General features: G+C 56.3%; 49 protein-coding genes and 2 tRNA genes (2 of these 51 only partly in view). 20 read left to right on the forward strand and 31 right to left on the reverse strand.

All coding sequences use genetic code 11. The features are described from left to right. The 3 genes in view from B150_RS22690 to B150_RS0116750 are tightly spaced (at most 1 nt apart) and all read right to left on the reverse strand, a layout consistent with a single transcriptional unit that may run on beyond the window. Positions 1 to 88 carry the 5' end (the start) of an SPOR domain-containing protein gene (locus tag B150_RS22690; RefSeq protein ID WP_020401102.1) on the reverse strand. The gene continues 728 nt to the left of window position 1, outside the view, so only the first 88 of its 816 coding nucleotides appear in the window; the start codon lies at positions 86 to 88; its stop codon lies beyond the left edge, outside the window. A 1-nt stretch (position 89) separates the two neighbouring features. Next, complete coding sequence (gene argS, locus B150_RS0116745) at positions 90 to 1,841, reverse strand: arginine--tRNA ligase (RefSeq protein ID WP_020401103.1); 1,752 nt, start codon at positions 1,839 to 1,841, stop codon at positions 90 to 92. Continuing rightward, positions 1,838 to 3,049 carry a deoxyguanosinetriphosphate triphosphohydrolase gene (locus B150_RS0116750; RefSeq protein WP_020401104.1) on the reverse strand — a complete coding sequence of 404 codons (1,212 nt, stop codon included), beginning with the start codon at positions 3,047 to 3,049 and terminating at the stop codon, positions 1,838 to 1,840. Before B150_RS0116750 ends, argS begins: the two co-directional genes overlap by 4 nt. Positions 3,050 to 3,217: 168 nt before the next feature. On the opposite strand from B150_RS0116750, the gene B150_RS0116755 reads away from it, so the two are divergent. The 3 genes from B150_RS0116755 (at position 3,218) to xth (ending at position 4,992) form a co-directional block, all read left to right on the forward strand. Further along, complete coding sequence (locus B150_RS0116755; RefSeq protein WP_020401105.1) at positions 3,218 to 3,730, forward strand: PAS domain-containing protein; 513 nt, start codon at positions 3,218 to 3,220, stop codon at positions 3,728 to 3,730. A gap of 119 nt (positions 3,731 to 3,849) precedes the next feature. Next, positions 3,850 to 4,191 carry an iron-sulfur cluster insertion protein ErpA gene (gene erpA, locus B150_RS0116760; RefSeq protein WP_020401106.1) on the forward strand — a complete coding sequence of 114 codons (342 nt, stop codon included), beginning with the start codon at positions 3,850 to 3,852 and terminating at the stop codon, positions 4,189 to 4,191. 15 nt (positions 4,192 to 4,206) lie between these two features. Further along, complete coding sequence (xth, locus tag B150_RS0116765) at positions 4,207 to 4,992, forward strand: exodeoxyribonuclease III (RefSeq protein ID WP_020401107.1); 786 nt, start codon at positions 4,207 to 4,209, stop codon at positions 4,990 to 4,992. Between the two features lie 6 nt (positions 4,993 to 4,998). Here the strand turns inward: xth and panD are convergent, their stop codons facing one another. The 4 genes from panD to ilvD all read right to left on the reverse strand — a co-directional run bounded on the left by panD (position 4,999) and on the right by ilvD (position 8,779). Next, complete coding sequence (panD, locus tag B150_RS0116770; protein ID WP_020401108.1) at positions 4,999 to 5,460, reverse strand: aspartate 1-decarboxylase; 462 nt, start codon at positions 5,458 to 5,460, stop codon at positions 4,999 to 5,001. Between the two features lie 147 nt (positions 5,461 to 5,607). Next, positions 5,608 to 6,369, reverse strand: a complete 762-nt coding sequence (locus tag B150_RS0116775) for a hypothetical protein (protein ID WP_155860113.1) — start codon at positions 6,367 to 6,369, stop codon at positions 5,608 to 5,610. A gap of 111 nt (positions 6,370 to 6,480) precedes the next feature. Further along, complete coding sequence (locus B150_RS0116780) at positions 6,481 to 6,918, reverse strand: acetyltransferase (RefSeq protein WP_020401110.1); 438 nt, start codon at positions 6,916 to 6,918, stop codon at positions 6,481 to 6,483. A 10-nt stretch (positions 6,919 to 6,928) separates the two neighbouring features. After that, positions 6,929 to 8,779, reverse strand: coding sequence for a dihydroxy-acid dehydratase (gene ilvD / locus B150_RS0116785; protein WP_020401111.1), 1,851 nt, complete (start codon positions 8,777 to 8,779; stop codon positions 6,929 to 6,931). 197 nt (positions 8,780 to 8,976) lie between these two features. Here ilvD and speB point away from each other — a divergent pair, with 197 nt between their 5' ends. Further along, complete coding sequence (speB, locus tag B150_RS0116790; protein ID WP_026168452.1) at positions 8,977 to 9,888, forward strand: agmatinase; 912 nt, start codon at positions 8,977 to 8,979, stop codon at positions 9,886 to 9,888. A 45-nt stretch (positions 9,889 to 9,933) separates the two neighbouring features. Here the strand turns inward: speB and B150_RS0116795 are convergent, their stop codons facing one another. Then, a complete protein-coding gene (locus B150_RS0116795; RefSeq protein WP_162139718.1) occupies positions 9,934 to 10,692 on the reverse strand; it encodes a substrate-binding periplasmic protein in 759 nt (252 codons plus the stop codon). Positions 10,693 to 10,907: 215 nt separating this feature from the next. Continuing rightward, entirely contained in the window at positions 10,908 to 13,547 is a 2,640-nt protein-coding gene (locus tag B150_RS0116800; RefSeq protein ID WP_020401114.1) for a valine--tRNA ligase, read from the reverse strand. A 241-nt stretch (positions 13,548 to 13,788) separates the two neighbouring features. On the opposite strand from B150_RS0116800, the gene B150_RS0116810 reads away from it, so the two are divergent. After that, entirely contained in the window at positions 13,789 to 14,835 is a 1,047-nt protein-coding gene (locus tag B150_RS0116810) for a retropepsin-like aspartic protease (RefSeq protein ID WP_020401116.1), read from the forward strand. 55 nt (positions 14,836 to 14,890) lie between these two features. Here the strand turns inward: B150_RS0116810 and B150_RS0116815 are convergent, their stop codons facing one another. The 5 genes from B150_RS0116815 to B150_RS21645 form a co-directional block, all read right to left on the reverse strand. Continuing rightward, positions 14,891 to 15,475 carry a DUF2497 domain-containing protein gene (locus B150_RS0116815; RefSeq protein ID WP_020401117.1) on the reverse strand — a complete coding sequence of 195 codons (585 nt, stop codon included), beginning with the start codon at positions 15,473 to 15,475 and terminating at the stop codon, positions 14,891 to 14,893. A 188-nt stretch (positions 15,476 to 15,663) separates the two neighbouring features. Continuing rightward, positions 15,664 to 17,052: a TolC family outer membrane protein gene (locus tag B150_RS21635; protein ID WP_020401118.1), complete on the reverse strand. Its 1,389-nt coding sequence runs from the start codon at positions 17,050 to 17,052 to the stop codon at positions 15,664 to 15,666. Positions 17,053 to 17,202: 150 nt separating this feature from the next. Beyond that, positions 17,203 to 17,856 carry a protein-L-isoaspartate O-methyltransferase family protein gene (locus B150_RS0116825; protein ID WP_020401119.1) on the reverse strand — a complete coding sequence of 218 codons (654 nt, stop codon included), beginning with the start codon at positions 17,854 to 17,856 and terminating at the stop codon, positions 17,203 to 17,205. A gap of 214 nt (positions 17,857 to 18,070) precedes the next feature. Then, positions 18,071 to 19,048, reverse strand: coding sequence for a diguanylate cyclase (locus B150_RS21640; protein WP_020401120.1), 978 nt, complete (start codon positions 19,046 to 19,048; stop codon positions 18,071 to 18,073). Positions 19,049 to 19,214: 166 nt separating this feature from the next. Then, entirely contained in the window at positions 19,215 to 20,132 is a 918-nt protein-coding gene (locus tag B150_RS21645) for a GGDEF domain-containing response regulator (RefSeq protein ID WP_020401121.1), read from the reverse strand. A gap of 204 nt (positions 20,133 to 20,336) precedes the next feature. Here B150_RS21645 and B150_RS0116850 point away from each other — a divergent pair. Together B150_RS0116850 and B150_RS0116855 are read left to right on the forward strand one after the other, a co-directional pair. Continuing rightward, positions 20,337 to 20,410: transfer RNA gene (locus B150_RS0116850), tRNA-Cys, on the forward strand. A gap of 297 nt (positions 20,411 to 20,707) precedes the next feature. Next, a tRNA-Asn gene (locus B150_RS0116855) sits at positions 20,708 to 20,782 on the forward strand. A gap of 50 nt (positions 20,783 to 20,832) precedes the next feature. Here B150_RS0116855 and B150_RS0116860 read toward each other — a convergent pair. Next, a complete protein-coding gene (locus B150_RS0116860) occupies positions 20,833 to 22,671 on the reverse strand; it encodes a patatin-like phospholipase family protein (protein ID WP_020401122.1) in 1,839 nt (612 codons plus the stop codon). A gap of 298 nt (positions 22,672 to 22,969) precedes the next feature. Here B150_RS0116860 and B150_RS21650 point away from each other — a divergent pair, with 298 nt between their 5' ends. Continuing rightward, entirely contained in the window at positions 22,970 to 24,067 is a 1,098-nt protein-coding gene (locus B150_RS21650) for an OmpA family protein (RefSeq protein ID WP_020401123.1), read from the forward strand. Positions 24,068 to 24,194: 127 nt separating this feature from the next. Here the strand turns inward: B150_RS21650 and B150_RS0116870 are convergent, their stop codons facing one another. Further along, positions 24,195 to 24,698: a hypothetical protein gene (locus tag B150_RS0116870; protein ID WP_155860114.1), complete on the reverse strand. Its 504-nt coding sequence runs from the start codon at positions 24,696 to 24,698 to the stop codon at positions 24,195 to 24,197. Between the two features lie 253 nt (positions 24,699 to 24,951). Continuing rightward, positions 24,952 to 26,460: a S10 family peptidase gene (locus B150_RS0116875; RefSeq protein WP_020401125.1), complete on the reverse strand. Its 1,509-nt coding sequence runs from the start codon at positions 26,458 to 26,460 to the stop codon at positions 24,952 to 24,954. A 243-nt stretch (positions 26,461 to 26,703) separates the two neighbouring features. On the opposite strand from B150_RS0116875, the gene B150_RS0116880 reads away from it, so the two are divergent. The 3 genes from B150_RS0116880 (at position 26,704) to queE (ending at position 29,370) form a co-directional block, all read left to right on the forward strand. Then, positions 26,704 to 27,948, forward strand: coding sequence for a dicarboxylate/amino acid:cation symporter (locus B150_RS0116880; RefSeq protein WP_025896020.1), 1,245 nt, complete (start codon positions 26,704 to 26,706; stop codon positions 27,946 to 27,948). A gap of 82 nt (positions 27,949 to 28,030) precedes the next feature. Then, positions 28,031 to 28,726: a 7-cyano-7-deazaguanine synthase QueC gene (queC, locus tag B150_RS0116885; protein WP_025896018.1), complete on the forward strand. Its 696-nt coding sequence runs from the start codon at positions 28,031 to 28,033 to the stop codon at positions 28,724 to 28,726. Between the two features lie 8 nt (positions 28,727 to 28,734). Then, complete coding sequence (gene queE / locus B150_RS0116890) at positions 28,735 to 29,370, forward strand: 7-carboxy-7-deazaguanine synthase (protein WP_020401128.1); 636 nt, start codon at positions 28,735 to 28,737, stop codon at positions 29,368 to 29,370. A 3-nt stretch (positions 29,371 to 29,373) separates the two neighbouring features. Here queE and B150_RS0116895 read toward each other — a convergent pair whose 3' ends face one another. The 3 genes from B150_RS0116895 to queF form a co-directional block, all read right to left on the reverse strand. Then, positions 29,374 to 29,664 (reverse strand): YciI family protein, encoded by a 291-nt coding sequence (locus tag B150_RS0116895; protein WP_020401129.1) that lies wholly within the window; start codon positions 29,662 to 29,664, stop codon positions 29,374 to 29,376. A 95-nt stretch (positions 29,665 to 29,759) separates the two neighbouring features. Continuing rightward, positions 29,760 to 30,629, reverse strand: a complete 870-nt coding sequence (locus B150_RS0116900) for an ATP-grasp domain-containing protein (RefSeq protein ID WP_020401130.1) — start codon at positions 30,627 to 30,629, stop codon at positions 29,760 to 29,762. Between the two features lie 15 nt (positions 30,630 to 30,644). Continuing rightward, positions 30,645 to 31,109 carry a preQ(1) synthase gene (queF, locus tag B150_RS0116905; RefSeq protein WP_020401131.1) on the reverse strand — a complete coding sequence of 155 codons (465 nt, stop codon included), beginning with the start codon at positions 31,107 to 31,109 and terminating at the stop codon, positions 30,645 to 30,647. Positions 31,110 to 31,396: 287 nt separating this feature from the next. Here queF and hspQ point away from each other — a divergent pair, with 287 nt between their 5' ends. The 5 genes from hspQ to B150_RS0116930 all read left to right on the forward strand — a co-directional run bounded on the left by hspQ (position 31,397) and on the right by B150_RS0116930 (position 35,822). Further along, positions 31,397 to 31,723 carry a heat shock protein HspQ gene (hspQ, locus tag B150_RS0116910; RefSeq protein ID WP_020401132.1) on the forward strand — a complete coding sequence of 109 codons (327 nt, stop codon included), beginning with the start codon at positions 31,397 to 31,399 and terminating at the stop codon, positions 31,721 to 31,723. A gap of 271 nt (positions 31,724 to 31,994) precedes the next feature. Beyond that, positions 31,995 to 32,852 (forward strand): 3-mercaptopyruvate sulfurtransferase, encoded by an 858-nt coding sequence (sseA, locus tag B150_RS0116915; RefSeq protein ID WP_020401133.1) that lies wholly within the window; start codon positions 31,995 to 31,997, stop codon positions 32,850 to 32,852. Then, the gene (gene metC / locus B150_RS0116920) at positions 32,849 to 34,036 is read left to right on the forward strand and encodes a cystathionine beta-lyase (protein WP_020401134.1); all 1,188 of its coding nucleotides are present in this window, start codon (positions 32,849 to 32,851) and stop codon (positions 34,034 to 34,036) included. Before sseA ends, metC begins: the two co-directional genes overlap by 4 nt. A gap of 8 nt (positions 34,037 to 34,044) precedes the next feature. Continuing rightward, positions 34,045 to 34,731: a molybdate ABC transporter permease subunit gene (modB, locus tag B150_RS0116925; protein ID WP_020401135.1), complete on the forward strand. Its 687-nt coding sequence runs from the start codon at positions 34,045 to 34,047 to the stop codon at positions 34,729 to 34,731. Next, complete coding sequence (locus B150_RS0116930; RefSeq protein WP_020401136.1) at positions 34,728 to 35,822, forward strand: ATP-binding cassette domain-containing protein; 1,095 nt, start codon at positions 34,728 to 34,730, stop codon at positions 35,820 to 35,822. Before modB ends, B150_RS0116930 begins: the two co-directional genes overlap by 4 nt. On the opposite strand, the gene B150_RS22695 is transcribed toward B150_RS0116930, so the two are convergent. Genes B150_RS22695 through B150_RS21665 form a run of 3 tightly spaced genes read right to left on the reverse strand, consistent with a single transcriptional unit; the run spans position 35,800 to position 40,026 of the window. Next, positions 35,800 to 37,065: a hypothetical protein gene (locus tag B150_RS22695; RefSeq protein ID WP_020401137.1), complete on the reverse strand. Its 1,266-nt coding sequence runs from the start codon at positions 37,063 to 37,065 to the stop codon at positions 35,800 to 35,802. The genes B150_RS0116930 and B150_RS22695 overlap by 23 nt on opposite strands. Beyond that, on the reverse strand, positions 37,052 to 39,382 hold the full coding sequence (locus tag B150_RS21660; RefSeq protein ID WP_020401138.1) for a putative bifunctional diguanylate cyclase/phosphodiesterase: 2,331 nt from the start codon (positions 39,380 to 39,382) through the stop codon (positions 37,052 to 37,054). Before B150_RS21660 ends, B150_RS22695 begins: the two co-directional genes overlap by 14 nt. A gap of 2 nt (positions 39,383 to 39,384) precedes the next feature. Continuing rightward, positions 39,385 to 40,026: a cupredoxin domain-containing protein gene (locus B150_RS21665; RefSeq protein WP_155860116.1), complete on the reverse strand. Its 642-nt coding sequence runs from the start codon at positions 40,024 to 40,026 to the stop codon at positions 39,385 to 39,387. A 183-nt stretch (positions 40,027 to 40,209) separates the two neighbouring features. Here B150_RS21665 and pepF point away from each other — a divergent pair, with 183 nt between their 5' ends. Then, the gene (pepF, locus tag B150_RS0116950) at positions 40,210 to 42,102 is read left to right on the forward strand and encodes an oligoendopeptidase F (RefSeq protein ID WP_020401140.1); all 1,893 of its coding nucleotides are present in this window, start codon (positions 40,210 to 40,212) and stop codon (positions 42,100 to 42,102) included. Between the two features lie 71 nt (positions 42,103 to 42,173). Here pepF and B150_RS0116955 read toward each other — a convergent pair whose 3' ends face one another. Both B150_RS0116955 and B150_RS0116960 read right to left on the reverse strand, forming a co-directional pair. Then, entirely contained in the window at positions 42,174 to 45,077 is a 2,904-nt protein-coding gene (locus B150_RS0116955; RefSeq protein ID WP_020401141.1) for a TonB-dependent receptor, read from the reverse strand. 173 nt (positions 45,078 to 45,250) lie between these two features. Continuing rightward, the gene (locus tag B150_RS0116960) at positions 45,251 to 45,928 is read right to left on the reverse strand and encodes a DUF599 domain-containing protein (RefSeq protein ID WP_211205950.1); all 678 of its coding nucleotides are present in this window, start codon (positions 45,926 to 45,928) and stop codon (positions 45,251 to 45,253) included. Between the two features lie 218 nt (positions 45,929 to 46,146). On the opposite strand from B150_RS0116960, the gene B150_RS22700 reads away from it, so the two are divergent. Then, the gene (locus B150_RS22700; RefSeq protein ID WP_020401143.1) at positions 46,147 to 46,842 is read left to right on the forward strand and encodes a c-type cytochrome; all 696 of its coding nucleotides are present in this window, start codon (positions 46,147 to 46,149) and stop codon (positions 46,840 to 46,842) included. Here the strand turns inward: B150_RS22700 and B150_RS0116970 are convergent. After that, entirely contained in the window at positions 46,827 to 47,114 is a 288-nt protein-coding gene (locus B150_RS0116970) for a DUF4031 domain-containing protein (RefSeq protein WP_020401144.1), read from the reverse strand. The genes B150_RS22700 and B150_RS0116970 overlap by 16 nt on opposite strands. 43 nt (positions 47,115 to 47,157) lie before the next feature. Further along, positions 47,158 to 48,348, reverse strand: coding sequence for an amino acid aminotransferase (locus B150_RS0116975; protein ID WP_020401145.1), 1,191 nt, complete (start codon positions 48,346 to 48,348; stop codon positions 47,158 to 47,160). Between the two features lie 223 nt (positions 48,349 to 48,571). Here B150_RS0116975 and B150_RS0116980 point away from each other — a divergent pair, with 223 nt between their 5' ends. After that, entirely contained in the window at positions 48,572 to 50,086 is a 1,515-nt protein-coding gene (locus tag B150_RS0116980; protein WP_155860118.1) for a bifunctional metallophosphatase/5'-nucleotidase, read from the forward strand. Beyond that, positions 50,079 to 52,742, forward strand: coding sequence for an ATP-binding protein (locus tag B150_RS22705; RefSeq protein ID WP_020401147.1), 2,664 nt, complete (start codon positions 50,079 to 50,081; stop codon positions 52,740 to 52,742). The genes B150_RS0116980 and B150_RS22705 overlap by 8 nt, the downstream gene beginning before the upstream one ends. A 30-nt stretch (positions 52,743 to 52,772) precedes the next feature. Here the strand turns inward: B150_RS22705 and B150_RS0116990 are convergent, their stop codons facing one another. The 4 genes from B150_RS0116990 to B150_RS0117005 all read right to left on the reverse strand — a co-directional run. After that, positions 52,773 to 53,693, reverse strand: a complete 921-nt coding sequence (locus B150_RS0116990) for a DNA-methyltransferase (RefSeq protein ID WP_020401148.1) — start codon at positions 53,691 to 53,693, stop codon at positions 52,773 to 52,775. A gap of 521 nt (positions 53,694 to 54,214) precedes the next feature. After that, complete coding sequence (locus tag B150_RS0116995; protein ID WP_025896012.1) at positions 54,215 to 54,622, reverse strand: putative quinol monooxygenase; 408 nt, start codon at positions 54,620 to 54,622, stop codon at positions 54,215 to 54,217. Positions 54,623 to 55,143: 521 nt separating this feature from the next. Next, a complete protein-coding gene (locus B150_RS0117000; protein ID WP_026168458.1) occupies positions 55,144 to 56,646 on the reverse strand; it encodes a sodium-dependent transporter in 1,503 nt (500 codons plus the stop codon). A 36-nt stretch (positions 56,647 to 56,682) separates the two neighbouring features. Further along, a protein-coding gene (locus B150_RS0117005; RefSeq protein WP_020401151.1) for an acyl-CoA dehydrogenase family protein crosses the window boundary here: on the reverse strand, positions 56,683 to 57,671 show its 3' portion. 163 nt of this gene lie beyond the right edge of the window; 989 of the gene's 1,152 nt are visible here — the last part of the coding sequence; its start codon lies beyond the right edge, outside the window; it ends in the stop codon at positions 56,683 to 56,685.

Consider the following 57,671-nt stretch of genomic DNA (forward strand, 5'->3'; position numbering starts at 1 on the left):
CTTCCGGCACAGGCTGGAGCCATGGCGGAATATCGCGCTCTGCGCTCAGGCGGTCCTGGTTGTTTGCTGAATTTCTGTCATCGCTCATGTTACCGCATTTCCTCCAGCGGCGTAACGCCAAGCACCGTAAGGCCGCTTGCAATCACGATTGCAACAGCGCGCACAAGCGCCATACGTGCTTTGGTCAACGCCTCTTCCCCTTCAATGATGAACCTCAGGCTTGGGTCATCATTGCCCTTGTTCCAGAAAGTATGGAACTCCGACGCCAGATCATAAAGGAAAAACGCAATCCGGTGCGGTTCATGTGCTTCGGCTGCCGCCTCAACCATACGCGGCCACGCAAGGCACTGCTTGATCATCGCGATCTCGCTATCGGACGCGAGGAGCGACAAGTCAGCACCCTCAAGGCTCTTGTCCGACGTATCGAGCGACGGGAACGCGTCCCGCGCCTTGGCCAGAACCGAATGCACACGGGCATGCGCATACTGCACGTAAAAGACCGGGTTATCCTTCGATTGTTCCATGACTTTCTTGAAGTCAAAATCGAGCGGCGCGTCGTTCTTGCGGGTCAGCATAATGAAGCGTGTCACGCCTGCGCCAACTTCATCCACCACTTCACGAAGTGTCACGAAGTTACCGGCCCGCTTGGACATTTTGAAAGGTTCACCGTCACGGTAAAGCTTCACAAGCTGGCAAAGGCGCACATCAAGCGCGCCATCTTCCGCAAGCGCCTTGACGGCTGCCTGCATGCGTTTCACATAGCCGCCATGGTCCGCGCCCAGCACGTCAATCATCTGATGATAGCCGCGCACATATTTGTCATGGTGGTAAGCGATATCCGCCGCGAAATAGGTATATTCGCCCGAGGACTTCTGGAGCGGACGGTCCACATCGTCACCAAAATCGGTGGCGCGGAACAGGGTCTGCTCCCGCGGTTCCCAATCGTCCGGCGTTTTGCCCTTCGGCGGCTCCAGCACACCTTCATAGATATGACCGCGGCTCCGAAGAACGTCCACTGCCTCAGGGATACGGCCGCTTTCATGCAGCGAACGCTCCGAGAAGAAGACATCATGTTCGACACCAAGCTGCCTCAGGTCCTCGCGGATCATCACCATCATCGCGTCGGAGGCTTCTTTCTTGAAGATATCAAGCCACTCAGCTTCCGGCGCATCGAGATACTGCTCGCCGTATTTAGCCTTGAGCGCCTCACCTACCGGCACAAGGTAATCGCCGGGGTACAGCCCCTCGGGGATCTCGCCGATGTCACGGCCATGCGCTTCCTGATAGCGCAGGTGCGCCGAGCGCGCGAGCGTATCAATCTGGCTGCCCGCGTCGTTGATGTAATATTCCTTGCACACGTCAAAGCCCGCCTTGATCAGCAGGTTGGCGAGTGCATCACCGAACACAGCACCACGCACGTGGCCCACATGCATCGGCCCCGTCGGGTTCGCGGAAACATATTCAACGTTGATCTTCTGACCGCCCCCCATCTGGCTATCACCAAACGACGTGCCTGCCTCGAGGATAGATTTCACCTGGCCCTGCCAGAAACCGGCAGCGATACGCAGGTTGATAAACCCGGGGCCTGCGATCTCAACAGTCTCAACTTCGGCCAGCGCTTCAAGGCCCGGCTTCAAGAGCTCCGCAATATCGCGCGGCTTTTTGCCCGCTTGTTTCGCCAACACAAGGCCTGCATTCGTGGCGATATCGCCGTGGCTCGCGTCACGCGGCGGTTCAACCGCAATATTGGAATAGTCCATGCCGGACGGCAGCTCGCCACTGGTGGCAAGCGCGTTCAACAGCGTCTCGATAGAACCCCGAAAGTGGGTAAAAACATTCATAGTGATACTCGGTTCAAATCAAACAGTTTTGCATGTTCGCGGAAGGCGAAACGGTCGGTCATGCCGGCGATGAAGTCAGCCACCACACGGGCAGTTTCAGCGGAGTTGCGCTCGCCCGCGCGGGCGCTCCATTCCGTCGGCAGGCATTCGGGCTCGGATATATACAGATTGAAAAGGTCGGTGACCACCCTTTTCGCCTTGCTGCCCATGCGGTTCACCAGATAGTGGCGGTACATGCGTTCAAAGAGGAACCCCTTAAGTTCCTTGACCGCCTGCTGCATCTCGAGACCGAAGGAAATCGTCGGCTGGCCCGCGTTGCGGATATCGTCCGGCGTCTTGGGCGCGAGAGCTGCGATGCGTTTGTTGCTCTCGACCATCAGGTCGGCAACCATACGGTTGATCATACGGCGTACAAGCTCGTGAATGACCACATCCTTCGGCGCGCCGGGATAGGTCCATTTCACCTCATCGATGAGCTGCATGACAACCGGAATGCGCTTCAGTTCTTCAAGCTCGAAGAGGCCCGCGCGCAGTCCGTCATCCAGATCATGGCTTGAGTAGGCAATATCATCGGCAAGGGCCGCGATCTGGGCTTCTGCAGATGCATAGGTGTGAATTTCCAGGTCGTTTTCCGGCAGATAGTCGCGGAAACCGAACGGAAGTTCCTCAGGCGGATTCTTGGGATCAATCGGCGCATCGGTGAGCGGGCCATTGTGTTTTGCCAGCCCCTCAAGGGTTTCCCATGTCAGGTTCAGCCCCTCGAACGATGCGTAACGGTGCTCAAGACGCGTCAGAAGGCGGAGAGCTTGAGCGTTATGATCGAAACCGTCATAGCCTTCCATGCATTCATTGAGCACGCTCTCGCCAATATGGCCAAAAGGCGGGTGACCGAGATCGTGCGCGAGCGCGAGCGCTTCAGCCAGGTCCTCATTAAGGTGCATGGAACGGGAGATGGAGCGCGCAATCTGCGCCACCTCGAGCGAATGCGTGAGGCGCGTACGGAAATGGTCCCCCTCGTGATAGACAAAAACCTGCGTCTTATGCTTGAGGCGACGGAAGGAGGATGAGTGGATCACCCGGTCGCGGTCGCGCTGGTAACAGCTGCGATTCGGCGTTTCCGGTTCCTTGAACACTCGGCCGCGGGTTTCTGACGGTTTGCAGGCGTAAGATGCAAGCGTGTCCTCATAGCGCGGCAAAGCATCGTTCATATGGTCTCTCCGTATATCCTGTTGCGCGTTTCCGGCACATTAAAGGCGCCCAATTTTTTGGGCAACTGTTTGCTGGATTTTTCTTACGCTCTCTGGCACAGTCGAAATTATTAACAAAGTGTTAATAAGTATACACATCGTTAATACACTATTAACTATGCGGCGCGAATGATCGAACTGTCCTTTAAGATTGAAGACCGGCAAACCCTGCAGAAAGCCAGCTTTCTTGCCGATATCTTTGGCCACTGGTATGAAATCCGGGAAGACAGGCATTTCCCTGACAAACGCAATTTCCGTCCGCAGAAATTCGCCAAATTCCTGCCCCAGATCGCCATGGTAACCCGCACCGCGGAAGGGACATATGAAGATCGCCTGACCGGCGACATGGTGGTTGAGGTCCTGCGCCTGAGACAAAGCCACAGCAGCCTCACGACAGCGACAGACAACTATGTACACGATATTGTGCACGGCATGCTGGATGCCACGGCCCATGCCGACGCGCCAATGTATTTCAAGGGCAAGTTCCGCCCGGAGCACATCAGCCCCATCGACTTCACTTCCCTCGTGCTGCCGTTTTCCCATAACGGCGCACCTGAAGTGCTGGATACCATCATGCTGGCATTCGATTTCAGCAAGCACGGCACTATCGAATTTGGCCGCGAGGCTCACGGCATCGCCTGACGCCACCACAAAAGTCTGACCGGCCACACCCTCGTGAATTGACGCAGGCACCGCTAGTCCCTACATATGGCACATGGATCACGCCCGGTAACCTGGGCAGAAACGGACAAGTGTTTAACATGAGTGACAAAGCCCCCCCAATTGGCCTGAGCGCCCGCGCCGCCGAGCGCGTTGGCGCGCTGATCGCACAGCAAGGCAACCCAAACCTGAAGCTTCGGCTGTCAGTGTCGGGCGGCGGCTGTAGTGGCTTCCAGTACGGCTTTGACTTCGATGAGGAACAGAAAGACGACGACATCGTGGTGACACGGGACGGCGTTACCCTGCTTGTGGACGGCACATCGCTACTTTATCTCATGGGTTCGGAAGTTGATTTTGTCGAAGACCTTGTCGGCGCTTCCTTCCAGGTCAAGAACCCCAATGCCTCGTCGTCCTGCGGCTGCGGCTCCTCTTTCGCTATCTAAAAGGCACAGACATCCATGAAAATCGCCACCTTCAACATCAACGGCGTGAAGGCGCGCCTGCCGCGTCTCCTTGAATGGCTGGACGAATTTTCACCGGATGTTGCCTGCCTGCAGGAAATCAAGAGCGTAGACGAGAACTTCCCCCGCCTTGAACTTGAAGACAAGGGCTGGAACGTTGAGACCTTCGGCCAAAAGTCCTTCAATGGTGTGGCGCTGCTGTCCAAGCACCCGATCGAAGATGTGAAACGCGCCCTGCCCGCCGTAGACGGTGGTGACGAGACGGAAGACGAACAGGCCCGCTATATCGAGGGCACCGTCAAGGGCGTGCGCATCGCTTCCATATATTTGCCGAACGGCAACCCGCAGCCGGGACCAAAGTTCGACTATAAGCTCGCATGGATGAAGCGCCTTGCCGCGCGTGCGCGCTACCTGCTGACACTTGAGATGCCGGTTGTGCTTGCAGGCGACTATAATGTCATCCCGCATGATGAGGATTGCCACAACCCGGCAGCATGGGTTGATGATGCCCTCACTCAACCCGAAAGCCGGGCCGGCCTGCGCACGCTAATCAACCTTGGCTACCTCGACGCCATTCGCCAGATCACCCCGGCAGGGCCGATGTATAGCTACTGGGACTACCAGCGCGGTGCATGGCCAAAAGACCACGGCATCCGCATTGACCACCTGCTGCTGTCACCGCAAGCCGCAGATCTACTGAAGGACGCGCAGGTAGACAGGCTGCCGCGCGCCAAGGAAAAGGCAAGCGACCACACACCTGTATGGGTGGAACTGGACGTCTAGAAGGCCCTAAGCGTCTACGGTTTTGTAGACTTCGCCCTCGCGGTTGTTCTTTGGCTGGCCAAGCTCTTCAAGGCTTGGTGTGATATATTCATCCACCGCGACGATATGGTTGTTGCTGTCCACATGGACCGCACGGGAAATACGGCCCGGCAGGTCGTAGGCCGGAACCTGCTCATACCCCATGATGATCGCGAGATCACCCTTCGAGAACTGGTGTGCCGCCGCACCGTTGAGGCAGATCACGCCCGAGCCCTCGGTACCCTCGATGATGTAGGTGGTGATACGCTCGCCATTGGTGATGTTCACCACGTCGACAGCCGTGTGCGGCAGCAGGCCCGACGCCCGCAACAGGATGGGGTCCACGGTGATGGAGCCAACGTAATTGAGCTCAGCGCCCGTCACTGTCACGCGGTGCAGCTTGCCATACATGAAAGTGCGCAGTGCGCCATCGAGGTGCGGTTTGCTCATCTAACCTGTCCTTTCACATCAGGCTGCCCAAACATCCGCAGCCGCTAGCCGCATATGGCCCACTCAGGCCGCGCCGTCAAGATAGCGGCAAAGAAAATGGGGCGAGCAAACGCCCACCCCACAATGCTTCCACCGTCTTTTCAGGCGTTATTCGCCCATTGGCTCCTGCGATTGACGCGCGGCATAAACCTGACGCTGCCAATCATACCGAAGCCCATGCGCAACCGGGATGAGCGCCAACAGGAATATGCCGACAACATATTCAAGCAACACACCGACCATCTTCGGCGCCACAGCCTGAACGATCATCAAGGGCACATAACAAGCGGCATAAATGAAGAATAACACCAGCGCGAATTCAAGCACATGAGGCTCGCCGATCTCCTCATCCTCCCGGCCAAGTGCGGTTTTAGTAAGGTTCGATGAAAAGACGGAATAAACGGCACAAGACACACCAAACACGATGAGATAGGCAAAGCCCATAGCCTGCACGACCTCAAGCGAGTCCATGGTGCCCAAACGCGGCAACTGGTCAAAGGTTACGCCAATGCCAAGGATACCAGTGATCATGATCACCACAATCGCCACAAGACACACCAGAATACCGATAAAAAGGAGCTTGAGCCCTGTGGCGAGGGCGGGTGTGAGAGTGGCGCCAAAGCCGTCCGGGAACAGGTTTTCGCGCCCGTCCGCACCAACCCGTGCCCAGTAGTTGAAAATCCAACCCATGCCATATAGCGCGATCACCACGCTCACCAGCCCACCGAATATCATGGCACCTGTCGCGCCACCGCCCGTGCCAGCCAATGCAACGCCAAGCAACAAGAACACGACAATGATGGCGACAGCGATGGCGATGATTGCAGCCAGCGTTACGAGCAGGCCTTTTCCGAACGAAAATGTCTGCACGAAAGACTGCTTGATAAATTCTAGAATTGGAAACTTGGCGTCCACGACCTCTTCCCCCCTAACAAGATAATCTCATGTCAGGCTAGCCAATCGCGTTTGACTTGAAAAGCGTTAACGCTGCCAAAGCATGTGGACAGTGGGAAATGGCCTGCCTGCATCATCCACGGGGTCACGGCGCATGTCCTTGAACCCGCAGCTCCGGTAAAAGGCGTGGGCCTGCGGCTGCTGCTCGTTCACCTGAACTGTAACCTCGTCATACTCCGCCTTCACGCGGTCAATGAACTGGCGGCCAATGCCCTGCCGATGGCATTTCGGGTCAACAAACAGCGCATCAACATTGTTGCCGGTGCAGCCCATGAAGCCAAGCGGCTTGCCCGAAGCATCGACATACACGTCGAACTCAGCGTTAGGCAGATAATCATTTTTGACGATGACTGCGATCTCCGCACGGTCTTCCGCGCTCAGGAAGTGGTGTGTCGCTTCGACAGCGTCGCGCCAGATGTCGAACAGGCGACCAAGGTCGCCTGACTGTGCTTTCCGAAAACTCACTGAAAAATCCTTATTTGAAACGGGAGACGTCACGCACCGCACCGCGGCTCGCGGAGGTGGTCATGGCGGCATAGGCCTGAAGTGCTTTAGTCACCTTGCGTTTACGTGGGGCCACCGGCTTCCAGGCGTCTGCGCCCTTGGCTTCCATCGCCTCCCGGCGCGCGGCAAGCGTTGCAGCATCCACCTTCACGTTGATGGTGCGGTTGGGAATCGAAATCTCGATGATATCCCCCTCTTCCACAAGGCCGATGGCGCCGCCGTCCGCGGCTTCAGGGCTGGCGTGGCCAATGGAAAGGCCGGACGTACCACCCGAGAAACGGCCATCGGTCAACAGCGCACATTCTTTCCCGAGCCCCATGGATTTGAGGTAGCTGGTGGGATAAAGCATTTCCTGCATGCCCGGCCCGCCCCGAGGGCCTTCGTAGCGGATGACAACCACATCACCGGCAACAATTTCACCGCCAAGGATCGCGGCAACGGATGCGTCCTGGCTCTCGAAAATCCGTGCGCGACCGATGAAGTTGAGGATGCTTTCGTCCACCCCCGCGGTTTTCACGATACAGCCTTCTTCGGCGATATTGCCAAACAGCACCGCAAGGCCGCCATCGCGGCTATAGGCGTGCTCGGCATCGCGGATACAGCCCTCGCGGCGATCAAGGTCCAGCTCCTCATAGCGCTTGGACTGGCTGAACGCCACTTGCGTCGGCACCCCGCCCGGTGCAGCGCGGAAGAAATGATGCAGGTCCGGGTCGTTGCTCAGCCGCACATCATAGCGGCTGATGGCCTCATTCATCGTGCGGGTGTGCACGGTGGTGCATTCGCCGTTGATAAGGCCAGCGCGGTTCAGTTCGCCAAGGATGGAGAAAATGCCGCCCGCGCGGTGAACGTCCTGAATGTGGTACTTCTGTGTAGCGGGTGCCACCTTGCACAGGTTCGGCACCCGGCGTGACAGGCGGTCAATGTCCGCCATGGTGAAGTCGATCTCGCCTTCCTGAGCCGCCGCCAGAATGTGCAGCACGGTATTCGTCGACCCGCCCATGGCAATATCAAGCGCCATGGCGTTCTCGAATGCGCCAAAGCTCGCCACATTGCGCGGCAGCACGCTCTGGTCGCCTTCATCATAATAGCGTTTGGTGATCTGTACGATCAGCCGCGCCGCGGTCAGGAACAGTTCCTTGCGGTCCGAATGCGTCGCAAGCGTCGTGCCGTTGCCCGGCAGGCTAAGGCCCAAGGCTTCCGTGAGGCAGTTCATGCTGTTGGCGGTGAACATACCGGAGCATGAACCGCAAGTCGGGCACGCGCTGCGTTCAATCCGCGCGACATCCTCATCCGAGATATTGGGATTCGCGGCGTCGACCATCGCGTCCACAAGGTCGAGCTTCCTGACTTCACCTTCATAATCATCCTCGCCCGCTTCCATCGGTCCACCGGAGACAAAGACGGCGGGGATATTGAGGCGGAGCGCCGCCATCAGCATGCCGGGGGTGATCTTGTCACAGTTCGAGATGCACACGAGCGCATCCGCACAGTGTGCATTGGCCATATATTCAACGCTGTCGGCGATAATCTCGCGGCTTGGCAGGCTATAGAGCATACCATCGTGGCCCATGGCGATACCGTCATCGACCGCGATGGTGTTGAATTCCTTGGCGATACCGCCCGCAGCCTCAATCTCGCGCGCGACAAGCTGGCCCATGTCCTTCAGGTGTACGTGGCCCGGCACAAACTGGGTAAAGCTGTTCGCGACTGCGATGATCGGCTTGCGGAAATCCTCATCCTTCATGCCGGTCGCGCGCCAAAGCGCACGGGCACCCGCCATATTGCGGCCATGGGTGGAGGTACGGGAACGATACTCAGGCATTATTGGCTCTCCGGACAGGATCAACTTCACGCGTCATATTTGGCGCGACCATAGCCGCAGTGCGCGCGCCTGTCGATAAGAAACGAAAAGAAATCACGCTCTATTTTGTATTTTAATTTCAAGCAAAGCCATTGCCTGCAAATGGCCGTCAGCCTATAGATGGGGCTTGATTTCTATGCTTTTAAGGAGCAAATGCCGTGTCCCAAGGCATGATGGAACCCTATGCGGGCCTGATCAGTTTTTTGCGTATGCCTTTTGCGCCCAGCGCCGAAGGCCTCGACATCGCCGTGATGGGCGTGCCCTTTGACCTTGCGACCACCGGCCGGTCCGGTGCTCGCTTCGGCCCGCGCGGTGTGCGCGAAATGTCGCTCACCATGGCAGAGTTCCCGTGGGGTGTCTGGCCGTGGGAATATCATTTCCGCGACGAATTCAAGGTTGCTGACCTTGGCGACGTAACAGGCTTTACTGCCTACACGGACCGCATGATGCCGTGTGTCGAAGAAGCGGCAGACAAGGTGCTTGCGACCGGCGCCCAGCTCCTGACCATCGGCGGTGACCATTCGATCAGCTATCCGCTGTTGCGCGCGCATGCACGCAAACACGGCCCCTTGGCCCTCATCCACTTTGATGCGCATTCGGACACGTGGACGGACGAAGACCTCAACCACGGCACCATGTTCTACCATGCCATCAAGGAAGGCATCATCGTGCCGGAGAATTCGATCCAGCTCGGCATGCGCACACCGAACCCGGACAAACACGGCATGCTGGTGCATGACGGGCTTGAGTGCTTGCGCACCCCGGCTGCAGAGATGGCTGAACGAATTCGCGCCCGTGTCGGTGACCGCCCGGCATACCTGACCTTCGATATCGACTTCCTTGACCCAGCTTATGCGCCCGCGACCGGCACACCGGTGGTGGGTGGCCCCAATGTGGCCTATGCGCGTGATGTGCTGCGGGCGCTTCGCGGCATGAATATTGTGGGCGGTGACCAGGTTGAGGTTGCGCCGCATTATGAAGGCCCGGGGCAGATCACCGCCCTCGCCGGCGCGACTATCGCCTGCGATATTCTTTACCTGATTGCGGAAGCGCGTAAACAGCGCGGCTAAGGAAACAAAAGATTACGGCATCGCCTCCGGTGCCGTAACTACCCTTCAGTCGGCCGAGAAGCCGTAGCGTGACTTGATCTCGCCACTGGCTTTGAGCTCGTTAATGCGCTTGGTGGCATAAGCGACAAATTCATCACCATGGTTGCCCGGCCAGCAGGTGAACTGCTCCCCAAGGCTCATCAGCACAAATTTCTTGTCTGCGTGATAGGCTTTTTCGCCCGCACGGTCGAAATACTGCTGCGCGTCGATTGAGTAGGAAATCACCACCTGCGCACGGCCGCTTGCGATCAGCGCAAACGCGTCGTCCATCGTGTTGGCATATAGGATCGACTTCGCGAATGACAGACGCCGCTGCGCGATGGAGCTGACATGGAGGCCTTCGTCACCAGCAAGGGTTTTGCCTTTGAGGTCATCCATGCTGTGCACCTTCTCCACACCCTTGGCGGTGTAGGCATGCATCGACAGCCGATTGAACACAGGCGTGAACCTTAGCTCCGACAATTCCTTGCCATTGTCGCGGTAAAACTTTTCATCCTCCGACGCCATGTACATGCAGTCATATTCATGTTGGAAGAAGGCGCGGGTGAACCGCTTGACCGGCAGCATATGCAGGTCAACGCCTACAGGGCTACCCGCTGCAATATCCTTGTAGAAATCCCAATAAGGGCTTGGCTTGTCCTTCTCGAACACACCTTTGATCGCGGGTCCGCCAATGCGGATGGCATGGTCTGCGCGTGCAGGAACAACCGCCAAGGCCATCAACCCTGCCAACGCCATCATGCCCGCAAGAACCCGCTTTATCATTCTAGCCAAACCCAAAAACACGTGATTAGCCACCCTAACCATTAGACTCGAAACGACTCGTAACTGTAGCCTTCAGCGAATCGGCTAAAGTGCTACTTTAAGTGAGCTTATCAGCAATAGGTTAATGCTCTCTATCCGCCCATAAAAAGAAAAGCACCCCCGGATGGGAGTGCTTTGCCTGTATCGTTTCGGAGGCGGAGTAAGCGCCACACTTGTTAGAGCCGCGCCAGCGCTGCTTTCACTTTGGCTGCTTGCGCTTCAAGGTCGATCAGCTGTTCACGCGCTTCCGCGACCACATGCTCAGGCGCCTTGGCGACGAACGCCTCGTTACCAAGACGGCCCTTAAGCGCACCGGCTTCCTTCGAAACCTTCTCAAGCGCTTTTTCAAGCCGCGCTTTTTCCGCGTCCAGATCCATCAGGTCGGCGAGCGGGAGGTAGACGGTTGCCTCGTCCACAACAAGCTGAGCTGCGCCTTTGCTCTCGGCGCTCGCCACCGCTTCGGCTTTCTCGAGCCGTGCGAGGCGGCAGATCATGTCCTGGAACTCACCAAGACGGGCTTTCGTCGCGTCGCTCGCGCCCACCACAAGGGCCGTTGCCTTCGCGCCCGCTGGCACATTCATCTCCGACCGGGTGGACCGGATTTCGGTGATGAAGCGGATGAGCCAGTTCACATCCTCGCCCGCAGCGTCTGCGGTCTCAGCCACGGTCGGCCATGCCGCGTGGATGAGGTCATACGGGCGGTCGTCGCGCGTGGCGTGCCACAGTTCTTCGGTGATGAACGGCATGAAGGGATGCAGCAGCACGAGGATCTGATCCAGCACCCAACCTGCAACCTTGCGGGTCTCGGCTTTTGCAGCTTCGTCTTCGCCCCAGAACACCGGCTTGATCAGTTCCACATACCAGTCACAGAAGGTGCCCCACGTGAAGTGATAGATGGCGTCCGCACTATCGTTGAAGCGGAAAGCGTCAAGCGCACGGGTGATGGCCGCCGTGGTTTTGGCCACCTCAGCAATGATCCATTTGTTGACCGCCAAGGTTGCTTCGGGCGCATCCACGCTGTCGGAGCCTGCGATCTCGTTCATCTCGCAGAAGCGCGCAGCGTTCCAGAGCTTGGTCGCGAAGTTGCGGTAACCCTCAACACGTTTCTCGCTGAGCTTGATGTCGCGACCCTGTGCTTCCATCGCCACAAGGGTGAAACGCAGCGCATCCGCGCCGTATTTCTCGATGAACTCAAGGGGGTCAATCACGTTGCCCTTGGATTTGGACATCTTGGCGCCGTGTTCATCCCGCACCAGCGCGTGGATATAGACATTCTTGAACGGCACCTCATCCATGAAATGAATGCCGGACATCATCATGCGCGCCACCCAGAAGAAGATGATGTCAAAACCCGTGATCAGCGTGCTGTTCGGATAGTATTTTTTGACAGTATCCGTGTCTTCCGGCCAGCCGAGCGTGCTGTAGGGCCACATGGCGCTTGAGAACCATGTGTCGAGCACATCCGGATCCTGCGTGAGCGTCACGTCAGCGCCCAGCTTGGCGCGTGCGGCCTCGTAAGCTGCTTCTTCGGTTTCCTCAACGAATACGCTGCCATCAGGTGCATACCACGCAGGAATACGGTGGCCCCACCAAAGCTGGCGGCTAACGCACCACGGCTGGATGTTGCGCATCCATTCAAAATAGGTCTTTTCCCAGTTTTTCGGGATGAAGTTGGTCTTGCCAGTCTCAACCGCCTCAATCGCGGGCTTGGCCAAGGTGGCTGCATCCACATACCACTGCTCGGTCAGCCAAGGCTCGATCACCACGCCGCCACGGTCACCGAACGGTACCATATGACGGTGTGGTACGACCTTGACGAGGAAACCGGCGGCTTCCATGTCAGCAACAATAGCCTTGCGCGCCTCAAAGCGGTCCATGCCGCGGTATTTCTCCGGCGCGTTCTCGTTGATCGCGGCGTCACGGTCGAAGATGTTGATCATCTCAAGGTCGTGGCGCTTGCCGATTTCAAAGTCATTGAAGTCGTGCGCAGGCGTAACCTTGAGGGCACCGGTGCCCTGCTCCGGGTCTGCGTGCTCATCACCCACGATGCGGATCAGGCGGCCAACAAGCGGCAGCTTGACGAACTTGCCGATCAGGTGCTTGTAGCGCTCATCCTCCGGGTGCACGGCAACGGCGGTGTCGCCCAGCATGGTCTCCGGCCGCGTGGTGGCGATTTCAATGAACACGCCCTCTTCACCGTCAACCGGATAGTTGAAGTGCCAGAAATTACCGTCGACTTCCTTCTGCTCCACCTCAAGGTCCGAAATCGCGGTCTTGAGCTTGGGGTCCCAGTTCACAAGGCGCTGGTCCTTGTAGAGAAGCCCTTCCTTATAGAGCTGGACAAATTTCTTGAGCACGGCTTTGGAGCGCGGCTCATCCATGGTGAAAGCCTCGCGGCTCCAGTCGCAGCTTGCGCCAAGGCGGCGAAGCTGGCGGGTAATCGCTCCACCTGATTCCGCTTTCCATTCCCACACGCGCTCAAGAAAAGCCTCGCGGCCCATGTCCTGGCGCGTTGGGCCGCCGGCAGCGTCCAACTGGCGTTCAACCACCATCTGAGTGGCGATGCCCGCGTGGTCCGTACCCGGCTGCCAAAGTACGTCCTTGCCGCGCAGGCGTTCAAAGCGCACAAGCGTGTCCTGCAGGCTGTTATCAAGCGCGTGACCCATGTGAAGATTGCCGGTGACGTTCGGCGGCGGCATGACGATGACATAAGGCTCAGCCCCTTCGCGCTTGCCACATTCAAACGCGCCTGAGTTTTCCCAATGTTCGTACCATTTGGCTTCGATATCCGCCGGGCTGTATGTCTTTTCGAGCATCTTCTATTCCGTTTTGTCACACTGTGGCCGCGCACACGCGCAGCCCTTCACATTTTTCCGGGCAATCCGGGGGCGCACAATGCACAATTCTGGCACAAAACAAAAGCCCGAACTCGCGCTTTTCCGCAACTTTCTGGCCGCTTTCGCGCGCATTCTGTGCCCACCCTGCACCAATGGCCAATTGGCGCATGCTTTTGCCCCGTGTTAGGCTGGGCACAAGCATTCGGGAAGGGAAGCCAGCATGCGACTTGTCGCCATCATGCTTTTGTTTGTCAGCGCGGGTATGGCCCGCGCGGTGGATGATGCTGCGCAAGCCCCTGCCCCCATCGCCAGCGCCCCCATTGACCTGACCGACAACCGGGTTGAAGTGCACATGACGGCCGCTGGCGTGCCGGTCAAACTGCTGCTGGATACTGGCGCATCCACCTCCCTGCTGTTCGAAAGCGACGCGCTGAATAAAGCAGAGCTCACCTTCACGGAGGAACGGCACATCAGCTTCCCGGCGTTCGCGAAGGGTGCCACAGGCGCGCGCATCAGCGCGCTGACCTTCAGCGCCGTGCCGGACTTCACCACCACAAGCGATACAGTGCTGTACCTCAAGGCGGATGAAGGCATCGTGGCTGATATTGGCACCAAATTCTCCGGCATTCTGGGTCGCGATTTCCTGAGGAACTATGTGGTGGAGATTGTGCCCTCCGACCGGGTGATGAACATCTATGCGGGCGGCACGGACCTTAGCGCCCATTACAGGCTGTCTCATGACCTGGTGATGGAGGAAGACACACCCTACCTGATGCACCGTTTCCGCCTGCCGTGGGAGGAATGGCCATCCACGAAAAAGCTGCTGCTCGACACCGGCTACCCCGGCGGTGTGGTGCTGTGGCATGACCGGCATTTTGACCGTGTCGCCACGCCGGATGAGCGGGAGAGCCTGCGCGCAGAAGGCAAAGGCATCGTCTTTTTCGGGCTGATCCGCTTCTCCAAGCTTCTTTACCGCAACCTCGCGGTTTTTGTCGGCCCCTCACGCGCCGGGCAGCTTGAGGACCGGGACGGGCTTATTGGCGCCAGCATGTTCCTGCCCTTCCGCTATGTGATTGATCTCTCTGGCGGCAAGCTGCTGATGGAAGCGCGCAATCGCTCCCGCGGGATTGGCTATAGCATCAGCAATGAAGTGATCTACACACCGGGCAATGAGGAGTTCATCATCAAGGACCTGCGGCCGCGCCCCTCCTCCACGCCCAAATCCACCTTCACCAAGGACGCAACAGAAATTGTGCCCGAACAATAGCTTGTTCAGGCACATGGAAACTGTTTGAAATGTGTGAGGCGTGAGCCCTCCGCCGCTATTTGCGGCGCGCAATCCGGGCCACTTCACGCTCAACCGCGTCCTGCACGATGGCAGGCAGGTGTTCATCAAGCCAGCCTTGCAGCATCGGCTTCAGCATGGCGCGCACAAGGCCCTCAAGCGTGTTATCCGCACCCGCGTAACCTGCCACCATCATTTGTGTGAGGTGGGCGAAGCTCTCCGCCGTGCGGTTTTCAACCGGTGGCGAAACGATGGCTTCTGCGTCACCAGCAAAGTCCGTCAGTTCAAAGACGTCTTCTTCCTCAGGCTCCGGCTCATACACTGGGGCTGGTGCCGGGGTCGGCATTGGTTCCGGCTCCGGAATGGGTTCGGGCTCGGGCCATGGTTCAGGCTCGGGCTCTGGTTCCGGGAACGGCTCTGGTTCGGGTTCTGGTTCCGGCTCAGGCTCAGGTTCTGGCTCGGGTTCCGGCTCAGGCTCTGGCTCAGGCGAAGGCGCTTCATCAAAGGTGTCATCCACCTCTGCTTCCGCGGCGTCTTCTTCCGACTCATCAGAAATGATCCGGCGTATAGACGCCAGGATCTCTTCCATTGTCGGTTCGTCTTCGGATGCGTTGTCGCTCATAGACCAGCCAGTATTAGAACTCCCTAGACCACAGGTACCGTTTAGAGAGTCACGTGTCAATAATTCTTAAACTAGCAAAGGAAGTTACGAACAACACGCACAAAAAGCGCAAGCACGCAAAAACAGCTATTTTTCATGAAAAAAGGGGCCAGAAGGCCCCTTTTTACCTGCGAAGTTTCGCAAATTAATTATTCAACGTCCCAACCGATGAACTTGTCGTCCACTTTGTCGGTATATTGGTCCGGGTCGTAGCGGGTAACGCCGAGGCCGAGATCCTGCGCGGTCAGGCGACCGGTTGCGGACACGAGGCTGTAGGCGGCCACGAACTCGTCACGCTGTGCACGCACAAGCGCCACGCGGGCGTTCAGAAGCTCCTGTTCGGCGTTCAGCACGTCAAGCGTGGTGCGGGAACCCACATAGGCTTCCTGGCGAACACCCTCGAGCGCGATCTCGCTTGCACGAACCTGTGCTTCCGAAGACGTGATCTGGCCAACGGCTGCGCGGTACTGGTCCCACGCGACGAACACGTTTTCCTGCGCCACACGCTCAGCCTGACGGATTTCCATCAGACGCTGGCTGCGGATTTGCTTGGCGCGGCGAATATCGGAGTGACGAGCGCCACCGGCATAAAGCGGCACGGTAACCTGCACACCGACAGCGCGACGTTGGTTGTCATTGGAGAAAGGCACCAATCCCTGCTGCGATTCAGTAAGCCCCGAGCTGGAACTGTCAGTCCAGCTAGCCTGCACACCGACTGTGGGCAGCAGCGCACCTTTGGCCTGCCTTACGGAATAATCAGCCGCACGTTCGGTATATTTCGCGGCAATCACCGATGGGCTCAGTTCCATTGCAATCTCGATAGCAGCATCAAGGTCAACGGGAAGCTGCGGCTTCGCCTTTGGTGTCTCAAGCGTGGCTGGCGGACGGCCAACAACACGCTGGTATTGTGCGCGGCTCGCAGCCAGAGTTGCCTCGGCGGTCAGAAGCTGAGACTTGGCACCTTCAAGGCGGGCTTCGCTTTGCGCTACGTCAGTACGGGTTACTTCACCCACACGGAAACGGTCCTGGCTGGCTTGAAGCTGGCGGTCAAGAACCTGCACGTTGTTGGCGTTCAGGGCCACAACGGCTTCGTCACGCACCACATTCATGTAAGCCGAAACGGCATCCAGCAGGATTTGCTGTTCAACCGACAGCAGTTGCGCGCGGCCCGCAAGCACGTTGTTGCGCGCGCCCTTGACCGCGTTGCGGTCCTGAAAGCCGCGGAACACGTTCATGCTGGCTGTCACACCGTATTGTTCGGATTCCCCCGGTGTCGAAGGGTCGTATTCCCCGCTCTCACCGATTGCTCTTGTACTGGTATCCGAGTAACTGTACTCGCCCTGAAGCGACGGCAAAAAGCCTGACTTCGCGCGGGAAATGCTTTCGTCAACGGCACGCAGTGCGGCGCGTTGAGCCATCAATTGCGGGTTACTTTCGTAAGCTGCCGCGAGCGCTTCTTCGAGCGTCTCACCGCTTGCTGCAAATGTCCCGGTAAGCACCGTTGCCATGGCAACGAGTGATACGATCCCCTTTTTCATATGCGTCTCCTTGTTTCCTCGCTGTTGTTTTTATTGGCGGCCAGCTTTTCATCAGCCTTTACGCCAAGGGGTTTGTGTTTTTATCACTATTCAAAAATTAACTCCACCCGGATTAAGATACAGCGATTGGCATCTCATTCCTGCGTAGCGTTAAAATACAAAACCTTTTTCCGCCTCGAAACCCGGAAGCGGTTGAATGTTTGCATCAAACAGGTCCCTGCCAGATGCAATACCATCCTCCATGGTCACGATATGGGCGCGGCCCTGCCCGTCTTCAAGTTTTACGCACAAAAGGCGGCCGCCCTCTTTTAATTGTTTAATGAGCGCGTCCGGGATCACCTCAACCGCGCCTTCGATCACGATCACATCGAAGGGGCCCTGTTTGGCAACACCCGCGTTCAGCGCACCGCTGACAACCGCGGTATTCATGATCTCAAGGTTCGCGAGTTTTTTCTCAGCCATCGCCACAAGCTCGGGGTCTGTCTCGAGGCCAACAACGGCGTCAGCAAGGCCCGCAAGCACAGCGGTTGAATAGCCGGTCGCGCAACCGATATCGAGCACAAGGTCCTTCGGGCCGATCTCAGCGGCATCAAGAAGACGCGCGAACACCATCGGCTCCATAAGGAAACGACCATCGCCAATCGGCAGGTCTTCATCCACATAAGCAACGGAACGTTTGGCTTTCGGTACGAACTGCTCCCGCGGGATCGCGCGGATAGCCTCGATCACACGTTCGTCATTCATTTCGTTCACACGAAGCTGACAATCGATCATATGGCTGCGGGCGACTGCTGATTCGGTCACGGCTGGAACCCCTATTTCACATAAAACTGTTTACGGCTTTTGCCGCTTTATAAATAGGCACGCGGCCATAGTCATGCAAAAAATCACTTGAACGACAGGCTTATTGCCACAGGCGGCCGCCAATCCCCATCCGGTTGCGGCGAACGGACGCATCTGCGCGACCGAATGATAGGCAGCGCAAGGCTCACGCAAGGCGCGCGAACCCCGCATGCGATCAGCCGAAATCAATCTCGCGCGGGTCATGCATCGGGAAGGTGCTCGGCGGTAGTTCCGCAGGCACGCTTGGCTCATAGACGATGCGGTTGCGGCCCAGCTTCTTCGCGGTATAGAGCGCCTTATCGGCGCGGCGAAGCGCCTGGTCGAAACTGTCATCATCCTCGGACACATCGGTCATGCCAATGCTGACGGTGAGCGAAACACTCTCCCCCTCCACAAGCGACACCTGATGGCTGATACGGCTTTTCAGCCGCTGGAGCACCTCGTTCGCGCCCTGCTGGTCGGTCGCGGGCAACAGAATGCCAAATTCCTCACCACCCAGGCGGCCAAGTGTATCTTCGCGCCGGAGGCTGTGTTCACAGATTTCAGCAACGGTCGCGAGCGCACGGTCGCCCGCCTCATGGCCGAAGCGGTCGTTGACCATCTTGAACCGGTCGATATCGATGATGGCGACGGTGAGTTCCGTGCTGTGGCGCTTCATGCGCGCAATCTCACCCTCCGCCGCATTCATGAAATAGCGGCGGTTGAAACATTTGGTCAGCGGATCGACGGCAGCGAGATACGCGAGCTCCTTGTTGGCGGCTTCAAGCTCACGCCGGCCGCGCACCAGCTCAAGCTGGGTTTTCACCCGCGCGCGCACAATGCTGCGCTCAAACGGCTTACGAATATAGTCCACCGCGCCGAGCGCGAAGGCCGATGTCTCGTCCTCGGTTTCTGTGTGCAGGCCGGTAATAATGATGATGGGGATATGCTTTGTGGCCTCATTCGCCTTCAGGCGGCGGCAGATCTCGAAACCGTCGATATCCGGCAACACAACATCCAGAAGGATTAGGCTCGGCTGTTTGTCCGCCGCGACCTTGAGCGCCTCGGCCCCGCTTTCAGCGGTGATCACCGCCCCCAGGTCTGAGATGGTGGATTCGAGAAGTTTCGCCATCACGCGAATGTCTTCTACAATCAATACCAGATCGTCTGTCATTCTTCACTCGCCCTCGATACCAATCGCACCCCGGCAAACTATGCCAGCCCAGCCTAGCCTATTGCAACCTTTTTGCCAAAAAATGACACCGATTTCATAAAAGGAAACCGCGCTTAGGGGTAGAAACAACACCTTCAGTGGTGTTGACGCTACGGAATGCGCCTTTTCAGGGCATTGAGACACAGATTCGGTTACGCCCACCGCGCTTGGCGTCATAGAGCGCGACATCGGCGCGCTTGAGCGCATCCTCGATCTTGGCATCACGGTGATAGACTTCCGAAATACCAATGCTGGCCGACAGGCTGAAATCCTTTGGCGCGCCTGAGAAACGCACCCCGGCAAAAGCTTCCTGCACCCGGCCGAGCACCGTGCGGGCGCCAGAGATGTCCGAGACCGGCAAGAGGATGCCAAATTCCTCACCGCCGAGGCGCCCCACGCTGTCCTCATGCCGCACGATCTCGCGCAGGACTTGCGCTGCCTGCTGCAGCACCTCATCCCCTGCCGCGTGGCCATAGGTGTCATTCACATTCTTGAAGTGGTCAAGGTCCAAGACCGCCGTTGTCACCGCATAGTCATGTCGGCGCATGCGGCTAAGCTCCTGATCGGCGGTCGCGAGGAAATGATTGCGGTTCATGCAGCCCGTAAGCGTATCGATACTGGCAAGGCGCTGCAGCTCGATATTGGCGGCATTCAGCGCGCGGGCGCGCAAATCCAGTTCCAGCTGCAGTTTCACCCGCGCCCGTACGACAGACGGGTGCATGGGCTTGCGGATAAAGTCCGCGGCACCCGCTTCAAAAGCCTTTGTCTCCGTATCGGCGTCGGTTTCCTCACCGGTGATCAGAAGCACGGGGATATGTTTGGTGCGGCTGTCGGCCTTGATGGCGCGGCAGACTTTCATGCCGTCAATATCCGGCAGCTTCACGTCAAGAAGCACAAGGGTTGGGCGTTCTTCCAGCAACTTGACGAGGCCAGATTTGCCGGTTTCTGCCATGATTACATCGGCCACATCGCCAATAGCCCGCGCCGCCAATTCCCGTGCAATCGGGCTATCGTCAATGATCAACACTTTTTCAAAAAAGCTCATAAATCCCCCGGCCCCTTTGCACGACCTGCAATGCCAAATTGGTATCGCCCCCAAGGCCTGACGGCCGCACGGCCATTTAAACCGCTTTGTGCACGCAATACAATATGAGAGCGTCAATCAGTGAGGTGCGAAATCGCAGAAGCGGTCAAAAAGAACCTTGACCACCCATGGGCGTGGTTCTATACGGTTCGGGCACCACAGAGAGGCGCGGTGGCGGAGTGGTGACGCAGCGGATTGCAAATCCGTGTACACCGGTTCGATTCCGGTCCGCGCCTCCACTTCCTCCCTGAAATTGCGACTTATTTAGCGTGCTGCAGCACTTGCGCAGCGGTGCGGTCCGTTTCTGTTTTCCGCGTAACTATGTGTCTGCCTTCTGGCACAAAAACATCAATGCAGTTCCTATCATTTCTGCGGCATCGTGATGCAACAGACACGCAGCAACGCGAGTGAAACCGTTGGGTTTTGCGTTTTTTCTTGGCCTGTGTCAGAAAAATGAAATTAGGGCTTGGCAGGCGAAATTTTTTCGCTATAAAGGCCCCCATCGCGGCGCTGAGGCGCCAACATGAGCATACTGTTCCCCAGTAGCTCAGCGGTAGAGCAAGCGACTGTTAATCGCTTGGCCGGTGGTTCGAATCCGCCCTGGGGAGCCAATTTTGAGAACCCGGAAGCATTTGCTTCCGGGTTTTCTGCTTTTATAGCCTCAGTATCTTGGTGTGATGCGCAGTTTGCCGGCGGGCTTTGGCACCAGATGGTCGCGGTCACGGAGCGGCTCTGGCCACTCATTGGCGATATGGGTGAGCAGGCTATCGATGCGGCGGTAGAGCTCCGCCCTCGCTTCCTTGTTGCCGGGGTTTGCGTAAGATGGCGGGGCCTCCATCAACGCACGGAAACCTTCCTTCTGCTCCTGCCACTCGGTGGCGGCGTCCTCCAGCGCGTCTTCGAGCGCGGCATAGAACACAAGGAACCGCCGCCAGCGGTGGTCATCAAAATCGAACAGGCTTTTGTCGCGCTCGTCCGGTTTCGCGCCCGACATCAACAGCCCTGCCCGTTTGCCAAGCGACACCAGTTCCTCAATCGTCTCGGCTGGCATATTGAGGTTGATGCCGCCTTCGTCCGACTTCAGGTACACATGGGCGATGCGCTCCCTATAGCCGGGCATGACCGACTGCAAGTTATCCTGCCAGTCCTTGGCGGCATCAAAAAGCGAGAGGAGGAAGGTGGCAATGCCCTCCTTGCGGCCAATGCTGAGCCACTGACCGTCGGCAGCGTCCATCGGCAGGCGCACACGGCGGCCGGGCAGTTCCTCATCAAACGCATCAAGCGTAATGCCGAATGTGGGGCGTTTGGGCAGGAAACTGTCAAAGAAATGAATGGGGAAATTGCTTGAAAGCCCACCGTCAGAGAACAGCACCCGCCGCATGGGCTTGAGGCCATTGGCCCCCGCGGGCATCGGATAGTCCACCCGGTATAGCGGCACCGCGGAAATCAGGAACGGGAAACTGAGGCTCATACGCGCGGTCACAATCAGCGGCAGGCGCGACGGGCCCGGGAAACTATAAAGCCTGCGCCCATTATAGGTGGGCCAGAAGAAAGGCTCGCCCCGCGCTTCCCGCCGGGCGCGGGTTTCCTCGAGTTTTCTGGTGCCTTCCGCAACCATATAATCCACCACATACGCGGGCACGAGGCGGCGCCATTCGTCAGCGTCAAAATACCAGTTGCGGTCACCAAGGTAGGGCAGCGCATGCGGGCGGCGCATGTTGAGGTTTGTGGTCACGGTCTTGAGCGTGATGGGCTTCGCGCCCTCGCCCGGCGGCAGGCGCAGGTCCTTGAACACAAGCGGCTTACCACCCGGCATGCGCCCGGCAGCTTCGTCAATCAACCGGGTGAGCCAATCTGATAGCGGCAGCACATCGCCTGTGGGCTCGCCTGAGCCGGGGCATAGGCCATAGTCATTGGCCTCAAGCCGTTTCATGAAGCGCATGACACCAGCCACCGCGCTCACCAGCACCAGAACGACAAGCGCCGCCAAAATGCTCAGCCCGCCCAGCGCATAATCCGCCCCGCCCCAAGCGGGGAGCGGTGCCGCACACAGCTTCATCACGAGCGGGATAAGCGCGAGTAGTGCCACAATGGGCCCTGCCACCCCGCCACACGGCACAACAAGCGCAACCAGCTTGATAGTATGGAAGACACGCCTGAGCCATGAGGCACCCTCCCCCGGCTTGTCGAGCACGGCCATAAGCAGGCGGAAAAAACTGCGGAGCGCAGGCGCAGGCTGGAAAAGTTTGGCAAGGTCGGTCTTGAGCATGCCGGGCAAGCGGCGCAGGACGGCGAAGCCTTTATCAGCACCATTCGCCTCCGCCCCCTCGCCATATTGCGCGGCGGCGGTAATCACGGCAGCAATCGCCCCAGCCGACGTGCCGCCAATACAGCGAAAGCGATAGTTGCGGCTCAACTCCAGTATGGCTTCTGGGTAGACCACACCAGACGTGATACCGCCTTTCATGATGATATCGCATTCGTGCTGCGGCTTTTGCATGGCTCCCCTCTTCACCGATTCGCGGTTTGGTTGCAGTATACAGCCATTTCATGGGACATTACAGTAGGCATTGCCAACACATCTAAGGCAAATCGCGCTGCTTTTGATCAAATCTGCTGATTTCTCACGCGATACATCTGCAACACCAGTGCGGCGAAAAAGCCACAAATGACCCTAAACTAAAGGCATTTTCCTTGTTTCCGCCTCAATTTAAGGCTAATCCAGCAAAGATTGTTTCAAGTGGCACCCCCCAGTGCCGACAAATTTATACGACCTCACGAATTGTAAGGTGAAAAATATGCGCAAGATTCTAATTCCCCTGCTGCTCGGTACGGTTTCGACAGCTGCTATCGCTGACGACCACCTCTATGGCGGTTTTGAAGGCGGCATCACCGGCGCCAACGACACCCATGTTGAGCGCACCACCACTGGTCTCAACTTTGAAGACGACAAAAACCTTGGTGGCATGCTCGGCCTTTATTTCGGTAAAGCCATGGGCCGCCTTCGCCTTGAAGGCGAGTTTGCCGTTCGCAAAAACAGCTTTGACAGCATCGACGTTGAAAGTGGCGGCGCTTACCCGCTCCCGCTCGGTGAGCGCGGCGCGTCCGGCAACATCAAATCCACCTCCCTGATGGCGAACGCCTGGTACCAGATTGGTGGCGACGACAAGTGGAAGCTCTTTGCCGGTGCAGGTTTTGGTCTTGCCAACATCGACGTGAACAACTTCCGCAACGGCCCGCGTACGATCATGAACGACAGTGAATGGTCCCCCGCTGGTCAGGTCATGATCCAGATGCTGCACGAAATCGGCGGCGGTATGGAACTGGGTATTGGTGCACGTCACTTCCGCACGTTTGATAACGCGCTCGATTCATACGACGGCACCGTTGGTTACGCTGTTCGCAACAATGAAGCTTTCATCCGCCTGGGCTGGAAATTCGGTGCGGACGAGCCGAAGCGCCCGGCGCCTGAGCCTGTGGTTCGCCCAGAGCCACAGCCGGAGCCTGTTGTGACAGCGCCTGTTCAGGAAGAGCCGAAGCCAGAGCCGAAGCCCGTGCCGCTGCCAGGTCCGTTCATGGTCTTCTTCGACTTTGACAAATCCACCATCACGCCAGATGCCGCGCGCATCATCCGTGAAGCAGCCAAAGCCTTCAAAGAGCACAAGGTTGTACGCCTTGTTGCAACCGGCCACGCTGACCGCGCTGGTTCGGACGCCTACAACATGCGCCTCTCGCAGCGCCGTGCTGACGCTGTGAAAGCAGCGCTCATCGCTGAAGGTGTTGATGCAGACGTGATCGACACAGGCGCGAAGGGTGAGAGCGATCCGCTCGTGGCAACTGGTGACGGCGTTCGTGAGCCGCAAAACCGCCGCGCGGAAATCGTGCTCAAGCGCTAAACTTGGCAGGCTCGGGCATGCCCGGGCCTCAATCAGCCAGATATAAAAAAGGCCAGCCTTATGTGGGCTGGCCTTTTTCTTTGGGGGGTTCGTCTTCTGTTATGTTCCGCGGCGCATCGGCCGCCGTCTAGCGCAGGGTCGCGGGGCCCAGCCGGCTTTCGCCCATGGCCATCGCCGTGTCGGCGCACATACCTCGCGGTGGGCTATAGCTGATCGGCATCAGGTCAAGGCCGTCCAGCGGGTCAGCAAGTTCCACCATGAAAATTGCCGACAGCGCCGCTTCATCGCAGAAGTCCTGCACCTTGATGCTCTCGAACGAGATATGGTTCGCGAGGTTGGTGGTGTAATTGTCGATATTGATGTTGGTGGCGCGGGCCAGATAGCGCTCAACGGGCGCGCGGCTCGCCTGGATGAAGGGCCGGTGCGTCAACACAAATGCGTTATAGAGCCCCGGGAAGCCAACCTCCCGATTGCGGCACTGGATCGCCGCGACCCTCAATTGCATATCAAGGAAACGAATCTGGTCGGCCTTCAGTTCGTCCACCGTCACACAGGCGGATGCTGTAGCCGACAACGCGGTAGCGGCAACTAGGCTCGCCCCGAGTAGTTTTTTAAAGCGCCTGACCATCATGTCCCCACATTCCGCTCTAGCTGCAATTTCAAAAAACCTTGCGCACTTTTTGCGCAAATCCGCACACTTTATGCTCACTTTCCGCACAAATCCCGCACAGATTTCGCACACATGCCGCACAAAAAACGGCGTAATTCTGGCCGTTTTCCGGATAATGTTAGGCACTATAACATATGGATATAAAGAAATCATGAACACTTTGACCGGAGCGAAAACAAGTGCTCCGGCCATGATCGCTAACTAGCGCAAGTGCTTATTTTGCCGTGATAAATTCACGGATGTCCTTGGCAACTTTTTCGAGTGACGGCTGGTGCAGGTACATCATGTGCCCGGCCTCATAGTAGGTCATGGTCACCCGGCTCATATCAATGCCGTGCCGCCAGAATGTATATTCCGCGTCAAAAAACGGCGTCGCAAAATCATAATAGCCGGACGCCACCATCACTCGTAAGCTTTTGTTTTCACGCATGGTTTCTGCAAGATCAGGGGCTGTATTCACATACTCAGGCTCATAGTAGCCCTGCGGGTCCCTGACCCAGACCCATTCACGCCCGACCTCGGGACCAGAGATAAAATAGGGTCTATCCAGATCAACTTTCAGCTCGTCCCTCAGGTAGCTATGAAGTGCCGCAGAATAAGCGCCAGAGATTGCCGCGCTGCCCGCATCCGCGCGTGGGCTATCGGCAGTATCATCAATTTCATCAAGGACATAGCGGCTATCAAGGCGGCCAACAGCAAGCCCTTCATCGCGCATCAGTTCTTTGACAAAACGGCCCCCCATCACCCTCAGGTTCGCGCGTTTCACGTAAGCCACATCAATCCCGAGATAGCCCGCAAGCTTCTCAGCCACCCGGTCAAACTCTGCCTTCTCAAGGCTTGAACCCTTGAAAAGCGCGGGCAGATACTCGTCCATCGCGAATGCCCGCACTTCCTTGAGATAGTCCTCAAGCGTGCCCTTGCGCTCCACCTTGCCGTGGTACCACGCGGTCGCGGCTTCGGTTGGCAGATAGGTCACGAAACCAATCAGGTTATTGGGGAACGGTGAGCTACCGGTATAGTCAAGTGCTTGGGAAATAAGGATAAGCCCGTTCACCCGCAGCGGCTCCGGCCCGTCTTCAAGGTACGGTAGCACCGCCGCCGCGCGCGTGGTGCCGAAGCTCTCACCCATGATGTAGATCGGCGTGTTCCAACGTCCGTTCGCCCGCACCCATTCGCGGATGATCTGCGCCACGGTGCGTGCATCTTCCGCGAGGCCGTATACATCCTCCGGCTTACCTTTGCCTGCAAGGCGGCTATAGCCTGTCCCGATCGGATCAATCATCACGATGTCACTGATATCAATAAGGGAATGTGGGTTGTCTTCAAGCTTGTAGGGTGCGTGTCCAGCATCCTGGGCATCACTTGGCACCACCACACGTTTGGGGCCAACGAGCCCCATATGCAACCACACCGACGATGAGCCCGGCCCACCATTGAACACAAAGGTCACGGGGCGTTTCTTGCCTTCGCCCGCCACATAGGCGGTCGTGACAGCGTCCGCGTATACGTCGCCGTTTTCCTTTTTGAGCGCGAGGTTCGAGACCACAGCCTTATAGTCGGTCTTGGTGCCTGAGAATGAACCCTTGTGGCTTGTCTCAAAGCGAATGGCTTCCGGGACCGGCAGATCCTTGCTCTCGCCCTCATCGCCCGCGAACGCATAGCCCGCCGTCACGACCAGCATGGCACACAGTGCGGCCGGTTTGATCAATGCTTTAATAGTCACCCTAATTCCCCTGTTTTGAACTGCATGCCGCATAGCCTAGCGAAGACGCGCCTGTACGCAAGTGTTTCACGACAAGATGAAGTTCCGGGCGGCAAGGCAAAAAAGCCAAAGAATACAAAGGCTAAAACCGCCGAGTTCAAGAAAACTCGCGCGACTGAGAAGAATTCTCCCTTGCCATAACAGCAGAAAAGCTTAAGCCTTACGCAAAATAAATGAGGGGTGTCCCCGGGGAGAGAACACACCATGTTATCCACTTGGTTCAAAATCACTTTATGGAAACGCATCATGGGCATGCTCGTGCTGGGCATCATTTTTGGTGCGCTGGCTGGCGAAAATGCCCTTGTGATCAGCTGGATGGGCGACATCTTCTTACGCCTTATCCGTATGATCGTGGTGCCGCTGGTCTTTATCACGCTTGTATCCGGTGTCGTTGCCATGGGCGACCCGAAACGGCTGGGATCACTCGGCATCAAGACGCTGTCGCTTTATATCGGCACGACGCTTGTCGCGATCACCATCGGCCTTGTGCTGGCGGCGATCATCCAGCCGGGTGTTGGCGTTGACCTTGCGGGCGCTGAGGCCAAAGGCCTTGCGGAAGCGCAGTCGCTCAAGGATCGCCTGCTCACGATCATCCCGATCAACCCGATTGCAGCGCTTGTGGAAGGCAACATGCTTGCCATCATCTTCTTTGCCCTGTTGCTTGGCACCGGTGTGCTGCTAACGGGCGAAAAAGGCAAACCGCTTGCCGCGCTTTTCGATTCCGGTTCGGAAGTGATGCTCAAGATTACGCATCTTGTGATGGAAGTGGCACCATTTGGCGTGTTTGCGCTGATTTCCGGCACCGTTGGTCAGGGCGGTATCGGCCTGCTGCTTGACGTACTGCCGCTTGTTATCACCTTCATGTCCGCCTGCGTCATCCACGTGATCGTCACCCATGGCGGTATCATCAAGTTCCTGCTCAAGCTGCCTGCGGCCCGCTTCTTCCGGGATGTGACCAGCGCACAGCTTGTGGCCTTCTCTACCTCGTCCTCTTCCGGCACCTTGCCGGTCACGATGACGGTGGCTGAAGAAAATCTGGGGATCAAAAAGTCTGTCGCAAGTTCTGTGCTGCCGCTTGGTGCAACCATCAATATGGACGGCTCTGCCATCTATGTGGGCATCCTCGCGGTATTTGCGGCACAAGCGCTTGGCGTGGATATGGGTATTGCAGAATATCTACTGGTGGCCCTTTCGGCCACGCTCGTGTCCATCGGCACGGCGGCCGTGCCGTCAGCGTCCCTGTTCCTCTTGGCAACAGTCATGAGCGTGCTTGGCATCGATGACGCGCAAACCTTCATCATTGTTGGTTTTGTGTTCCCGTTTGACCGCCCGCTTGACATGATCCGGACAGTTGTGAACGTCACGGGTGACCTTGCGGTCGGTACCGCTGTTGCCAAATGGGAAGGTGAGCTGGACGAGGAAACTTTCTGCGCCAAACCGGTCGACTAGGCCAAACGCAGGTTTTTTCTTATCATTCCGACTGCCGGGTGCTATAGGGCGCCCGGCAGTTTTGTTTTATAAGAGTGACATGATGGAAACGCAGAAAAAGGCAGTAGTGCTCCTCTCTGGTGGTCTCGATAGCGCGACCGTGATCGCAATCGCGCGCGACCAGGGCTTTGATGTGCACGCAATCTCCTTCCGCTATGGCCAGCGCCACAGCGTTGAGTTGACGGCTGCGGACCGCGTTGCCAAATACCTTGGCGTGCGGGAGCACAAGACCGCGGAGATCGACCTGCGCCTGTTTGGGGGCAGTGCGCTGACGGCGGATATTGATGTGCCCAAGGACCGCTCGGACGATGACATGAGCCATGACATTCCGGTCACCTATGTGCCTGCACGCAATACGATTTTCCTCTCCTTCGCCCTCGCCTACGCTGAAGTGATTGGCGCGAAAGATATTTTCATCGGCGTGAATGCGCTTGATTATTCCGGCTACCCGGATTGTCGCCCGGATTATATCGCCGCGTACGAGAAGATGGCGAACCTTGCCACCAAAGCCGGCGTGACCGACGACGAGAAAATCCGCATAGGCACCCCGCTCATCGATATGACAAAGGCCGAAATCGTATCCGTCGGCACCAAGCTGGGCGTGGATTATTCCATGACCATCAGTTGCTATGACCCGGACACAGAGGGCCGCGCCTGTGGCCACTGTGACAGCTGCCAACTACGCGCCAAGGGCTTCAAGGAAGCGGGCCTCAAAGACCCGACACTCTATCAGGACTAAGACGCATCATGGTCTACACGGTCAAAGAGATGTTCTACACGCTTCAGGGCGAAGGCGCGAACGCGGGCCGCCCTGCGGTGTTCTGCCGTTTTGCCGGCTGCAATCTCTGGACCGGGCTTGAGCGCGACCGCGCCAAGGCGATCTGCCAGTTCTGCGACACAGATTTTGTCGGCACCGACGGCGAAGGCGGCGGCAAGTTCAAAACCGCCGATGACCTCGCTGCGGCAGTCAAAGCCCTATGGCCCTTCGGGGCCGGCGGTGTGCCACTTGTGGTCTGCACGGGCGGTGAGCCCCTGCTGCAGCTAGATGATGCAGCAGTGAAAGCCTTCCATGATGCAGGCTTTGAAATCGCGGTTGAAAGCAATGGCACGGTACTGCCGCCTGAAGGCATCGACTGGCTGTGCATCAGCCCCAAAATCGGCTCGGAGATGATCATCACCAAGGGCGAGGAACTGAAGCTTGTATACCCGCAAGCCGGCGGGGACCCAGTGCAGTTCGAGCATCTTGAGTTCGACCACTTTTTCCTGCAGCCGATGGACAGCCCCACACAGGCGGAGAATACAGCGGCAGCGGTAGACTACTGCAAGGCGCACCCCAAATGGCGCCTGAGTGTACAAACGCACAAATTTGTCGGCATCCCCTGAGCCCTACCCCTCAAGCAGGAAAGACAGCTGGTCATCAGTCTTTTTCGGCGTGAACTGGATCACCTCAGGCGTGACAACGCCCTCCGCAACGAACGGGTCTGCGTTGACGCGTTTTTCCAGCGCTTTCAGGTCGCTTTCCTGCACCAGCAACACGCCACCGGGGCCGGGCTCCAAGTTGCCGACGGCAAGGAAAGCACCATCAGCGAAGCCTTGTTTGATCCAGGCATTATGCCCGTCCTTCAAAGCGGGCGCTTTTGCCCGGTCACCGCTCATCCGCAGGGTTACGATAAACATGGTTGATATCTCCTTCGCTGTCGCCATTTCGGGCCGTGGCTTTGGGAGATATCTGAGCACATGACTGCTGACAGCACATGTCAGCAGTCTTCATTTCAAGACAGGCGCGCCTTGAGGGCAGCGTGAAGGCGTGGGCCAAGTTCTGGCCCCTGCAGCGGGTAGAGGAAAGGCTCAACCAGTTCCATTTCCATCAGCACGAGGCCACCATCATCAGCGCGTACCATATCAATGCGGGCATAGAGCGGTGTCTCGTCGCACGCGGCCAGCACTGATTTGGCGGCTGCAATGTCATCTTCGCTTGGCTCAATCGGCGTTTCCATGCCGCCGTAGCAGGACTGGATGCGGTAGTCACCGTCCGCGGCGGTCTTGAGGAGTGCGTGGGAAAACTCGCCTCCAATGAAAATAAAGCTGAGCTCACCTTCCGCAAGGATCGACGGCATGAAAGGCTGCACCATCATGGCGTGCGGCATCGGGGGTACTGGCTCGCCGCGCGTGAGCTTATGCTGGCCTTCAGCCCCCGCACCTACCTGCCGCTTGGCGATCAGGGTATCCGCGTCAAACGTGTCAAAGGCCGCTGTAATGGCTTCCGGCGTTACCTGATCCATCCAGATGGTCGGGATAAGGCGTGCGCCCTTGTCACCAAGATCTCGCAGGTAGCGTTTATCGGTGTTCCAGCCGATGAGCGCACGGGAATTGAAGACCGGAATATGGGCTTCAATTGCCTCAAGCGCTTTCAGGAAGGCTGGCAGGTTGTTCTGATAGTCCCACGTGGTGCCAATAAGGGCCGCATCAAACTGCGACCAGTCTACATCGGCATCATCCCATGAGACATCAGTCACCTTGTCGCCATGCGCCTCAAAGGCCGGGCGCAGGCAGTCCATCATCTGGTCATGCTCAAAGGCGTCAACGCGCCGGTTGGGGGAGCCGGGCAGCGTGACCTGGCAGGCAAGGTAAGCGAGATGCATGATGGATGGCGCTCCCTAACCGCGGCCGCGATAGGTGGGTACGGCCTGATCCGGTATCCAGACACCTTCAGGCGCGACGCCGGTCTGGAAAAACACATCGATCGGGATACCGCCGCGCGGGTACCAGTAACCGCCGAAGCGAAGCCACTTGGGTTTCATCTCGTCCACCAGCCGCTCAGCGATGCCCACAGTACAATCTTCATGGAAAGCGGCGTGGTTGCGGAAACTTTGCAAGAAGAGCTTCAGGCTCTTGCTCTCGACCAGCGTTTCGCCGGGTACATAATCCAGCACCAGATGGGCAAAATCCGGTTGTCCCGTTACGGGACACAAAGATGTGAACTCAGGGCATGTGAAACGCACCAGATAATCCACGTTCGGCCGCGGATTTGGTACATATTCAAGCACTGCTTCTTCCGGTGTTTGCGGTGCATCCACCTTGGAGCCAAGTTGGCCAAGGCCTTGATAAATCTCTTTGCCCATCACACATATCCTATATGAAAACGGTTAGCCCTGCCTATGCGACGGAGGGGCGGTTTTGTCAAAGATTTTCCGCGAAAAAGCGCGGAACACCTGCAAGTCCCCTTCCCCGCATGCGCATTAACCTTTGTAAGAAAATTACCAAAACCTTAATGGTTTTGAATTTTTAGTTCAGCATTTGTTAATGCGGCTCGTGTAGATTGGGTATCAATGAGGTCAAGAAGTGACCTCGTCGACTGAAGTAGCACTGAGGAAGTTGAGAACAATTAGTCGGCAGTAGGAGAAGAACAATGGCACAGGCACATATTCACAAAGCACGCTTTGCCCCCGGAACCGTGGTTCGCCACCGCCGTTTCGGTTATCGCGGCCTCATCTTTGATGTGGATGCGATGTATAGCCAGTCTCCTGAATGGTATGACATCATGGCTAGCTCGCACCCGCCAAAGGATCGGCCTTGGTATCACGTCCTCGTGGACGGTGAGACCCACACCACCTATGTGGCGGAAGACAACCTCGAGGTATGCACCCAAACGGAAGAGTTTGAGCATCCCCTCTTGAGGCAGCTGTTCACCGCACAAGCAGGTGGTGATTTTGCGAGCCGCCACGTAGTGAACTAGGAGTGTTCACCGCACCGAATTTGAAGAATCCGAGCCCCCAGGCCCAAGCATAACCCCAGAGTTCCGGGGATGAGTAGGTAAAGGCGTCTGCCCCCAGGCAGGCGCCTTTATCGTTCTTTAGTAATAAAACCATGCCCTTAAGTTCTAAGACCATGCGCGCGGAGCGCTCCAGCCATGACAAAAACGCAGGCCTGCCATGCCATATGCCCCGTTGCATGACCTATCCGCACACAATAGGGTTACTCCTTTCTGACAGGAACAGGAAAGAAGTATGACAAATTTCCCGCTGGTTTCGACGGAGTGGCTTGCCTCCCGTCTTGGCGACCCGAGCATTATCCCCGTAGACGCGTCATGGCACATGCCGGACAGCGACCGGGATGCCGAAAGTGAATATCGGCAGGCGCATATCCCCGGTGCGGTTTTCTTCGATATCGACGCAAACTCGCACAAGGCGTCCACCCTACCCCACACCATTCCGCGTGTTGACCAGTTTGAAAACTCGGTCCGCGCCCTTGGAATTGCAAACGACAGCGTCCTCGTCATCTATGACGATAGCGACCTTCGCTCCGGCGCCCGCGCCTGGTGGCAATTCCGTGTCTTCAGCCATGCTGAGGTTTATGTACTAGACGGTGGCATGCGCAAATGGCGCGCTGAAGGCCGCCCTCTCACCAGCGAAATTACCGAGCGCGAACCCACCGAGTTTCGCGGCAAGTTCATGCCTGCGCTCATGCGCACTACCGATGATGTGCTGATGACGATCAAGTCCCGCAAGGAACAAATTGTCGACGCCCGCGCCTGTGCGCGTTTTGAAGGCAGTGTAACTGAGCCTCGTCCGGGTCTCAGGTCCGGCCATATCCCGCATTCGCGTAACCTGCCGTTTGCCGAGATGTTTGCACCCGACAATACGTTCCTCCCAGCAGACGCGCTGAAAGCCAAGATTGCCGCAGCGGGGATCGATATTACAAAGCCGGTTGTCACCTCTTGCGGCTCCGGCATCACGGCCTGCGTGCTCAAACTTGCGTTTGCAAGCCTTGGCAAACACGACGTGGCGATCTATGACGGGTCATGGAGCGAATGGGGCAGCGATATCGGCCTGCCTGTCGAGACAGGACCTGCGGAGAGTTTATGAGCAATAGCAAAAAGACAGACACACAGCTGGTACACGGTGGTCGCCGCGACGACTGGACCCACGGCATTGTAAACCCGCCCGTCTACCGCGCCTCGACCTGTCTTTTTGATAGCTACGCCGAACTGCGCGAACGCTGCGCGGACCCATCGGCCAAGAAACTCTTTTACGGGCGCAAAGGCACACCTACACAGTGGGCGCTTGAGGAAGCGATCACCGAACTTGAGTGCGGCGAAGGCACCATGCTGTACCCAAGCGGCGTTGCAGCCATTACGGGTGCGATCCTGTCGCTAGTAAGAGCCGGCGATCATATCCTGATCACCGATAGCGCCTACGAGCCGACCCGTACCTTCTCAAGTGGGCTTCTGAGCCAGATGGGCGTGGAAGTGGAATATTATGACCCGCTCATTGGCGGCGACATAGAAAAGCTGTTCCGCGACAATACCCGTCTTGTGATGACGGAAAGCCCAGGTTCCCTGACCTTCGAGGTGCAGGACCTGCCAGCTATTATCGCTGCGGCCAAGAAGCACGATATTTACGTGGTGGTGGACAACACGTGGGCCACACCACTTTACCTGAAGCCGCTTGAAATGGGCGCGGATATCTCGATCCACGCAGTGACCAAATATATTGGTGGGCATTCGGATATCATGCTCGGCAGCGCCACTGCAAACAAGCGCACCTTCAAGGCGCTGCAGCGCACCGCCTACCAGCTTGGTCAGACCTGTTCACCTGATGACGCCTTCCTCGCATCGCGCGGTATCCGCACGCTTGCTGTGCGCCTCAAAGTTCATGAAGAAAACGCCCTCAAGGTCGCAGCGTGGCTCAAAGACCAGCCAGAGGTTGCACGTGTGCTGCATCCCGCGTTTGAAGACTGCCCTGGCCATGACATTTGGGACCGCGACTTCGCAGGCTCCACCGGGTTGTTCTCGATTGTCCTCAAAGGCGGCGACTATCCGGACACGGCGGCGCTCGTGGACGACCTCGCGCTTTTCAAAATGGGTTTCAGTTGGGGTGGGTATGAAAGCCTGATCCTGCCGTCCGATCCGCGCGGCTGCAGAAGTGTCACCGAATGGAAGGGTGAAGGCCCCGTTGTTCGTATCCATATCGGCCTTGAAGACACCGACGACCTGATCGAAGACCTCGCGGCTGGCCTCAAACGCTATAGAAAACGGATTGGAGCATAGGCACCCAGATGATCAGCGACTTTGAGCTTGCAGCGCTGACGCTCAGTTTCAAGGTTGCCATTTGGGCGACGCTCCTGAGCCTGCCAGTAGCCATTCTTGTCGCACATGTCATGGCACGCCGCACATTTGCTGGGAAAACTGCGCTTGAAGTCCTGCTGCATGCCCCGCTTGTGGTACCTCCCGTCGTCATTGGCTATATTCTTCTAGTAACCCTAGCCCCGAACACCGCATTTGGCGCCTGGCTCGAGAGCATCGGCCTGAGCCCGGCTTTCAAATGGCAGGGTGCCGCGCTTGCAAGTGGATTGATGGCTTTCCCATTGATGGTGCGTGCGATTAGGCAAGCTTTCGAAGCAGAGCCCAAAACCTACCGCGAGGTCGCCCTTACGCTAGGCGCAAGCCCATGGCGCACCTTCTGGCGCATCAGCCTGCCACTAGCCCTGCCCGGCATCCTCTCCGCCACCGCGCTTGGATTTGCGCGTGCTGTTGGTGAGTTTGGCGCCACCATCACTTTTGTTGCCAACATTCCCGGCCTGACGCAGACCTTGCCGCTCGCGCTTTATAGCGCGGCTCAGAGCCCCGGCGGCGAGGCGGCAGCAGCACGGCTTGCGCTTCTTTGCCTTGTGCCCGCCATCGGCAGCCTTGCGGTATCCGAATGGCTCTCTCGTCGCGCACGCCGCAAACGGGGGCTGGCATGAGCATGCGGGGCCAGGTCGACATTCACTGGCGCACTGGTGAGCTTGAGGGCTTCGCCCAGTTCAATCTGCTGCCCGGCATAACTGCCCTCATTGGCCCGTCGGGAGCTGGCAAGACCACGCTGGCGCGGCTGATAACCGGGCTTGAAGCGCCCAAAGGGGGCACTATTACGCTGGATGGGCAGCGCCTGTTTGACAGCCGCGAGAATATTGATGTGCGCACGGACAAACGCATGATCGCGCTTGTACCGCAGGACAGCGCCTTGTTCCCGCACATGAGTGTGTATGAAAACCTAAGTTTCGGATGCAGGATCGATGAAGACCTGCTGATGGGGCTTTGTGAAAGAGCGGGCATCCGTAACCTTTTGGATGCTCGCGTGCATGAAATCTCTGGCGGGGAAGCGCGCCGCGCGGCCATCATCCGCGCAATTGCCAGCGCTCCGAGACTGCTGATACTCGACGAACCCATGAACGGCCTTGACCCCAAAAGGCGGCGCGAGATGATGGCACTGATCCGGGGCCTGAGCGACACCACCGGCCAAATGGTGCTGATGATTACCCATCAGGCCGAAGAAATGCTGACAGTGGCGGACAATGCCATCCTGATGGATGGCCTGCGCGCCACCGTCCATGGGCCGCTACAGCAAGTGTTTGCGCGCCCTGAGACCTCTGAACTGCTCGATCTCGACGATGCAGGCGAGTTGATCATCGCCACCATCAGCGACCGGCAGGACGGCATGATCGGATGTGCGCTTGGTGGCCAAACCTTGTGGCTGCCCGATGACGGCGAAGACATTGGCACCAAGGTGCGCCTTCGCGTTCTGGCGCGGGATGTGGCAATTGCAAAGCAGCGCATAGAGGGCATCAGCGTCATTAACCAGATTGAGTGTTGCCTCGTTCACATCAACAAGCGCCGGCGTGGCACAGATCTTATGCTAGTGCCGAACGGGACAGACCTGCACCTCAGCAGTCGCATCACTGCGCGCTCACTGACGGCCCTTGGCCTCAAGGAAGGTGATACGGTTTATGCACTCATCAAGGCTGTGGCGGTGAAGGAACTGGTGGCTACACCTAAAAGCGCAAGCGGTAGCTGATCTGGATGATGCTCTGCTCCTGATCGGCTGCGTAGCCGATTTGCTTGCGGGCAGGCCGCCAGCTATCAAGCTTCAGATATTCAAGGATCAACTGATCGCTTTTGCGGAATTCACGCGATAGAGCCACCGTCCACGCGTGCCCCCATTCGTTGTTGTTGTCCTCAACCACAAATGTATTGTCGTCGGTTGCAAACCAGTCATACCGCACGCTCAGCCTATTGCGGTCAAACTGCTGGCTCGCCAGTACAAACACGGCTTCAAAGTCCACATCGACCGGGTATTGCCAACCCGCACGCTGCCTGCCCATTTTGGTATTGCCGGTCATATACTGACTGATGACGGTCATGCCGCCCCACGGTTCAGCTTCGGCATAAACGTTCCAGAAACGCGTGTCCCAGCCATATTGCTTGCGCTTGATAACCTCCGGATCGCCCCGGTTGTCATAATAGAAGGCACCGGCCTTGAACTGCCCTGCGTAGTCCCAATCAAGTGAGGCATAATAGCCGGGCTTACCGTCAATCTCATTGATCGGATGAACCCAAAGTGGCTGCTTGTTGAGGAAATCGGAGTCCGCGCCAATCGAGGGCAAATCAGCGAGCGGTAATTGGCTGAATGCACCAACCTTATAATCGTTAAGTGCCCAACCACGGAACGCGAGCAAGGTGCCTGCGGGGTCATTGAAGCCGAAAATCGCTGCGGTGAGCGAAAGGCTATGAGCACCGGTCTGATATGTCGCCTTACCTTCAAGGGCAAGGGCACGCACTTCCTCACCCACCCAGCTATTGATGGCAGACGGCGTAATTGTGTAGGGCGTTGTCCAGGCGAAACCGATATTCTCCCTGGAGATATGCGGAAACATCAAACCGAGGCGCGCTTCATAGGCAAGGGAGGATTTAGGCGCTGGCTTGAACTTCAAGTAAGCTTCCACAAGGTCAACTGGCTTGTTTTGCTCATGATCGAACTTGGCGTGCACGAACGCGCTGAAGTCCCAATTGATCTCCGCCCGCGCAACTGCAGACACTTCGGCCAGGCGAAGTTCTTCCACGTCATTGCCCGCCCAGTGGGTACCTCCGTAACGCCCCTTACCAAGCCAATCCTTGAACCAGCTGGGTTCACCATCCGCCAAGGTGACTCGCGCATCGGCGAGAAAATCGACTTTCAGGGTTGGGAAGCCCTCATCAGCGGCCACTGGCGCACCGACGATAGGCAAGCACAGAAACGCCGCCAGACTAGTTCGTTTCATATCCACCTTCCTCGAGAAACTTCTCAAGTTCCTGCGCAGGTACCGGGCGGGAAATATGATAACCCTGCAGCGTGTCACAGCCGTATGCCTTGAGGCGCGCGACTGACTCTTCGTCCTCAACGCCTTCAGCCGTTACCGCAAGGCCAAGGTTATGGCCAAGCTCAATGGTGGAGCGCACAAGGATGTTGTCTTCCTCACTTTTGGCGAGGTTCATCACAAACGACTTGTCGATCTTGATTTCGCTAACCGGCAGCTTCTTGATGTAGCTAAGTGACGAATAGCCGGTGCCATAGTCGTCAATGGAAAGCGTTAGCCCCATGGCCGCAAGCATGTTGAGCACATCGAGTGCGCGTTCCATGTCGTGCATGACGGCGCTCTCTGTCACTTCAAGCTTGAGAAGCCCTGCAGGTACAGAGAATTCCTTCAGGAGTGCCAGAATTTGCGATGGCAGGGCACCGTTCATCAGGTCACTGGTAGACAGGTTCACCGCCACTGCGAGATTGAGGCCCTTTTTCTGCCAGTCTGCAATCTGCTTGATGGCAGCGCGAAGGCCCCATTCGGTGAGGTGACGCACATCACCCGTACGTTCGGCAAGCGGAATAAAGTCATCCGGCGGCACAAAACCACGGGTCGGGCTGATCCAGCGCACAAGCGCCTCTGCGGCGGTGATCTTGCCCGTCGCGAGGTCAAGTTTCGGCTGGTAAGCAAAACGGACTTCACCGTTCTTGAGGCCCACACGCAGTTCACTCATCATCGACAGGCGCTGCGTTTGCGACTTGTCGGTGTCCGGGTCATACCAAGCGAAACCCTTGGGCGCAGAGCGGCCTTTATCAAGCGCCGCGTAGGCGTGGCGCAGCAACACCGCGGTGTCATCGCCGTCACCCGGGAACTTGGCAAGGCCAAGTTTGGCGCGGGCGTCAATCACGATACCGGCGACATCAAACGGTGTGAGGAATGAATTCATGGCGAGCGAGGCAACGATCTCCGCTTCATCGGAATCGCGTAGGATAAAAGCGAAACTTTCGGTCGTCAGACGCGCCACATCCGTGCTCACCACTTGACGCAAGCGTTCACCGACACAGACCATCAAGTCATTCACATTGCGGTGATTCAGAACAGTACGCAGTTCAGGTATCTGCTGCACTTCTGCAACCACTATGACAAATGACTTGCTGTTCTCAATGGTCTGATCGAGCAGTTCCTCGAACATCAAACGGTTCGGGAAGCCTGTTTCAGTATCGTGGAAGGCCTGAAACTTGATCTTGGTCTCACGCTCCTGCACCGCATCAACCATCTGGTTGAAGCTGACGGTCAAGTCAGCGACTTCGTCACCTTCCGTTGGCGACGCAACTTGCAAATATTCACCCGCAGTGATGCGCTGCGCGGCGTCAGCAAGGCGGCGTAGTGGACGTGTTACACCGCGCGACACCACAACGCTGCCCGCGATCAAAAGCACAAGACCGCCGATGAGGGTAAAACCCATGGCAACAACGAGTGGGTCATACGGCTCAAGCGCGACATCGATTGAATAGTAGAGAAGTGCACCAATACCGGCATCGCCCTCACTGGCATGGAGCGGCAAATGCCAGAACAGGTGATCTTGTCCGCTAAAGTCAGCGCTGAAGGCGCCAGCCGCAAGCGGGTGAGTGCGTAGAAAGTCCGCAAGCGCGGCACGCTCTGATGTAGCGCCGGCGAGCGCATAATCGCCATTGCCGCCGTCATAGACAAAGGCGATTTCAAGATCGATGGGCGACAGGCTTTTGATCTCGCGCGCTGTGGCTTCATTCAACTCCATACCAAACGCGATCCAGGCAGTCGGGATCGGCGCGAGGACCGGCACAACAACTAATTCATAGATGCGGCCATCGATTTCCACCATGCGCGCGGCGGAACCATTCTCTTCCGCCTCGATTTTCATATCATCTGGAATTGGTGTGGAGGCCGGCAGGCTATCCCCTGCCCCGGTGCTTGCGACCAGTTCATCGTCGAGATCAAGAATATAGGCGAGATCCGCACCAAGACGGGCCCGGTGGTTGCGAAGTGCCGACATAGCCGTCGCCTGATCATCCGGGTTATTGATAGCGTCGCGGAAGCCATAGTCGCGCGACAACAGAAGCGCGCTTGCCGAGAGTTTTTCCACCCGGTCGTCCAGAATACGTTCGAACGTGCGCGCGGATGCGCTGAGCTGTCCTTCAATTTGCTCTCGTACATTGTTGGTAACGGAGCGGTAGAAAAACAGGGCTATAACCCCCATGACCACAAGGAAAAGTACCAAGTAGACTATGGTAAGCTTGGTCTGAAACCTGAATTTCAGCATGCCTAATACTCCTCGCCCTGCGGCGGCGTCTGCGCACGCCGCACACTGCGCAGCTTGATATTCAAACTCAGCTCATTGCTGCCAGTGCCGGTAAGAGTGACCGGCTTCATGTCGTCGCCCCCCTTCTTTTCGTCAGGATGCCACACATGCACTTCATAACCACCCGCGGGTAGGTCAGTGAACAAAACTGTACCATCAGCGCCAGTTTTGGCCAGCACAGGATGTTCGCTCACATAGATATAGGCGAGCATATTGTCGTGGATATTGCAGCCAAGAGCCACCACGCCCGGCTTGTCAAACTCGATGGAGTTCGTGGTGTCTTTGCCATAGAGGCGCAGCTCGAACCGCTTGGGTTTGGAGAAGGAATAGACCTGATGACGGAACTCGTCCTGATTGGGGAATGTGACGACCGTGCCCACCGTGACAGGCAGGACAAACGGCCGAAACAGTGTGTCTTCCTGTGTCATAATCGCTTCCGCCTGCGGCTGTGGCATCTTTAGGTTTGGCGCCATTGGCTTGAGGCTGACAACGGCATTTTCCACCAATTCGCCACCGTCGGCCTGCACGCTCACGCGCAGTTCCGCAGCGTTTGACATGCCGCCGGAGAAGACCACCATTGCTGCAATCAGGAAAAAACGTTTCACCAGGTACTCCCCATTCGCGCCCAACATCTGGAAATCATTATAATTTCTATCACTAAGGTACCAATCAATTATTGGTTATGGCAAGGCGGGAAGAATGGGTCATAGTATAGATGAACCATGGTCCATCTTGCACAAGATTTTTTACTTCGCCATGGTGTCACGACAATCTGGGAGGAACGACCAATGAAAATTACAAGAAACTTCAAGCGCACCTTTATTGCGCTTGCGGCATCAACCGCACTGATGAGCACCGCCCCTCAACCCGCCAGCTATGCGTTCGCAGAGGATACACCCAACATCGAATGGGACCTGACGGACCTCTACGCAAGTGCAGAGGCATGGGAGGCTGAACGCCAGCGTGTGCTGGAAGAAATGAAGGAAATCGAAGGCTTCAAGGGCAAGCTGGGCAAGGATGCCAAAACCCTGATGGCGGCGATGGACAAGCTGTCGAAAGTACAAAAGGAAGCCGTGCGCCTGCTGGTGTATGCTGTGCTTTCTGCCGACGAAGACCTCCGTGTTTCAGAGAAGCAGGAAGCTCGTTCGATGGCGCAGTCGCTCTTGTCATCCCTCAACCAAGCAACGGCCTTTGTATCGCCGGAGCTGATCAAGGTTGGCAGCAAGAAGATCGAGCAGTTCATCAAGAAAGAGCCAGGCCTCGCCAAACATGCCTTTGGCCTTCGCGATACACTGCGCCAGGAAAAATACACCCTTGGTGAACAAGCGGAATCCGTGCTCGCGAACGCGGGCGACGTGCTGTCTGGTCCGGGCCAGATTTATGGACTGATGGCGAACGCCAGCATGCCGTGGCCAACCGTCACCCTTGCAAGCGGTGAAGAGGTCATGCTGAACCAGTCGGCCTACAGCAAATACCGCGCTGTGATGAACCGGGACGACCGCAAGAAGGTGTTTGACACCTTCTGGGGCACATGGAAAACCTATGAAGCGATGCTGGGTGCTACGCTATCCACGCATGTGCAGGGGCATATTTTCACCGCCAAATCCCGAGGTTACGATAGCGCGCTCGATAGCGCCGTATCCGGCAGCAATATTCCGACGGAGGTTTACCGCGCGCTTGTGAAGTCCGCGAATGAAAACCTGCCGTCCATGCACCGCTACCTCAAGCTGCGCCAGCGCCTTCTCGGCCTTGATGACCTGCATTATTATGACATCTACCCTGAGGTTACCGCTCTTGACCGCAGCTTCACCGTAGATGATGCCAAGGAAATGACCATCGTTTCCCTCGAACCGTTTGGTGAAAAATACCTCAGCCACCTCAAAAAGGGCTTTGAGGGCCAGTGGATGCATGTTTACCCGCAGCCTGGCAAACGCCCGGGGGCCTACATGTTCGGCTCCGCCTATGACGTGCATCCATACCTCCTGTTGAACTACAATAGCGGCTTTGAGGATGTCTCCACCTTCAGCCATGAGTGGGGCCACGCGGTTCACACCATGCTCGCGCGTGAAAACCAGCCGTATGAGATGGCAAGCTACACAACGTTTACGGCGGAGCTTGCCTCCACCACCAACGAAGTGCTGTTGCAGGAGTATATGCTGGCCAAAGACCTGCCGGACGAAGAGCGGCTATATTACATTGACCGCGCACTTGAAGGTATCCGTGGCACCTTCTTCCGCCAGACAATGTTCGCAGAGTTTGAACTGCGCATCCACGAACTGGCAGAGAAAGGCGAAGCCCTCTCCGGCAAGAAGATGACCGAGCTATATCTTGAGCTTCTGCGCAAATATCACGGCGAAAAAGAAGGCGTGATGCAGATTGATGATACCTACGGCATCGAATGGGCTTACATCCCGCACTTCTACCGGAACTTCTATGTCTACCAGTATGCCACCTCTATCTCGGGCGGCACCGCCTTTGCGGAGCGCATGCTTGCGGGCGACGACACCGCGCGCGACGATTATATCAGCGTGCTTGAGGCCGGTGGTTCGCGATACCCCTATGAACTGCTCAAAGATGCAAAAATCGACCTCGCCTCAGAGGTGCCCTACACCACGCTCATCAACCGTATGAACCGGCTGATGGACGAGGCGGAAAAAATCCTCGACCGCATGGGCAAATAACCCCCTACGGTCAGGCAAACAAAAAAGGCGGGCAATTGCCCGCCTTTTCCTTTTTTATCAGTGACTTAAGATTAGAACTTCACCTTCACGCCCATATTGGCAGTCCAGTCATACTGCTCATGCTGCATGAGGAAGTCGCCGTCGTCATTGCGGTACACCGCCTGGAACGGACGGTCATTCGCATTCGATACCTCGCCGTAAACCTTGATATTGTCGGTGATGGCATAGGAGGCTGAGAAGTCCCACTGTTTGTGGTCAAGCACATAGCGGTCGCCAAAACCACCGGCATTGAGTTCATCAAGATATTCATCCCGATACGTCATCGCGGCGCGAAGGCTGATCGGGCCCTTCTCGTAGCCGAGTACGATGTTGGCCACATTCTTCGACGTTTTCGGCATCGGGATCACCCGGGTTTCCTCACCGTCGAAGACCTCGGCTTCACTGTCCACATAGGTGTAGTTCAGGCCGACAATAAGGCCGTCAAGCGGCCCCGGCAGGAAGGTCAGTGCCTGCTGGTAATTGAGCTCAATACCCTTGATCGTGCCCTTGTCGCCGTTGAACGGACGCACAACTTCATCAAAATAGATGCCGTTCACACGCACACCTTCCAGCGTACGGTCGACAATGAAGTTATGGATGTCCTTGTAGAATACGCCCACCGAGATAACGGCATCATTATTCGGGTACCATTCGATGCTGGCATCAAGGTTGTGTGCCCACATCGGCACGAGGCCCGGGTTACCGATTTCACCCTCGGTCGTGCGCTCAACAACACCGTCGTCAAGCTCTTCCTCATATTCGATGACCCCGGTAGGGACCACCTTGCTGATGTTCGGACGAACCACTGAACGGAAGTACGCCAGACGCGTGACAAGGTTTTCCCTCGGCTCCCAACGCATGTTGAGGCTTGGCAGGAAATAGTCATAGTTACGGCTGCGGTTTACCGGCGTAACGTCGAGTACGTCTTCGGTTTCCGGGTCGCCGTCCTCGTCCAGTACCGGCAGGCCGGTATCGGGGTCGGTTACGACCTCTTCACCGGCAAAGACAAAGTTGCTGTTGGTTTCGAAGTCGGTGTATTCGTAGCGCAAACCGCCAACAATACGCAGGTTGCCAATGTCGATACGGCCCTGCATGTAGGTGGCGTAGATATCTTCTTTTGCGTCATATTCCACCGCTTCATCGCCAAGCGCGCTATCAATCGCGTTGAGCTCGAAATTGCCGCGGTTTGCGAAGAAGAAATCACGCAGTGCCGGACTACTGGCGCCCAGATTGCCGACAGCCATGTCGAGCGGATAGTCCGTCGCAGCACTGAAGTCGTCGAGCGTATAATCGCCGAGGTCTTCGTATACCAGGAAGTTGGCATCCAGCTTCTTCTTGCGCAAGCGCGCCTTGGCACCCCACTTGAGCTGGAGCGGGTTGTCACCGGCATAGGTATCGTAGGCAAGGTCGAACTTGAATGCGAGCTGTTTGTCAGTCGCCTTGTTGTCGGTGTATTCGATGGCGTCTAGCTCGTAGGCGCTCAGATCCTGAATACCCTGCAGGTCAGCAAGCGACTGGAAGGTCGAACCCGGCATCATCCGGTCCGAGAAAACTACGCCCGAATTGAAGTCTTCGCCTTTGAAATCGGTGTCGACACGATCGGGCTCCGCTTCTTCCGCTTTCGAATATGCAACCGAATAGGTCGCCGTCAGCTTGTCGAAGTGGCTTTCGCCGCCCATGACCACGCTATAGATTTTCTGTGTCTCGATACGGTCTTTGAAGTCACGGTCAGCCTCAATGCCGTTCATATAGACAAAACCGTCAGAGCCATCTGCCGCGCCGAGGTCAAATTCGCCATCGCTCAGCTTCAGTTCCATACGGTTGCGGTGCTCTGTGTCCTTGAAGTCAGAGAACAGGCCACGGATATAAAGCTCGTGATCATCACTCGGGCGGAAGTCGAGGTTCAGCGCAGCGCCGATACGGCGACGCTCGACCACATAGTCGCGGAATTCAACCTCTTCAGGATAGAGGCCGTCGATGGTCTGGTCTTCGTCGTCCTCGTCCGTCCAGTCACCGTCGATCTCGATATTATCGGTGCCGAATTTGCGGTTGTAGTAGCTGATGGAGCCGGCAATCGCAAAACGCTCATTGAAGGCGTTCGCGAGCGTGAGGCCGAATTTCGGCGTGATCTCGTCCTGCTGGCGGTTATAGCTGCCCTCAGCCTTGGCCTTGATGAACAGGCCGTCCTTGTCGAAACCCGAGAGCGTCTTGATGTCGACGTTACCGCCGATGGCGTCAGCGTCCATCTCAGGCGTCAGCGACTTGGTGACTTCAACGGTCTCCAGAAGGTCAGACGGGATAACGTCCAGCGCCACCTTGCGGTCGCCAGCTTCCGGCGACGGTAGACGCACACCGGAAATCGATGAGGATGACAGGTTCGGGTCAAGACCACGAATGATCACATAGCGACCTTCACCCTGGTCATTCTCGACCGAAAGGCCCACGATACGGCGGACAGCTTCTGTCACGTTCTGGTCGGGGAAGTTGCCTGCAGCGTCAGCGGACAGGAAGTTCGACACATTGTCTGCAGCGCGCTGTTTGGAGATGGAGCTATTGAGGCTACCGCGCTGACCAAGGACAAAAATTTCCTCGATGTCGTTGGCGTTGCCACCAATGGTGAACTCAAGCTTACCGCCCTCTTCCGTTACCGTCACTTTGCGCATCATCGGCTCGGCGCCGATATAGGATACGATCACGGTATATTCACCGGCAGGCACGTTGTTGAAACGGAACGTACCATCGCTGCCGGTGGAAGCGCGGCGGTTCAGCTCCTCAATCTTGATCACTGCGCCCTCAAGCGCGGAGGATGAATTCTTGGTTTTAACCTGTCCGGTTACATCTGCGCCGTGGGCAGCGGTCGCAGCAAGGACAGCAAGCGCGCTTGCGGACGCGAGTGCCGCCTGGCGCAGTTTGGTGCGTTGCGTATCAAAAGACATGGATTTTCCCTGAACCTGTAAATTGGTTATGAGTATGGGCCCGTCCACTTATGAGATGTGGCGGCTTGTCTTTTGATCGGCTGTAAATGTGACAGCGCGGTTAAGCGAAGGTGAAGCTTTTTTGTCGGTCCACCGGTAGCATTCCTGTGTGGCGCTCAGGTAACACCCTGAGGTTACGGCGTATCCTTAAGCGCCGCAAGCGCGCCCGAAAAGAACTCGCGCCTCAGAAGAATGAGTACGACAAAGAGTGTCCCTGCCATGAAAATCCACGGACTGAAGAACCAGCCCAGCACAGCAAGGCCGAAGAAATTGGCCCGCAGCCCTCTATTGAAATGGTGTCCGCAAAGTGCTGCAAGGCGTGAGGCTGTTTTGGCGCGGGCAGCAGCCACGTCACTCCCGCTATCCGCCGGGTCGCACATGGCGCCCACGGTGATCGCGCAATAGTTCGCGAGCCGTATTGCCCACGCAAACTTGAAAAAGGCGTAAACGAAGATAGCGAGCAGCAGAGTCAACTTAATGGACCACCGGCCCGGCGTGATCGGGTCCGCAAACGGAACCGAGGAAAAAGCTGCACTCAGTTCCTCATTATAGGTAAGGCCTGCGATCAAACCACCGATGACAAAAATATTGGTGGAAGCAAAAATGCTGACACCTGAAACCAGAACCCCAAGGATATTGCTATCCAGCATCCTGAACTCACGCCGCCGCGCTTCCTGCATCCAGTTTTCGCGCTGCCTGTCAATCGCGGCAGATATGGACCGGGCGCGCAGCTTGCTGTGGTCAGTCACGAGTGTGTAGGCAGTGGTCACCACGCCAAAGAATGCAAGCGCCAAAAGGTCTGCATGATTCATATACTCCAAAAACTGCATCAGACGGTCCATTCCCTGCTCAGCGCCCTCAAAATCCAACCCACATTATCACCACGCACCCGCTGGAATTGCAATGGAGGTCGTTTCATAGACTTATCACTATTCAAGTGCTAACACCCGAAATTATCGAGGGTTTTATGCGCTTAATAGTTCTGTTTGTTATTCTTTTGGGGACCGCCGCCTACGCGGAAGAGACTTCAATGCGTTCCGTGCTTCGCGGAGGCAAGCTATTCTCGCTCTGTGCCAATTGTCATACAGTTGGCCCCGAGGGTGAGCACCGTGTTGGACCCAACCTGTATGGCATTCTTGGGCGCAACATAGCCTCGGCGCCGGAGTTTGGCTATAGCCCTGCACTCGAGAACATGGACGGTGTCTGGACCGCCGCCACGCTCGATGAGTTCCTGCAACGTCCGAACCATGCCGTGCCGGGCACTGACATGAGCTTCCGCGGGCTTAACAACCCAACAGACAGGCAAGACCTTATCAACTGGCTGGCACTTCAGGCAGACAATAGCCCGCTCCCACCCGAGACTGATGCCCTTCCAGAAGCACTTCTGAAAGGTAACGCGGACCGCGGCGCGGAACTGTTTCATCCGTGTCAGGCGTGTCACAGTTATAAACAGGGTGAGCCCAACATGATCGGGCCCAATCTTTTTGGTGTGGTCGGCCGTCCGATTGCGTCAGCAAAGGGTTTCCACTACAGCGAATATATCCTGCGCCTGAAGGGAGACTGGACCCCCGAGCGCCTGAACGCCTTCATGTTTGAGAGTAAGCGCTTTGCCCAAGGTTCGCACATGGCTTTTAATAGCCTTGTAACCCTTGCGGACAGGGCCGACCTGATTGCATGGCTGCAAACTATTTCGCCAGACTACAAGGCAGCTCAGCCGAACGAATAGAAGGTTCGTTTTGCACGAATGATGCGCACGATTTCCCGGCGGTGAATAAGACTTGCACCTGCTTCCACTGCCCAATCAATGCGCGGCCCAAATAGGTCGAAGTGCTCCTTCGCGCTGCCGCGCAATTGAAGCCAAACAGGCTCAAGCCCAATCTGGAAGCCAAATTCTGTCAGTTCACAGGTGCCGTCAACACCGGGAATGTCTGACAGCAGGTGTGATGAAGGACCAAAGCGGTGCCCCCAATCAAGGGGCCGATCAAGAAATATAGCCATGGGCTAACGATGCCAAAGTTCGTTAGCCCCGGCAAGTCGTGTGCTAGAGCACACCAGCGATTGCGCGTGCTACGTAAGGGATATTCTCGTCCGTCAGGCCCGCAACGTTGATGCGGCCATTGGAAGGGAAGTAGATGGACTTGTCTTTTTGGATTACGGCAACCTGCTCTGCCGTCAGGTTTAGAAGCGAGAACATGCCGGTCTGGCGCGCGACACCTGAGAAACGTTCACCGCAGCCTTCACGCACAAATGCGTCAGCCAGACCACGACGCAGGCCGTTCACCCGGTCACGCATGCTCGAGAGTTCCATGATCCACGACGCTTTCAGGTCGCTGTCCTCAAGGACGGTTGTTGCGAGCGCCGCGCCATGTGCTGGCGGCATGGAATAGTTCTCGCGCGCCAGACGGGCGAGATTGGTGCCGAGTGCATCTTTGGTATCAGCGCGTGTACCTTTAACAAACAGGGCGCCAGTACGTTCCCGGTAAAGGCCGAAGTTTTTCGAGCAGGAGTAGGACAGAAGCGCTTCAGGTTGCGCGGAGAAGATGTGGCGTACGGACTCAGCGTCGTCATCAAGGCCCGCTGCAAAACCCTGATAAGCCATATCGAGGAACGGGATCAAACCTTTCTCAAGCAACAGGTCAGATACACGCTTCCAGTCAGCAACTGCGAGGTCTGCACCCGTCGGGTTATGGCAGCAAGCATGCAATAGGACCACATCACCCGCTTGGGCATCGCCAAGCGAAGCCAGCATTGCTTCAACATCAACGGACGCCGTTGCCTGATCATAATAAGCATACTGCTTGTGTTTAAGGCCCGCAGCAGCCAATGTCGGCACATGGTTTGCCCAGGTTGGGGTACTGACCCACACGGTGGTTTCAGGCTTGGCGTAGGCAATCAGTTCGAAAGCGAGGCGAAGGGCGCCACAACCGCCCGGAGTTTGAATACCTGCAAGATGATCACCGAGGTTGGCACGCAGGTCATCGCCAAACACAAGCTTGGCAACGGCATCCGTGAAGCCCGGCCAGCCACTAGGGGCAATATAGACTTTGCTGCCCTCGTCTGCACAAAGGCGGCCATATGCCTGTTGCACAGCACCCAGAATGGGTGTCTTGCCCTCCGCCGTCTTGTAAACGCCAACGCCAAGGTCAACCTTTTCCGGGTTGGTGTCGGCTTTAAACAGGGCGGAAAGACCAAGGATCGGGTCAGCAGGCAACTTATCTAGGTGGGAAAACATGGCAGGCCTCATGATGTCAGATATATCTGGACACAAATTTGTTTCAATTGAAACTAAATCATATTGTGTCCTCACGCAAGGCCGTACACTAGTCAACTGCACGTCTCGTTCAAGCGCAAAGGCGACCTGTTTCATGAGTTTTTCTTCGGGCTGTACGGAATTAAACTAATTTTAAATATTCCCTTGTGAATATGCCTGAAAGTTTAGCGATAAGGGCTTTATAGTGCGTAGATATTTTGCTGGTCTGACAATGGCCCTCGTGGTGGCCGTCTCCTTCGCCTTGCCCAGTCGTGGCGATGACGTGCCGGCAGACGCCCTGCGCCTGATCTACCTCTCTTCCTTGCCAGAAATTGTGCAACCCAAAGACAAGGCCGGGCTGGCAGAATTCGCCACGCTTTTGGCAAAGGAACGCGCGTCCGGGCGCGAGGTTTACTTTATTGACGGCGGCGCGTCGCTTGGTCCTTCCGTTCTCGGCGCACTGGATAACGGCGCCCATATGGTCGACATCCTGAATGCGCTTGCGCCAGAATTCATGGCGATCGGCAAAAAGGAATTTGCCTACGGCTATGACGAGATGGTGGTCAACGCGCTCGCCAGCGCCTTCCCGTTCGTGACATCAAACCTTGTAGACCGCCAAACGGGGCGCCAGATCGACGGCACCGACCCCTATTTCCTGCTTGAAGGTAACAACCTGACTGTCGGGTTCATTGCCCTCACGTCGGTGAACGCCATTGTTGAATATGGTGCCACGCAGGCGCATGCACTCGACATCACGGCAGTTGTCAAACAAACTACCGATGAACTACGCGAACTCGGCGCCCATGCTGTATTCCTGATGGCGGATACCGACTTTGATGACCTTGGAGAATTCCGGGCATCAGGAATCGTCGACGGTATTTTTTATACCCACAATTTTGGCAACCCACATTCGCTTGACCATCAGGGCGTTTTGCATACCGAAGGCCCTCTGGATGGTAAGGCAATCATTCTGGATATCTGGCAGGATGATACAGGCGCGCTTCAAACGGCCGCATCCTTCCCTTCACTGGCCAACTATGTGCCGGACGAGAACACAGCGCGCCTGATCGCGTCCTACAGGGACAGGCTTAGCGAACGCCTCAGCCCGCCAATCGCAACCATTTCCACTTCTTTTGACACACTGCGTCAAAACGTCAGAACCTCTGAGAACGCCTTCGGAAACTTCATCGCCGATGCCTTGCGCTACCACCTGAAAGCTGATGCTGTCCTCCTGAACAGCGGCGCCATTCGCGGAAACAGGTCCTACACAGCTGGCGAACAGCTGAGCCGCGGGGACATTCAGCGCGAACTGCCATTCGGCAACCGTACAGCGCTTTTGAAGTTGAAGGGTGCAGACCTAGTCTCGGCGCTTGAACACGGCCTTGATTGTGCGCGTAGCGCCGATGGGTGCGCGCTTCAGGTTTCGAACCTGACGGTAGAATTCGACTCCAGCGCACCAAAAGGCAATCGCGTGCAGCGCGTTCTCCTTGACACCAAAGCCGTTGACTCGTCGCAATATTATCTCGTGGGTGTTTCCGACTTCATGGCCGCAGGCAATGACGGATATTATATGCTGACAAACGCTGAACGGGTTGCCATTCGTCATACTAACAGGGCAATGTGGGACCTTGTTGCAGAACGGGCAGAAAAACTGGGCGAAATCGCGCCGAAAACCGAGGGTCGGCTGAAGGATATGAGCAAGAAAACCCAAGATGAGTGACGTAGCGTTCCGTAGTGGCAAAAAGCGTCGCCTTGGCTTCCGGGTCAAGGGTGTCATCACGCTTTTGCTTCTGCTGCTCGGCTTTGTATCTGCCCTCGCCTACACCTCACTGAGGCAGTTCACTGACCAGATCACACGCTTGTCTGAACAATCGCTGCCTGCCCTTTCCACCACTATGGAACTTACTGTCCTGCTTGAATCCGTGCTTCAAAACGCGGAACGGCTGATGATCGCCGACGTTCAAGCCGAACGTCGCATTGCATATGGTGCCACCAAAGACAGTATCGACGTGGGCACCACGCTGGTAAACGAGGGCCGGACAGTGGCCGCCACCAAGGACCTAAAGGCCATTCTTTCGGTGCTCTCCACTACCGCAGATGACCTCAATACGCTCATTGAAGAGAAAATCAATGCTGCCAACAAAGCGCGTTTTGAGAGAGAAGAATTCAATGCATGGGCTGTAGAGGGCCTGCGTACGTCTACCAACGATGGCTCCGAGTATCTGATGTGGGTGAATGATGTGCGGGCGCTTGTGCTGCAGTCTGCGTCGCTGAACCCTGGGAGCAATGCCCGTATGCAACGCCGCGATGTTCTTGCCATCAACCGCCGCCTCACGGCGCTTGAAAAAGACATTGCCTCTCTGCCCGCCCCCGTCCGCGGCCGCGCGAATAGTACCATCAGTGAACTCAAGGAACGCTTGCAAGGTGAAACCGGTCTGATCACAACCCTGAACAGCTTCAACCAATTGGAGCTGCGTTCAGAAGCACTGGCCCGGCAAATGCGTGTCATCGCTGGGGAGCTGTTGCGGGAAGCAAACAGTCTGTCGGCTACCGAAAGCTCGAACGCGCAGACATCAACCAATATACTTGTAGACCGCGCCGAACAGGAACTGACTTGGCTTATCCTTGCGGTGGCGGTGGCCGTGATGATTGCCGGCGGCAGTATCCTTTATATCGACCGCAAGGTGATCAGCCGCCTCTCTCGTCTGACAGACGCGGTGAATAGTCAGGCTTCCGGCCAGTCCGCCAGTATCCCGGTCGAAGACAATGACGAAATTACCGAAATTGCCTCAGCGGTACGTTATTTCGTCGACGAGATTGAAAAGCGCCAGAAACGGCTACGGCAAAGTGCGGAACAGGTGCGTGACGTCATCCGCCAATCGCCGCAAGCCATGTGCATCGTGGTCGGCAAAACGCTTCTCTTCCACAACGATGCCTTTGCCAAGCTGTGGAGTGATTTCAAGGACCGTGAACTGGTCCTGAACCTCATGCCGAGTGAGCATCTTGAGGATACTGACAATGTCATCAAGACCGTTCGCCATAAGGTGTCCTTTGACGGCCATGCTGACCGCTACTTTGATCTCGCGTCCACACTTGCTGACTGGGAAGGCAAACGCGCCCGTCAGTTCATCATGATTGAAGTGACCAATCAGGTGCACGTGGAAGAGACGTTGCTGGCCGCGCGGGAAAAGGCGGAGATGGCTGCAACGGCGAAGTCCTCCTTCCTCGCGATGATGAGCCACGAGATCCGCTCTCCCATGAACGGCATTATCTCCGTCGCCGAAATCCTGGAGCGCAGCAAACTTGGCAAGGATCAGCGGCAACTGGTGAATGTTATCAACCAGTCGGCCGAAACACTCCTGACTATTATTGATGACATCCTTGACCTGTCCAAGATCGAGGCTGGCAAACTCACGATCGATCATTTTGGTTTCAATTTGCATGACGTGATTGGCAGTGTCGCCGACCTCCTGCGCCCAACCTTTGACCAGAAGGCCCTGCCTCTCAAAGTCACGCTTGCGCCAAACCTTCCAACCAACGTTGTTGGGGACGCAAACAGGCTACGACAGATCCTTTTCAACCTTCTCGGTAACGCGGCCAAATTTACTGAAAGTGGCAGTGTGGAGATCGCCGCGAATCTGACCGGTTCACCAACCGCCTGGAAGCGAGAGGTCAGCATTTCGGTCACGGACAGCGGCATCGGCATCAGCGAAGCAGTGATGGAACGGTTATTCCAGCCCTTCGAGCAGGCGGATTCGTCTGTCGCCCGCCAGTATGGTGGCACCGGATTGGGGCTCACGATTTGTCGCCGTCTGGCGCAACTCATGAAAGGCGATATCTCTGTTAAGAGTGAGGTTGGGAAGGGCTCGGTATTTACCCTCACTTTGCCGTTCGAGCTGGCATCAAGCGATGCAGATGTAAGTACACAAAAGAGTAAAGCACTCCGCACACCCCGCGCCAGCAAAGTGCCCGCAAGCGAGGCTACAAAAACTAAAAGTGCCCCTGCTCAAGCGCGACACGTGCTCGTGGTGGAGGACAACCGCATCAACCAACTTGTGATTGGCAAGATCCTTAGCGAACTCTCCTGCAGCTTCGACACGGCAGATGACGGCCTGCTCGCCCTGGAGAAGATGGAAGGCGCGCGCTACGACATGATACTCACCGATCTGCGCATGCCCAATATGGATGGTTTTGCGCTTGCGCGCGCCATACGCGCCAAGGAAACAACTGGGCAGCGTATGCCTATCGTGGCTGTGTCAGCCGACGCGATGGAAGATGCGCGGGATTTGAGCACCCGCTCAGGCATTGATGCGTTCCTCACCAAGCCCATCAAGCTTGAAGAAATTCGCCAGTGCCTCGATACCTATATCGCCTGATCAGGCAATATAGGCCCGTGCACTGCAACCCTAATCGAAAACGACCTCATCATTCTCAATACGGATTCTCTCACCGTATTTTTCGGCAACTTTTGCTACGAACTCGGCGTGTTTGTTCTGGTGATTGCGCAGGAACCAATGGAAGTGAGATTTCAGGTATTCCTGCCTGACCTTGGCCCGCGCGAGATCATTGGGGATGCGAGACATCCGTGGGTCAATGCTGTCAAAACCACCAAAGGGCAGCGCAAGGCGGGCGCGCACTTGCGATACATAGTCTTCATTAATCTCAATGCCGATGGCGTTGCGATCAAGTTGCTGACAAACACGCAAGGTCGTGCCGCTGCCCGCGAACGGATCCAGTACCAAATCGCCTTCACTGCTGGATGCAAGCACCATCCGTTCAATCAAGCCCTCAGGCTTTTGGGTGGGGTGTGCTTGGCGGTTGGGGTTCGAATAGTGCACATGGGAAAATTCCCACACATCGCCAGGGTTTGCGCCGCGCATATTGTTACGCGCACGATAGTACTTCTGCGGCACACGCACAGCATCAAGGTTAAAAGTGTTCTGTACGCCTTTGGAGAACAGCAGGATATCATCATGACGCGGCGAAAAACCCTTCGTCTTGCCCATGCCCTGCGTGTAATGCCACACGATCCAGTTTTGGAAACGGTAGCCCATATCGCCTTCCAGACAGGCATAGAGGTAGGAGATAAACCGAAAGCCCATGAAGACATAGAGGCTACCACCCGGTTTGAGCACGCGGTCAGCTTCCCTCAGCCAGCTGTTGGTAAATGCGAGATAGTCAGCGTGGGCAAAACTGTCTGAGCCGGCACCATAGTCCTTGCCAAGGTTATAGGGTGGATCAGCAATAATGAGGTCGACCGAAGACGCCTGCATTCTTGCAAGCTCTGCCACCGCATCACCTAAAATCACAGATTGTGTTGTGGTCATACCCTCATCCGCCCAGTGTTAAGCACTTGACCGTAAGGGCATAACATCTTCCAGCCAAATTGAGGGACGAAAAATTACGCACGCAAGCGGCAGCATAGGAAAAAGTGGCGATCCCGCGAGGACTCGAACCCCGAACCTGCTGATTAGAAGTTTCATAGACCGCATGAGGAAAACTGGCGGTTTTCTCTATTATATCAATATAAATCAGCATTTTAAATGCTGCCATTTGGTAAACTAAGCAGTCATTTGTGACCGTTTTCAGCCATTAACTGTGACGCAGCAGTGACACAACTCCCATGCCTCGCGCCTTGCAGCTGCATCACGTCTTCAATGAAATCATGCGCCCCGTCCCACTTTCATCCGCGCCGCAAACAGAAGGATAGGTGTACAACTTAATGAATGGAATTTAGCAAGAAGGCTCAAGAGCAGGCGATGTACGCTGTTTGCACAGTCCAAGCTATTTCTCCGGGCATCAACGCCTTGACCTGATCGACCCAAAAAGTTAGCGAAAAAATGGAACGCTATTCTGCTTTCTGCCTCACTTTGTGATGGTAGGACATCGCAGGTTCGTGCTTCAGCATGTTGAGGATTTCCGCCCAAGATCCGTTATCAACTATCCGACGATAGTGTACTTCGTGAAGCTGCTGGGTCTCCCACTTCTCGATCAAAGTGATCTTGCAGTCGTCAGAATTGTTCACATAAACCTGCGCCTCAAGGAACCCCTCTTCACTTTGCATGCCAACATCAAGTGTCTGCATGATTTGCATGAATTGATCCAGGTGAGCGCGTTGCAGATCAAACTCGATTTTCAAAAAAACGGGCGTGTCTCCGATATCCATCGTGTCCGCCTTTGCACCATATGAAAAAAAACCAGCCAGCATCAGTGCCGACGCTACAATCATTCTTTGGACAGAACTCTGCCAATACATATCGCTACTCCGTGTCGCAAATCCTAAACGGCGCCTAATATCTCTCGTGTCGTGCTACCAAGATAGTGGACCAATGGTACATTTCTTGCCGCTTTTTGAGCGGCAAGATGTCTCCAGCGAAGGCAATGTCGGACTCTCTAGCATTGTTCATGACAAAATGATTGGTGAACTGCCGCTAGGGCACGGTTGTACTGGCTTAAACCACTCGAAAGACAAATCGGAAGTACAACCTTCTATCGTATTGACTTCGTACCTCTCCTAAATCTCTGAGACCTATTTGGGTTTTGATACCCTGTTGATTTCCTACAAAACCCATGCACTCTACTTATGTATGGCTGCAAGTAGGGGACCATGTCAGTGAACGCCCCTTAAAATGTAGCGATCTAGTTGGCGGGCCACGGCGCCGAGGGAACCTTGGGAAAGGTGTGGGAAATCCAAGGTTAAGGGGGAGCAGCGTATCGTGACCCGCCTGCGGCTCGGGCAAGCCGCAAACTGATGAGAGCCTGGTAATTTTACCTAAATTAGGAACCTGTCATTGGCGTAACAATCGCTCCCCAAAGAAGTATGAGAAATATGAACGCTGGGCATATATACCTGACCAGAAAGCGCCAAACTTGATATTGGGCATGAGAGAGCTGGCTCAGCTCTTCGCGACTGTCATTACGGGAGAGGACATATCCTACGAAAATCGATGTGAAAAGCGCCCCGGCGGGCATCAAGATATTGGTCGTCATAACGTCAAGGACATCAAACAATGTCTTGCCACTGAACAACGGCACCCATTCCAAAGGATACCAAGTATTCCAAAAGCCTTCGTCAGCGTCCAACGGCTGAATGCTGTACACGTTCGCGATACCGATAACAAAAATACCCGTTGCTGTTAGAGCAGCGCCCTTCTTCCTTCTAGTGCGCCGCTCTGTTGCCGAGAGCCCTTTGGCACCACCAAAATAAGCGACACATGCTTCAAAAAGTGAAATTGCAGAAGTAAATGCAGCGAAGAAGGCCATGAAAAAGAAAGCAATACTAACCACACCTCCGAATGCCATTTGATTAAACGCTATGGGTAATGTCACGAACATGAGGCCAGGTCCCTGACTTGGCTCCAGTCCAAAAGCAAAAACGATTGGAAAAATCGCAAGACCGGCGACAAGAGCCACACCTGTATCCGCAAATGCAATTAGACGCGCCGCTTTTGGAATATTTTGGTCACGTCCCACATATAACCCATAGGTGATCATGAGGGCAGCACCAAGGCCGACAGAGAAGAATGCTTGACCGACTGCAGAAATCAAGATTTGCCCATTGGCAAATTGATCTGCCAATTTGTCAAAGTCCGGAGCAAAGAGGAAATTGACGGCGGCGCTGGCGTCCCCCCGGAGAAGAGCCACGACCGTCAACAGAAGAAGTAGTACGAAAAAACCCGGCATCAAAAGATTCGTGGCTTTTTCGATACCGTCTTTGACACCACGACTAACCACCGCGCAGACCATCAAAATGAAAATTCCATGGCACAGGATCATCGTATTCGGAGAGCGTGAAAGATGGGAAAAACGTGCAACTACATTTTCAGCAGTCTCTCCTTCGAACGCGCCCCCTGACAGAGCTGACACCCCCTCCACGCCAACTCTCGCAAATAGGTTCTGAGAAATTTCTGCGCAATAATACAGTACCCAGCCTGCAATGATGGAATAGAAGGTCAGAATAAGGAATGAGGTAATCATGCCAATCCAAGCAATAGCCTCCCAATAGCGAGACCCTCTCCCTTTTCCTGTCAATGTGCGAAACGCCTCAACCGAAGACCCGCCGCCACGCCGACCTATGAAGAGCTCGGCTTTAAGAAGTGGCAGGGCAATCAACACAACAGACAGTAAATATACCAATACAAATGCTGCGCCTCCATTTTCCCCCGCCTGATACGGAAAGCGCCAAAGATTTGCTACGCCAACTGCCGACCCCACTCCTGCCAGAACAAAAGAAAGATTACTGGACCAGTTATTGTTATCACCACTCGAGGAACTACTCACTCTGACATACCTCTTCCTAAGAGCTGCTGGCCGCGATTACGCAGCCAAGGCCTTATTGACCTCTCTAGCGATGATGAGTTGCTGAATTTGAGAGGTGCCCTCAAATATGCGAAACAGGCGGACATCACGGTAAAAACGCTCAACCGGATATTCTGCCATATAACCAGCACCACCAAAGATCTGCACCGCGCGGTCAGCAACTTTTCCAACCATCTCTGTCGCAAACAGTTTGCAGCACGCAGCTTCGAGTGTGGTATTCTCTCCACGGTCCCGCTTACGTGCAGCATCAAGTACCATGCAGCGGGCGGCATATGCCTCGGTCTGAGAATCGGCTATCATCGCTTGCACAAGCTGAAATTCGGAAATCGGGCTGCCGAATTGTTTCCGGTCCTGACTGTACCGAACGGCTTCTTCAATGAGGCGAAACGCAGCCCCCACACATAGGGCTGCGATATGCAGGCGGCCTTTGTCCAGAACCTTCATTGCCGTGCGGAAGCCGTTACCCTCAAAGCCTCCAAGAAGAGCACTAGCGGGAACCCGACAATTCTCAAATACGACATCACAGGTAAGCGCCCCAGCCTGCCCCATCTTCTTATCGGACTTGCCGAGAACAATTCCGGGCGTTCCAGCCTCAACCAAAAAACAAGAGATACAATCTGCCCCACGCCCTTCTGAGGTCCGTGCCATTACGGTGAATAGGCCAGCAACCGAGGCATTTGTTATGTATCGCTTGGTTCCATTCAGAATATAATGGTCGCCGTCTTTAACCGCTTTTGTCTTAAGCGAAAGCGCGTCAGAACCTGCATCGGGTTCCGTCAGCGCAAAGGAACCGACGATCTCACCGGATGCAAGCCCGGGCAGATATTTCGTTTTCTGCTCCTCGGAGCCTGCCAATACGATTGCCTGCGAGCCGATACCAATATTGGTACCGACTGCAGACCTGAATGCAGGCGATGTTCGCCCAAGCTCAAAAACAACCCGAACTTCTTCTTCCATTGACAGTGCCAGCCCGCCGTATTCCTCCG

Origin of the sequence: Kordiimonas gwangyangensis DSM 19435 = JCM 12864, from assembly GCF_000375545.1 — a bacterium.
In the GTDB taxonomy this organism is placed as follows: domain Bacteria; phylum Pseudomonadota; class Alphaproteobacteria; order Sphingomonadales; family Kordiimonadaceae; genus Kordiimonas; species Kordiimonas gwangyangensis.

Coding starts and splice junctions, on each gene's coding strand:
- argS (WP_020401103.1), bottom strand. CDS start 1,841: ATGAATGTTTTTACCCACTTTCGGGGTTCTATCGAGACGCTGTTGAAC.
- B150_RS0116750 (WP_020401104.1), bottom strand. CDS start 3,049: ATGAACGATGCTTTGCCGCGCTATGAGGACACGCTTGCATCTTACGCC.
- B150_RS0116755 (WP_020401105.1), top strand. CDS start 3,218: ATGATCGAACTGTCCTTTAAGATTGAAGACCGGCAAACCCTGCAGAAA.
- erpA (WP_020401106.1), top strand. CDS start 3,850: ATGAGTGACAAAGCCCCCCCAATTGGCCTGAGCGCCCGCGCCGCCGAG.
- xth (WP_020401107.1), top strand. CDS start 4,207: ATGAAAATCGCCACCTTCAACATCAACGGCGTGAAGGCGCGCCTGCCG.
- panD (WP_020401108.1), bottom strand. CDS start 5,460: ATGAGCAAACCGCACCTCGATGGCGCACTGCGCACTTTCATGTATGGC.
- ilvD (WP_020401111.1), bottom strand. CDS start 8,779: ATGCCTGAGTATCGTTCCCGTACCTCCACCCATGGCCGCAATATGGCG.
- B150_RS0116795 (WP_162139718.1), bottom strand. CDS start 10,692: ATGATAAAGCGGGTTCTTGCGGGCATGATGGCGTTGGCAGGGTTGATG.
- B150_RS0116800 (WP_020401114.1), bottom strand. CDS start 13,547: ATGCTCGAAAAGACATACAGCCCGGCGGATATCGAAGCCAAATGGTAC.
- B150_RS0116810 (WP_020401116.1), top strand. CDS start 13,789: ATGCGACTTGTCGCCATCATGCTTTTGTTTGTCAGCGCGGGTATGGCC.
- B150_RS0116815 (WP_020401117.1), bottom strand. CDS start 15,475: ATGAGCGACAACGCATCCGAAGACGAACCGACAATGGAAGAGATCCTG.
- B150_RS21635 (WP_020401118.1), bottom strand. CDS start 17,052: ATGAAAAAGGGGATCGTATCACTCGTTGCCATGGCAACGGTGCTTACC.
- B150_RS21640 (WP_020401120.1), bottom strand. CDS start 19,048: ATGACAGACGATCTGGTATTGATTGTAGAAGACATTCGCGTGATGGCG.
- B150_RS21645 (WP_020401121.1), bottom strand. CDS start 20,132: ATGAGCTTTTTTGAAAAAGTGTTGATCATTGACGATAGCCCGATTGCA.
- B150_RS0116860 (WP_020401122.1), bottom strand. CDS start 22,671: ATGCAAAAGCCGCAGCACGAATGCGATATCATCATGAAAGGCGGTATC.
- B150_RS21650 (WP_020401123.1), top strand. CDS start 22,970: ATGCGCAAGATTCTAATTCCCCTGCTGCTCGGTACGGTTTCGACAGCT.
- B150_RS0116870 (WP_155860114.1), bottom strand. CDS start 24,698: ATGATGGTCAGGCGCTTTAAAAAACTACTCGGGGCGAGCCTAGTTGCC.
- B150_RS0116880 (WP_025896020.1), top strand. CDS start 26,704: ATGTTATCCACTTGGTTCAAAATCACTTTATGGAAACGCATCATGGGC.
- queC (WP_025896018.1), top strand. CDS start 28,031: ATGGAAACGCAGAAAAAGGCAGTAGTGCTCCTCTCTGGTGGTCTCGAT.
- queE (WP_020401128.1), top strand. CDS start 28,735: ATGGTCTACACGGTCAAAGAGATGTTCTACACGCTTCAGGGCGAAGGC.
- B150_RS0116895 (WP_020401129.1), bottom strand. CDS start 29,664: ATGTTTATCGTAACCCTGCGGATGAGCGGTGACCGGGCAAAAGCGCCC.
- B150_RS0116900 (WP_020401130.1), bottom strand. CDS start 30,629: ATGCATCTCGCTTACCTTGCCTGCCAGGTCACGCTGCCCGGCTCCCCC.
- queF (WP_020401131.1), bottom strand. CDS start 31,109: ATGGGCAAAGAGATTTATCAAGGCCTTGGCCAACTTGGCTCCAAGGTG.
- hspQ (WP_020401132.1), top strand. CDS start 31,397: ATGGCACAGGCACATATTCACAAAGCACGCTTTGCCCCCGGAACCGTG.
- sseA (WP_020401133.1), top strand. CDS start 31,995: ATGACAAATTTCCCGCTGGTTTCGACGGAGTGGCTTGCCTCCCGTCTT.
- metC (WP_020401134.1), top strand. CDS start 32,849: ATGAGCAATAGCAAAAAGACAGACACACAGCTGGTACACGGTGGTCGC.
- modB (WP_020401135.1), top strand. CDS start 34,045: ATGATCAGCGACTTTGAGCTTGCAGCGCTGACGCTCAGTTTCAAGGTT.
- B150_RS0116930 (WP_020401136.1), top strand. CDS start 34,728: ATGAGCATGCGGGGCCAGGTCGACATTCACTGGCGCACTGGTGAGCTT.
- B150_RS22695 (WP_020401137.1), bottom strand. CDS start 37,065: ATGAAACGAACTAGTCTGGCGGCGTTTCTGTGCTTGCCTATCGTCGGT.
- B150_RS21660 (WP_020401138.1), bottom strand. CDS start 39,382: ATGCTGAAATTCAGGTTTCAGACCAAGCTTACCATAGTCTACTTGGTA.
- pepF (WP_020401140.1), top strand. CDS start 40,210: ATGAAAATTACAAGAAACTTCAAGCGCACCTTTATTGCGCTTGCGGCA.
- B150_RS0116955 (WP_020401141.1), bottom strand. CDS start 45,077: ATGTCTTTTGATACGCAACGCACCAAACTGCGCCAGGCGGCACTCGCG.
- B150_RS0116960 (WP_211205950.1), bottom strand. CDS start 45,928: ATGAATCATGCAGACCTTTTGGCGCTTGCATTCTTTGGCGTGGTGACC.
- B150_RS22700 (WP_020401143.1), top strand. CDS start 46,147: ATGCGTTCCGTGCTTCGCGGAGGCAAGCTATTCTCGCTCTGTGCCAAT.
- B150_RS0116970 (WP_020401144.1), bottom strand. CDS start 47,114: ATGGCTATATTTCTTGATCGGCCCCTTGATTGGGGGCACCGCTTTGGT.
- B150_RS0116975 (WP_020401145.1), bottom strand. CDS start 48,348: ATGTTTTCCCACCTAGATAAGTTGCCTGCTGACCCGATCCTTGGTCTT.
- B150_RS22705 (WP_020401147.1), top strand. CDS start 50,079: ATGAGTGACGTAGCGTTCCGTAGTGGCAAAAAGCGTCGCCTTGGCTTC.
- B150_RS0116990 (WP_020401148.1), bottom strand. CDS start 53,693: ATGACCACAACACAATCTGTGATTTTAGGTGATGCGGTGGCAGAGCTT.
- B150_RS0116995 (WP_025896012.1), bottom strand. CDS start 54,622: ATGTATTGGCAGAGTTCTGTCCAAAGAATGATTGTAGCGTCGGCACTG.